The following is a 57,199-nucleotide window of genomic DNA, read 5'->3' on the forward strand; positions in this document are numbered from 1 at the left end:
TTCGCCGTCGCTGAGGTAGCTGTCGCCATCTTCATCGAAGTAGAAGAATGTCTGTCCCGCTTCGTTGATCTGTGCCGTCGTAATGTATGGCTTGGTCTGATCGTCGGAAACAGGGGTATTAGGGTTGGCGGGTACAGCCCAGATCGCATATTCCGCAACCGACAGCTTCCCGTCCGAATTACGGTCAAGATAGGCAAAATCCATTTCCGAGCGCGGCGGTATCGGGTTCACGTTCGCATCATCGCTGGACTGCGACGCGTCCATAGAAGGACTGCTGTCACTTTCGCTCGCGCTGGCCATTTCCGCGTCGCGATTGGCGTCATATTCGTCGCTCACGGCCTGGCGGTCCATGGCATCATATGCAGTCTGCTGATTTTCGGACAGTTCGCCGCCCACTGGCATCGCGTCATCTGCCATCATGCCCGTTTCGGTCGCCATTTCGGGTGTGTCGGTAACGGCCGTCTCATCGGCGTCGTTATCCGCACAGGCGGAAAGGGCCAGGGCAGCACTGGTCAGGGCGAGAATAGTGAGATTTTTCAAAACGTCCTCCTGTTCTAGAGATCGTCGCAAAACGCGACGTCTTCACCTTCCCAACGGGACAGGAGGCTAATCGTTCATATTAAAGCAATATTCTGCCGAAGCGGTTTCAGACCGGGTCCTGAGCCGTGCCGCTCACCGTCCAGGTCTGTCCCTTGCCGAGCAGCTTGGCGAGATTGGCTTCCTTGCCTTCGCTCGCCGCAGCCTTTTCGGCCATAGCGGCAGCTTCGAAGGTTGGACGCGGATCGTCATAAAGCACGCCGAGCGCCATCGGGAATGGACCGAACGGCATTTCGACCAGCATATGCGCGATCGAGCGATTGGTGACATCGTGCACGATCACCTTCGCCGCTTCCCAATCGCCATCAGTCACATCGACCACTTCGAGGCTGAGAGTGTCATGGTTCAGGGCGATGCCCTTGGCGCCGCCTGCGAACAGCATGGGCTGGCCGTTTTCGAGCCAGAGTTGCTGATCTTCTGCGCCCTTGGGTGCAGCGAAGTCGTTGAACACATCCTTGTTGTAGACGATGCAGTTCTGGAAAATCTCGATAAAGGCAGCGCCCTGATGGGCATGGGCCGCCTTTAGCACATCGGGAAGGTTCTTGGACACGTCGAACCCGCGCCCGACGAAGCGCGCACCCGCACCGAGCGCGAAGGCGGCTGGACGGGCGGGATGATCGTAACTGCCGATGGGGGTCGAAGGCGACTTGGTCCCTTCCCGGCTGGTCGGCGAAGCCTGACCCTTGGTAAGACCATAGATTTCGTTATTGAACAGCATGATCTGCATGTTCACGTTTCTGCGAAGAACATGCATCAAGTGATTGCCGCCGATCGACAATCCATCGCCGTCACCGGTCACCAGCCAGATATCGAGATCCGGATTGGCCAGCTTGGCGCCGGTCGCGAAAGCGGGTGCACGGCCGTGGATGGTGTGGAAACCGTAGCTCTCGACGTAATAGGGGAAACGGCTGGAGCAGCCGATGCCGGAAATGAACACGGTGTTCGCCGGATCCGCGCCAAGTTGCGGCAATGTGCGCTGCACGGCCTTGAGGATCGCATAGTCCCCGCAACCCGGGCACCAGCGGACTTCCTGATCGGTTTCCCAGTCCTTGAGCGTGGTTTCGATCTTTACAGGAGCGTTCATTCTGCGCCTCCATCGGGGCTCGGCAACTGGTCGTCATTGACCAGGACCTGACCGCCTTCATTATCCGGAATACCGTCGAAATATTTGCTGATCGCTTCTTCCAGTTCGGCGATCTGGAACGGCTGGCCGCTGGTCTTGGTCAGCGGCGTAGCATCGACAAGGAACTGGTCGCGCAGCACGGTCTTGAACTGGCCGGTGTTCATTTCGGGCACGAGGATGTTGTCGTATTTCCGTAGCAGTTCGCCGGTGTTCGAAGGCATCGGCCAGATGTGGCGGACGTGGATGTGGCTGACGTCCATACCCTTGCGGCGGCAATTGTCGACCGCGCGGCGGATCGGGCCGAAGGTCGAACCCCAGCCGACCACGGCCAGTTTGCCGCCGGCATCGTCGCCGTCCGGGCCGAGAGTGACGTCTTGCGGGGCCAGCTCCTTCGCAATCCCGTCGATCTTGTTCTTGCGCGCATCGGTCATGCGCTGGTGGTTGTCCGGCGAATAATCGATATTGCCGGTCAGTTCGTGCTTCTCGATCCCGCCGATGCGATGCATCAGCCCCGGTGTGCCCGGCTTGACCCAGGGGCGTGCGCCCTTCCCGTCCCGTTTGTAGGGCAGGAAATTCTCGCCGTCGTTGGGCTGATCGAGGAATTCGACCGGGAACGGCGCGAAATCGGCCGGATCAGGCACCTTCCACGGTTCGGCGGCATTGGCGATGTAACCGTCGGTCAGCAGCATAACCGGGGTCATGTACTGCACCGCGATCCGGCAGGCCTCGATCGCGCATTCGAAAGCATCGCCCGGGCTGCTGGCGGCGATCACCGGCATCGGTGCATCGCCATTGCGGCCATAGACCGCCTGATAGAGATCGCTCTGCTCGGTCTTGGTCGGCAGGCCGGTGGACGGGCCGCCGCGCTGCGAATTGACGATGACCAGCGGCAGTTCGGTCATGATGGCAAGGCCCATCGCCTCGCCCTTGAGCGCGATGCCGGGACCTGACGAAGAGGTCACGCCGAGACTGCCAGCATAGCTCGCGCCGATGGCGGCGCAGATCGCGGCGATCTCGTCTTCCGCCTGGAAGGTGGTGACGTCGAATTCCTTGAGCCGTGCCAGATGATGCAGGATCGCAGAAGCAGGGGTGATCGGATAGCCGCCGAAGAACATCGGCAATTCGGCAAGCTGCGCGCCTGCGACGAGGCCGAGGCTGACGGCTTCGGCACCGGTGACGGTCCGGTAGAGACCGGGGTCGCTGGGCACAGGTTCGATATGAAGCTGTTTAAGCGGGCCGGACAGTTCCGCCGTTTCGCCATAGGCATGGCCCGCGTCGAGGGCGGCGATATTGGCGTCGGCAATATCGGGCTTGGACTTGAACTTGCCCCTCAGCCAGTCGTGGATCGGCTCGCGCGGGCGATCGAACATCCACAGCGCAAGGCCGAGCGTCCACATGTTCTTTGACCGCAGCGCATCCTTGTTGCCGAGGCCATAGGGCTTGACCGCCTCGATCGTCTTTTCGCTGATGTCGAAGGCGAGCACGTCGAACTTCGCCAGGCTGCCATCCTCCAGCGGATTGGCATCGTATTTCGCCTTGTCGAGGTTGCGCTTGGTAAAGGCACCGGTGTCGGCAATAACCAGCCCACCGGGCTTGAGCGCTGCGAGGTTCACCTTGAGCGCGGCGGGGTTCATCGCGACCAGCACATCGGGCGCATCGCCCGCAGTGTTAATTTCGCGGCTGCCGAAATTGATCTGGAATGCCGAAACCCCGAACAGCGTCCCTTGAGGAGCGCGGATTTCTGCCGGAAAATCGGGAAAGGTTGCCAAATCGTTGCCGGCCAGCGCAGTCGACAGAGTGAACTGCCCGCCGGTCAGCTGCATGCCATCGCCAGAGTCGCCGGCGAAGCGCACGACAACGCTTTCGGGGTTTGCGGGGAGGCCGTCCTGGGTCAGGTCGGCGTCATTCGGGGCGACTGTCGCCATCCGGATCTTCCTTGTCTGCACCGCCAGTTTGCGGTGCCGTTTCTTCTGGGATGCGCCACCTAGGCCCCACCCCATCCTCTCGCAATGAAGTTTCTCTGCTAGGCCAAAAAAGACGCATGGAAAAGCGCTGTGAACAGGCTAAGTCCCGAAACGCAACGCAAGTGGGAGAGATACCGATGGCCGATACCGAACATTATGTCCGCGACGATGTGCGCGGGTTCCTCGACATGCTCGAACAGATGGGCGGAAAGGGCGTGGAAGAAGTCGGTGCCGACGAAGGCCGTGCCCAGATGCGCGCCATGAGCGCAGTAGCCGAAGCAGAACCGCGCGCGATGGCGGTCCAGAAGGATCTGACCTGCCCCGGACCTGCCGGCCCGGTTCCCATTCGTTTCTACGACGTGAAGGCCGAACGAGGCCCCAGCCCTTGCGTGATTTTCATCCACGGTGGCGGCTTCGTGATCGGCGATCTGGACGTCTACAACGCGCTGTGCACCGAGATTTCGCATCATCTCGACCTGCCGGTGGTATCGGTCGATTATCGCCTTGCACCCGAACATGCCTTCCCCGCTGCGCCCGACGATTGCGAAGCGGTAGCACGCTGGGTCGCATCATCGCCGGACGAGCTGGAGCGCGAAATTACCGGGCTGATCATTACCGGCGACAGCGCGGGCGGCAACCTGACGATCGTCACCACCAACCAGCTTATGCGCGATCCCGCAGCTGTTCCGGTGATCGTCCAGGCACCGATATATCCGGTGGCAAGCGACGTATCGAAGCATAAGAGCTTCTCGCTGTTTGCTGATGGCTTTCTTCTGACAGGCGCGGCGATGGCGTGGTTCACCGACCAGTACAAAGGCGATGCGAACGACCCGCGTCACACCCCCATGGTAGGCGACTGTTCCAATACACCGCCGACGGTTCTGTGTACCGCGGGGCTCGATCCGCTGCGTGATTCCGGCCGGGAATACGCCGCACACCTGGTGCAACTCGGCACGGAAGTGGTCTTTCTCGAGTTCCCCGGCATGATCCATGGCTTTACGACGCTGCGAAAAGCGATACCGAGCGGCCAGACCGATCTCGAGGCCTTCCTCGATGCCGTGAAATTGATGGTGGAGCGTTACAGGTGAGCGAACTCGGGTACCGACCCTGCGTGGGGGTGATGCTGGTGAATGGCGATGGCAAGGTGTTCGTCGGCCGCCGCATCGACAACAAGGAAGGCGACTGGTGGCAAATGCCCCAGGGCGGCGTCGATGAGGGCGAAGACCTGAAGGATGCCGCCTTGCGCGAGCTGGGTGAAGAAACCGGCGCCAGGCCCGAGCACGTTACGATCCTGAAGGCGATGGATGAACCGATACGCTACGATCTGCCGGAAGAACTGATCGGCAAGCTGTGGGGCGGGAAATATCGCGGGCAGGAACAGGTCTGGTATTTCGCCCGCTTCACCGGCGCGGACGAAGATATCGACCTGGAAGCGCACGATCCGCCCGAATTCTGTGACTGGAAATGGGTCGAACCCGAGCAGCTCCCGGAGCTGATCGTTCCGTTCAAGAAACGCGTCTACCGCACCGTGGTCGATGCCTTTCGCGAGCTGGTCTAGCTCAGTTCTGCTGCGTCGCCCCGTCTTCGGGCAGCACTACTTCGGCCGTCTGAACGCGCTTGGGCGGACCGGCGGCGATGCTGGCGGAAAGCTGTTCGGTTTCGGCGCAGTTCTGGCCGCACATCGATTGGAGCTTGGCCAGATTGCCCTTGGCCTTTTCGACCGCGCCCTTTTCAACCATCGCCTCGCCTTCGCCCGCAAGGGCAGCGAGATTGCGCGGATCACGGTCTAGCGCTTCGCGGTAATAACGGATTGCCTTCCCCTGCAACTGGTCCGCACGCGCGGCTTCGGCGAGATGGAGGAGGATCGGCGTGTAACCGGGATCGACGGCGAGCGCGGCTTCATACGCATCGATCGCGCCCTGCACATCGTTCTGCGCGAGAGCTGCTTCCCCTTCCGCGATAAGCACCGCGGCGCGCTGAGCCGGTTCGCGTTGATCTGCCCAACCCACGCTCGAAGTTGCGGCGAGGGCCAGCGAAAGGGCAGCGGCGGCGGGTGCGAAACGCATGAGAGTCTCCAGCGGGGTATTCCGTCCAATGGGCGGCGTATCAGCCATAATCGGTATGGCTAACATGTTCATTCTGCACAGGCGATGAAAAAACCGTCGGTGCCATCATGAAACGGAGAGAGGCGTATTCCTTTCCCGCGGGGACGACCAAGAGGAAGGGGCAGCTCTTTCGCCCGAAGTTCGGAGTGGCGGCCAAGGAAGGCATCGAACTGCCCCGCCCCCTCTTCGTCCAGGAGGGAGCAAGTGACATACACGATCCGACCGCCAGGCTTGACGAGTTTCACCGCCAAATCGAGCAGGTAGGACTGGATGTCGGTAAGGCGGGCCAGTTCCTTTTCGTCGAGACGCCAGCGGGCTTCGGGATTGCGCCGCCAGGTGCCGGTGCCCGAGCACGGCGCATCGATCAGGACCGCGTCCGCCTGCCCTGTGAAATCTGCAAGAGCATCAAGTTCCTGCGCCGGATTTAGCAGGATCATCTGAATGTTCGTCGCCCCGGCCCGCTCGGCGCGCGGGGCAAGGCGAAACAGGCGATTGCGGTCCGTATCCGAGGCGATGAGACGGCCCAGATTATCCATCGCGGCAGCAAGAGCGAGCGTTTTGCCGCCGCCGCCAGCGCAAAGATCAATTACGGTTTCGCCCGGCTGCGCCGCGACTGCCATGCAGGCGAGTTGCGAACCCGTATCCTGTACTTCGATCGCACCATCGCGAAATGCCGACCATTGTTCCACCTGGGTACCCGGTTCCACCCGCAACCCGTTCGGCGCCGCGGTGGTACTGGCAGGTTCCGGAAGCTCCAGAGTGGCGCGGTCGGCCTTGAGCGTATTGACCCTCAGATCGAGAGGCGCGCGTTCGAGTAGAGCCTCTGTTTCCTGACCTGTCACATCGGATGCAGCCAAACGCTGTTCGAGCCATTCGGGGGCAACCCCGCCCGCGGCGGCGCTTTCCCCGTCGCGAATGGCCGCGGGCCCGTAGTTCGATCCGTCGAATAGAGCCGGAATGTTCTCATCCACCTCGCCGAGGCGCAGCATAGCGGATCGCCCGCTTACCGGCATCGGGCCACAGGCGCGGATAGCGGCAAACACCAGTTCACGGATGGCACGGCGATCTTTCGATCCGGCGAACCGATTGTTGCGGAACCATTCCGCAAGGATGCGATCGGCCGGCGCGCCTTTGCTGCGCGCGGCTTCGATGATGCTGTCGAGCAACTCGATCGAAGTCTGAACCCGTGCGGCGGGGGTCATGGCCTATCGCGTCGGATAGTTCGGCGCTTCCCGAGTGATCGCCACGTCGTGGACATGGCTCTCGGTCAGGCCCGCATTGGTAATGCGCACGAATTTTGCATTCTTGCGCAAGTCCTCAATAGAAGCGCTGCCGGTATACCCCATGGCCGCCTTTATTCCGCCGACGAGCTGGTGGATCACAGCACTTGCGGGGCCCTTGTAGGGCACCTGGCCTTCGATCCCTTCGGGTACCAACTTCTGCTGGCTGACGTCCGCCTGAAAATAGCGATCGGCGCTGCCACGCGCCATCGCACCGACGCTGCCCATGCCGCGATAGCTCTTGTAGCTGCGCCCCTGATAAATGAAGGTTTCGCCCGGGGCCTCTTCGGTTCCGGCGAGCATCGATCCGACCATGATAGTCGAAGCACCTGCGGCAAGCGCTTTCGCTGCATCGCCGCTGGTGCGCAGACCACCATCGGCAATGGCAGGCACACCGAGCTTTTCTGCTTCTTCCACGCAATCCATGATCGCGGTCAGCTGGGGTACGCCAACACCGGCCACGACGCGCGTGGTGCAGATGGAGCCGGGGCCGATGCCCACTTTCACGGCATCGGCACCTGCGCCGGCAAGCACCTTGGCCGCTTCGCCCGTGGCAATATTGCCGGCAATGACCTGAACGCTGTTGGAGAGCTTCTTCACACGCTCGACCGAACGAGCGACATCGCGGTTATGGCCGTGGGCCGTGTCGATGACGACAACGTCCACTTCGGCATCGATCAGCGCTTCGGTGCGTTCGAAACCCTTGTCGCCAACAGTGGTGGCTGCCGCAACGCGCAGGCGCCCGGTCGCATCCTTGGTTGCATCGGGATAGGCCACGGCCTTCTCGATATCCTTGACTGTGATCAGACCAACGCAGCGCCCGTTATCGTCCACAACCAGCAGCTTTTCGATGCGCCGTTGGTGAAGCAGCTTGCGCGCTTCTTCCTGGCTGGTGCCGAGCGGCACGGTAGCGAGGTTTTCGGTAGTCATCAGTTCGCTGACAGGCTGGCGCGGATTTTCCGCGAAACGAACGTCGCGATTGGTCAGTATTCCGACCAGCTTGCCGCTGCGATCCGTGACAGGGATCCCGCTGATGCGATGCTTGGCCATGATTTCCTGAGCCTGCCCCAGCGTTGCATCCGGGTGGATCGTGATGGGATTGACCACCATGCCGCTTTCATACCGCTTTACAGCGCGAACAGCGGCGGCCTGTTCATCGACCTCGAGATTGCGGTGAAGAACGCCGATCCCACCCAATTGCGCCATGGCGATGGCCATGTCGGCTTCCGTCACCGTGTCCATCGCGGACGAGATGACGGGGATATTCAATGCGATTTCGCGCGTCAGCCACGTGGTCGTATTGGCCATGGATGGCAGGATCTCACTCTCCGCCGGTACAAGAAGTACGTCGTCGAAAGTAAGACCGAGGGGAATGTCGAGATGTGCCACGTAGAGAATCGCCTGCCGGAGGAAATGTGGCGGCCCATGTAACGACGGTTTGTTGCGGGCGCTAGTGGCTCAGGCCGAGTGGCTCCCTGCCGAGCTGCTACGGCGATGCCAGTACAGGCGCCCCAGCACCAGCAAAGCTCCGACAGGGAATAGAAACCGGATCAACACTGGTTCCCAGCTTCCGTCACCAGTCGAGAAGGACACGGTCGGCAATGCGATTCCGAAGAACCAGTACACTTCCTCTGGCGTCGACCAGACCGTTACCGCACCTCCAACCCCGACGAAGGCGAGAACCATCCACAACGGCTTCAGTGCGAGCCCGGGTTCGCGCAGCGCCAGCACCATTGCAGTCAGGCTGACCAGGAGGCACGCGAAAGCCGCGGCGAGGAAAGCGGTGAGTGACAAAGACACGATCTGTCAGTCCGCCGTCCAGCCGCCATCCACGCTCCAGTTGGCGCCGTTTACATTCTGCGCCTCGTCACGGCACAGAAACACAGCCATCGCGCCGATTTCCGCCGGTTGAACGAATTTCTTCGTCGGCTGTTTGGCGAGGAGCACCTCGTTCATAACCTGCTCGCGTGTCATGCCGCGCGCCTTCATCGTGTCCGGAATCTGGTTCTCGACGAGCGGTGTCCAAACATAGCCGGGGCTGATGCAATTGGCCGTCACGCCGTGCTCCGCCACTTCCAGCGCTACCGTCTTGGTCAGGCCGTCCAGCCCGTGCTTGGCTGAAATATAGGCGCTCTTGAACGGGCTTGCGACCTTGGAATGGGCGCTCGCCGTGTTGATGATACGGCCCCAGCGCTTCGCCTTCATCCCCGGGATTGCGAGGCGCGTGGTATGGAACGCGGCGGTCAGGTTCAGCGCGATGATCGTATCCCACTTTTCGACCGGGAAATCTTCCACCGGTGCAACATGCTGCATACCGGCATTGTTCACGAGGATGTCGACCCCGCCCGCTTCTTCCATCATCGCTTCGATCTGCGATACATCGGTCAGATCGGCCCCGCTGTGAGTTGCGCCCAGCTCGTCGCACAGTTTCGCGATCTCGCTATCGTCCCCGAAGCCGTTGAGTACGACGCTTGCGCCTTCGGCTGCGAGCGCCCGTGCAATCGCGAGGCCGATGCCGCTGGTCGACCCGGTGACGAGTGCGCGCTTACCATCGAGAAACATTTGAACCTCCGGCCGTTATAGGGAATATCGATTCAGGCCATCGCGCACATAGTGAGCGCTGTAAAGCCGACAGCACAGGGGGAACGGATGCGGCTCAATCCTTTCGATACCGGCAATATCAATGTCCGATCGAGCGGCGGAGGCGTGCCCGGCGGCAAGGCGGGCGGTATCGGTTGCGGCACTATTATCATCGCGGCGCTGGGCTATTTCGTTTTCGGACTGGACCCGATGCAGACTGCAGGAATGGTCGAGAGCGTGCAGCAAGGCCAGCAGCAGGCTGGGCCGGCCAATACCAATGAGCAGGAAGTCTGCACCAGCAGCGAGTATGCGACCGAAGCGTGCAATGCCCTGACATCGCTCAACACGACGTGGTCCCAGACCTTCCGTGATCAAGGATACGATTTCCAAGAGCCTACGCTCGACCTGTTCGGCGGCGGCGGCGTCCGTACGAAAGGATGCGGAAATGCATCTTCGGCAGTCGGCCCGTTCTATTGCCCGGCAGACCAGACAATCTATATCGATACGAGTTTCTACGACACGCTGGAACGGCAGTTGGGCGCTGGCGGGGATTTTGCCCGCTATTACGTTCTCGCCCACGAATACGGCCACCATATCCAGACGATAACGGGCATTTCCGACCAAATGCGCAGCCTTCAGCAGCAGAACCCGCGCCGGGCGAACCAGCTTCAGGTGCTGATGGAATTGCAGGCAGATTGTTACGCGGGTGTATGGGCCGGGAAGAATCGCGATCTGATCGAACCGGGCGATATCGAAGAAGGCATGAACGCTGCGGCCGCGATCGGCGACGATCGGCTGACGGGCGGACGGGTCTCGTCTGAAAATTTCACCCACGGCACCAGCAAGCAACGCAGCGACGCGCTGCGCATGGGTCTGCAAGGTGATGACCGGGCCTGCGATCGCATCACGAACGTAGGCTGACCTCACTTCGAAAGTCAAAAAGGGCGCGGCACAATGACCGCGCCCTTCGTATACGCGCCTGTGGGGACCTAGCGCGAAAGTTCGGAAATTTCGGCGTCGAGTTCACGCAGCGCTTCTGCGCGCTGACGATCGGAAAGGTTGCGCTCGATGGCGAGTGCCTGCCGAGCAGCCTTCAGCGCCTTGAGTGCGATGCGATCGCCATATTCTTCGCAAACATACATGGTGGTGCGGCCCTGAGCGTCGGTGACCGATGTAACCGGCGCATCGTAACCGCGGCACTGGTTCACGACGCGCGGCGCCGAAGCACGGGCACGCGCAGCTACTGCGCGAGCCTGCACGCCTGCCGCGGTGGCCGATGCCATTGCGACCCGCATTTCGGAATTGACGCGCGCTTCTGCTGCCCGCTCGCGAGCAAGCTCTGCGGCCTCTATCCGAAGTTCGCGCTGCTCGCTCAGGCGCTCCTGCAGCTCGCTGTTCCGCTCTGCACGGTCTGCTTCCAGTTCGGCCATTCGCGCTTCATGTTCTGCCATGGCTGCCTGGTGATCGTCGCCCGCGGTCATTTCGGACCATTCACTATCGCCGTAACGCACAGTCCGCCGCTCGGTCACATTGCCGTTGTCATCCACGCGCTCAATGCGGACCGTGCGATCGCCAGATTCGGCTGCCGCAACCTCTTGCGGCGGCAGAGGCGCCGAAGGTGCAGCTGGCGAAAGCGGAGAAGCGGGAATCTGCGATTTGGTGGAGGGCGCAGCAATGGCTTCGGAATAGTAGACGCTGGCAGTCATTGGCAAAGCGACCAGAGCAGCCGCGACCGTGCCGCGTGCCACCAGGCGGCGCCGGCGCGAATGGTCCGTCATCGGCAGACTACGCAGGCGATGAATGATCGATTTGTCGCCGAGCACCGGACAGGCCATCGGCGCAGCCAGAGCTGGTCGCGGGGCAGGCCCGGAGCGGCGGGCATAGTCGGCGATGACCGACGCGTAGGCCGCCCGTTCGTCACGGCTGCGACTGGCGACTACGCGGGCGTCGCAGAACGCTTCCTGGTCCCGGCGCATGGCCGTCCAGCCCATCCAGCCGAGCGGATTGAACCAGTGCATGGCAAACAGGGGCTGGATCAGCATGTTTGCAAGTATGTCGTGTCCGCGATGGTGGGCCACTTCATGCGTGATAGCGAGATCGCGGACCTGCCGTTCGCGGCTGACCATGAAGCCGTCGGGAAGCGCTACGACCTTGTCTAGCACGCCGAAAGCCATGGGACCTGAAATCGCAGGCGTTTCGATGAGGCGGATATTGCCCAACTCACCCACCGGCCGCGCATCCACGAGCAGTTCCCGGCGCAATTCGCCATAGAGCCAGAAGCGACGGCCCATGAAGATCGCCGCGCCGACCAGCCAAACTATCACCAACGGAACCACGAAATCGATGGGAGAGCTCGCCGGCATCGGCATCGCCGGCGCGACGAATTCGGTGTAGGAAAAGCCGACGTCCGCACCGGGTGCAGAAACCAGCCCCGACCGGACAGGCTCTATCAGTGCCTCGCTCTCGGACGAGGCAGGCCGCATCCATGCCGGAAGGGTCACGGGTGGAAATAGCAGCCGCGCGAGTGGCAGAAACCAAAGGGCGTAGGCCGCGCCCGCGCCAAGGTGCTTTGCCACGGGGCGGCGCAAAAGCAGCGCCAGTGCGATGAGACCACCGGTCCATAACAGCGTATCGAAAAGGAACAGTTCCCAATAATCGCGAACAAGTTCGGTCATTTGCGCATCTCCCTCAAGAGCGCCTCGATTTCGGCAAGATCGTCATCGGTCAGCGCTTCGCTTTCCGCAAGTTGCGCAAACAGTGGAGCTGCACGGCCACCGAATAGTCGATCGACAAGGCGACGGCTTTCGCCTCCGACGTAATCGGAGCGTTCGATCAGCGGGCGATATAGAAATTTGCGTCCGTCGGGTTCGGTGCCGACAGCCTCTTTCTGAACCAGGCGACTAAGTAAAGTTTTTACCGTAGCGATCGACCAGTCGCGTTCATCACAAATGACATCGCAGACGTCGGTCGCGGACACGGGGTTCTTGTCCCACAACACTTCCATAATGGCGTGCTCGGCATCGCTGATCCGCTCACCGGTATCCTTGCGCCTGGACATTGCCTGCTCCCATTAGTCTAACTGTAGTCCCAAAGTATGTACCGCCTTCGATTACGTATGTAAACACTCGATTGCGTGTGATCATCGGTCTGGAACCACCTTCCCCGCGGTGCGCTGGGGAGGATACTCGACCAATAGGAAACCGGACCCGATGAACGACGACGATCGAAATGCCATTCTTGCCGCGCCGCAACTGCGTCTTGTCGGTAGTGTCGACGAGGCCATGTATGCCGAATTCCGCGATCAGCTGAGCGCGGCACCGACAGAAGGTCTGCTCGTGATTGCGCTGACGACCTTGGGCGGAAATCCGGAGATCGCGAGAACGATGGCCGACGACGTTCGCCTCCTCCGCAATGCGGGTCGGACGATCTACTTCCTCGGAAAATCCGCTGTCTATTCGGCGGGCGCGACATTCATGGCCGGATTTCCCGTAGAATGCCGCTACATGACCGAAGATTCCTCGCTCCTTCTGCACGAGCGCCAGATTGCGAAGACGATCCAGCTGAACGGGCCGCTGAAAAGCTGCATTGCGCAGCTCAAAGCAGCGTTGAACGAAATCGAACATTCGATCGCCATCGAGGAACAGGGTTTCCGCGCGATCGTGGACGGGGCCGACGTCGAGTTCGAGGAGGTCCGCGACAAGGCGCCGGACAATTGGTACATCGGATGCAAGGAAGCCGCGGAGCGCGGCCTTATTGCGGGTGTGATCTGACAGGCCACCATGTCATGCTGACGGCATGATCCGTCGATTCGCCCTCGCCGCCGCCGCTCTACTGGTTACGTCTCCGGTTTTCGCCCAAAGCGAGCCGGAGGTAGAAAGCCGTGAGTATGCCACGCAACTCGTCCTGATCGAGACCACGATGGGCGATGTCACGGTATCGATCGAGACCGAGCGAGCGCCGGTCACCGCGGCAAACTTTCTCCGCTATGTCGACGAGGATCGGTTCGCCGGCACGCATTTCTACCGCGCAATGCACCTCGATTGGGGTGCCCCCCAACGGCTTGTTGCAGGGAGGCACGCAGATGGACCCTGATCGAGTCCTTGATCCGATCGCACATGAGCCGACCAGCCAGACGGGACTGAGCCACACGAATGGCGCACTATCGATGGCGCGCTACGATCCCGGGACGGCCACGGGCGACTTCTCGATCATGATAAAGGACCAGACGGGTCTCGATGCCGATCCCACCTCATCCGATCCCAATCTTCAGCTGGGCTTCGCCGTCTTCGGTTATGTCGTGGACGGTATGGATGTCGTGCAGGCGATCCATGAGTTGCCGCCCGACCCAGAAAAGGGAGAGGGCTGGATGAAGGGGCAATTGTTGGCAGAGCCTGTCGAAATCGTGGATATGCGCCGCGTAGAAGCCACCCAGCCCGACTAGCACACCTCAGCGGTGTTTAGCGGAGGCGGCCCCGGAGGGACTCGGGCGGGATGCATGTAGAATGGGTCCGACTCAAGTTCGTGGCTGTCGCCGTAAGCTTCGGCCAGGACCGCATAGAGCTGCGGATCGTAATCGGCCAGATCGCGAGCGTTCAGTATCCGGCGTCCATCGAAGGCCTGGAGACGGTTCGAATTGAACCAGAACTGCGTTCCTTCCGCCCAATATTCCTGCATCGTCGTGGTGGTGTACTCCTCAAACCACAGGTCGTTTGCCAAGGCATTTGCGTAGGCTTCCGTGACCCTTTCATAAAGGCCCGGATCTGCACCCTCGATCGCGAACAGCACATTGTGGGCAAATTCGTGAACGAAGATCGTCTCCCCCCAATACCGGCTTATCGGCAGGCCCAAGACGTCCTCTTCGGACCCGACCATGCGTTCGCCCCCGATCCCGCGGGCCCGTTCGTCCCAATATTCCCGATCGGTCTTCGAACCAATCCGTTCATCGTAATGCTTCAGTTCGCATCGGGTCAGGCGCGGGTCGTCACGGGCCGGCTTGGTCCAGGCCGCATTTTCCGGCAAATCAAGCAGCGCTTCGTCGCGGGAAATGAGCGCGATGCGATAATCGTTGGAAACGAGCCATGCCGCGAGATCGGGCCGGTGAGCGAGCATGCCGCGGACCATGTCGCGTGCCGCGAAAAGTGCCGCATCCGGGACACGGGCGGAGGAGAGGATAGGTATGCCCGCCGCGTCCACGTGCTTGCGGTAGAACGGATCCGCCGCAAGCCGCGCGGGCGGCGCGCCTGCGATCGTTGCGCAGGCCGTCAGCAGCGCCGCAGAAACGATAGTGGCGAGAAACCGCATTGCCACGCCTAATCGTCGGGACGTTCCTGAGACAGTCGGCTCATCAGAATGGCTGTGCGCTGTGCCTGCCGAATGATGGAGCGCAGTTCGATCGTCTCACCTTCCGCGTGGCTTCCGGTGCCGGCCGGTCCCATTCCCGCGAGCCCATCGGTGTAGGGTGCAACGAAGCTGATATCGGCGGCCCCGCGAAGCGAAGGGGGATAAGGTTGCATCGCTTCGCGACCCAAATCTGCGTTGATCAGATTGAGCTTGTCCAGCAACGCACGGTTACCTTCGGTCGGTGCCATCGGGGGATAGCGAAACTCGATGGCAATCTGCGCCTCGGTTCCGGGGAGGTGGTCGGCAACGATAGCACGCATTTTCTCGGCTACACGCTCGTTCTGTTCCTGCGTCAAAGCGCGCAGATCGCCGCGGGCTACCGCGGTCGAGGGAATGATGTTCGTCTTGCCGCTGGTGGTGGCAGAGAGGCCGTCTTCGGATAAATGCGCCGGCGTGCCGCCGGCCATAAAGCCTACATTGTAGGTCAGATCTTCCTCGGCCAGCTCCCTGCGAAACGTATCGAGAATACGGGCCATTTCATAAATCGCGCCATAGCCTGCGTACTCCGAGAATATCCCCGAACTGTGGCCGCTTCTCGCGCTGGTGGTCAGCGTCCAGCCACCGGATGATCGCCGCGCAATGACGCCCATGTCCTTGCCGTCGCGGATCGACAAGCCTTCAAAGCCGAGCGCTACATCAGACCATTTTCCCGCTTCGACCAGATCCTTGCGCGCCGCTTCAAGCGGTTCACCGGCATCTTCCTCGTCCCCTGTCAGCGCGACGACGACATTGGCATCGTCGAGCGTGCCGGCCTGTTTCATAGCGCGAAGAGCGGCAATGACTACGACGATCCCGCCCTTGTCGTCCAGAATGCCGGGGCCGACCGCAGTGTCACCCTCGCGAACGAAGCCGGTGAACGGAGAATCGGGCTCGAACACGGTATCCAGATGCCCGATAAGCAGCATCTTCGTGGTGCCAGCCGCACCCTCATGGCGCGCAAACAGATGCCCCGCTCGCCCATTGGCCGATTGGTCGATCCATTCGGTCGTGAAGCCAAGCGCTTCGAATTCCGGGATGAGCGCATCGGCAACCGCCTTCACCCCCGCATGATTATGCGAACCCGAATTGATCAAGGTTATCTTTTCGAGCAGCGCCACATCGCTTTCGAACCCGTCCTCGACGGTTGCAACGATAGCTTGCTCTGCGGGCTGGAGTTGCGCGGCAGCGGGGGCGGCGGCGAACGCCGCGACACCCGCGGCGAATGCCACCACCCTCGCTCGCATCAATAAACCCGCTTTTTTGGTTCGATATATTTCACGTCATCGGTCAGCGTATATTCGTGGACCGGACGGTAGTCGATCTTCACGCCGCCGCCGTTGCCGCCCCAGCCGTCGAACCAGGCAATGGTGTGCTTCATCCATTCGGCATCGTTGCGATCGGGGTAGTCTTCGTGAGCGTGCGCGCCGCGGCTTTCCTTGCGGTTCTCCGCACTCGCCATGGTCACGTTCGCCTGTGCCATGAGATTGTCGAGTTCGAGCGTTTCGATCAGATCGCTGTTCCAGATCAGCGAGCGGTCGAAGACCTTCACGTCTTCCATCCGCTTGTTGATCGCCGTCAGTTCCTCGACGCCTTCAGCCAGGAGCTTGCTGTCGCGGAAAACGGCCGCGTGGCGAGTCATCGACTTCTGCATATCCGAACGCAGCTTGGCGGTCGGGGTGCTGCCATCGGCATAACGGAAATGGTCGAGACGAGTCAGGGCGAGATCGGCACTGTCGTTCGGCAGTTCGTCGTGGCTGGTACCCGGCTTGATCAGTTCCTTCAGGCGATGGCCAGTAGCACGCCCAAAGACGACGAGATCGATCAGCGAGTTCGAGCCGAGCCGGTTGGCGCCGTGCACCGACACGCAGGCTGCTTCGCCCACTGCAAACAGACCGGGGACGATCTTCTCGGGATCGCTGGTATCGCCTGCCATTACTTCGCCGTGGAAGTTACAGGGAATGCCGCCCATGTTGTAATGGACGGTCGGCGTAACCGGCAGCGGTTCGCGGGTCAGATCGACACCGGCGAAGATCTTTCCGCTTTCGGTAATGCCAGGCAGGCGCTGGGCCAGGACGGTCGGATCGATATGGTCGAGATGGAGGAAAATGTGGTCCTTTTCCGGACCCACACCGCGGCCTTCACGCATTTCGAGCGCCATCGAACGGCTGACGACGTCGCGCGAGGCCAGATCCTTCGCGCTCGGGGCGTAGCGTTCCATGAAACGCTCGCCTTCGGAGTTGGTCAGATAACCGCCCTCCCCGCGTGCGCCTTCGGTGATCAGTACGCCGGCACCGTAAATCCCCGTGGGATGGAATTGTACGAATTCCATATCCTGCAAGGGCAAGCCAGCGCGAAGCACCATGCCGCCACCGTCACCGGTGCACGTGTGCGCGGAGGTCGCAGTAAAATAGCAGCGGCCATAACCACCCGTTGCCAAAACCACGGCTTTCGAACGGAAACGATGGATCGTCCCGTCGTCGAGGCACATGGCGATCACGCCGACGCAGACGCCATCTTTCATGATCAGGTCGAGCGCGAAATATTCGATGAAGAAATCCGCGTCGTACTTCAGGCTCTGCTGGTACAGCGCGTGCAACATGGCGTGACCGGTACGGTCTGCCGCGGCGCAGGTGCGCTGCACCGGAGGGCCTTCGCCCATGTTCTGCATGTGACCGCCGAAGGGGCGCTGGTAGATCGTGCCATCGTCGTTGCGGCTGAAGGGCACACCGGCGTGCTCCAGCTCGTAAACCGCCTGCGGTGCTTCGCGGACCATGTATTCGATCGCGTCCTGATCCCCGAGCCAGTCGGAACCCTTGACGGTATCGTACATGTGCCACTGCCAGTGGTCGGGCGTGTTGTTGCCCAGGCTGGCGGCGATGCCCCCTTGCGCGGCAACCGTGTGCGAACGCGTCGGGAAGACCTTGGTGATGTTCGCGGTCTTGAGGCCACTTTCGGCTGCACCCATGGTAGCGCGCAAGCCCGAACCGCCCGCGCCCACGACGACCACGTCATACGTGTGATCGGTGATCGGATATTCGCGTCCGTTGATGCTGAAAGTCTGATTGAAAGCCATCAGGCGGCTCCTCCAAGGGCGAGGCGTGCTATCGAAACAAGGCCGAACGCGCCGCCGCCGATGGTTGCAAGGTTGAGAAGGGCGAGGACGCCGAACTTGGTTCCGGCGTCGTGGACATAGTCTTCGATCAGCACCTGCAAGCCGATGCGTGCGTGCCAGAAGACCGAGATGATAAGCAGCGCCAGTGCCGTGGCGGGCAGCGTCTGCGATGCCCAGCCCGTGACAGTGGCGAAGCTGTAATTCGGCAGCAGCGCGAGACTGACCGCCAGAAACAGTGCGAGGACCAGATTGCCGATCGCGGTGAAGCGCTGCAGCAGCCAGTGATGCGCGCCTTCGTGTGCCGAGCCCAGCCCGCGCACGCGTCCGATGGAGGTTCCGTTACCCATGGGTCTTACCCTTTAACGAAGCAGAATGAGGGCCCAGAAGCCCGCCGTGAGAAGAATGCCGAGCAGCGGCGCGAGAATGGACCACGTCTTGTTCGTGTCGAGTTCGTAACCGGCACCAATGTCCATGACGAAATGGCGAAGGCCGCTCATCATGTGGGAAAAGAAAGCCCAGCTAAGGCCCACCAGCACGATCATACCCAATGGCGAGCCCATGACCGTCTGGAAGGTCGCGTACGCATCCGGTCCGGCTGCCATTGCGCCCAGCCACCAGAGCAGGACGGCCAAGCCGACCAGGGCGAGACCATCGCCGGTTACGCGATGGAGGATGGAGATCGCCATGTGCGGTCCCCATTTCCAGATTTGCAGATGTGGTGCGATCGGGCGGTTGGCCATCATTCTCGTCCGGTTGGATAATTTGAAGGCCTTCCCTTAGCGAAGCTGACGCGTGGCGCAAGGATGGCAATGCGGCTTTCCCTTCGATACAGCGGCGTAATGACTACCATCCTCCTTACAGGTTCCTCCCGCGGCATCGGCGCCGCTGCCAAGGCATCGCTCGAAGCACGCGGCGCGAAGGTTATCGGCCAGGCGACGTCGAGCAAGGCTGTCGACACCGTCCCTGCAGATTTCTGCGAGCCGGGTGCTCCGCACGAATTGTGGGAGGCCGCGCTCGCCAGGACTGGCGGCGAAATCGACGTCCTGATCAACAATGCTGGCCTTTTCGATCCGAACCCGCTTGATCGTTCGGACATCGAATGGCTCGACGCATGGGAGGACACCATGCGGATCAACCTGACCGCTTCGGCGCAGTTGAGCCGGTTTGCTGTCAAACACTGGCAGGAACGCGGCTTTCCCGGCCGCATCGTTCACGTCGCCAGCCGAGCGGGCCATCGCGGAGATTCGCCTGCTCACTGGCATTATGCTGCGAGCAAGGGGGGCATGCTGGCCATGCACAAGACCATCGCCCGCCAATATGCACATCAGGGCATCCTCAGCTTTGCCATCACACCCGGATTTACGGATACTTCAATGGCGGACGATTACCTCGAAAGCCGTGGCGGTGCCGGCCTTCTTGCCGATATTCCTCTTGGCCGAGTAGCCGAACCCGAAGAAATGGCGCGGATCATAACCTTTTGCGCGCTTGATGCTCCTGCGAGCATGACGGGAGCTACACTGGACGCCAACGGAGCCAGCTATGTTCGCTAGATTGCTACCAGCGCTGCTGCTTGCCGGATGTGCTGCGACCCCCACGCCCGATGCCGTGTCGATGCCAAGCCTGGCGGCGGCCAACCTCTCGGGCGCCTCGTTTTCCGAAAGCTGCGAGGACTGGGACGAGTGGGATAAGGCGGCCCCGCCCTTCCGAATTCTCGGCGATAGCTGGTACGTCGGCACTTGCGGGATTGCCGCAATCCTTGTTGCGAGCCCTCAAGGCCATGTTCTCATTGATAGCGGTACCGAGGCAGGTGGCGAACTGATCATCGCAAATCTGCGCCGGATCGGCGTGGATCCTGAAGATGTTCGGTACATCCTCGCCAGCCACGAACATTTTGATCATGTCGGTGGGCATGCAATTCTCGCCAAGGCGACCGGTGCGCAGATTATCGCCTCGCCCCTCGCAGGTCCGGTTCTCGAAAGCGGGATGGTTTCGGATGAGGACCCACAGGCGGATGCCGATCATCCGGCTATGGCGCCTGTGAAAGTCGCCCGCATCATCCAGGATGGAGAGACCCTCACGCTGGGCGACATTGCCATTACCGCCCACGCCACCCCGGGCCACACACCCGGAGCCATGAGTTACACCTGGACCGCCTGCGTTTCCGATGACGAGCCGCCCGCCTGTCGTCGCATAGCCTATGTCGATAGCCTTTCACCCGTATCGGCGGATAGTTACCGCTTCAGCGACCACCCGCAGACCATTGCCGCTTTCCGCACGAGTATTTCCAAAGTGTCTCAATTGCCTTGCGACGAATTGCTGACGCCCCATCCCTCGGCCAGCAGCCTGATCGAGAAATTACGCGACGGCACGCTCGGAGCGCCGGGTCAATGTCAGCGTTATGCTGCCGCTCTCACTTCCGCACTGGACAAGCGCCTCAGCAAGGAACGTGCGGGTGGCTGATAGCTGGAAGATCGTTGCGGAAGTTTCCAAGGATGTCGCCAGGGCGGCATTGGTCGCGCATGAAGATGCGATCGACTGGCCGCCTGAATGGATCGTCACCGGCATGGAAGTGGCAGATGATCGCCCTGAAGAATGGACGGTCGAGGTCTATCTGGAACATAAGCCGAAGAAGGCTGAGCTCAGACGCGTCGCCGCCTTGTTCGATAGCGATGCACCAACCCTGACGGTCGAGAAGGTGCCCGAAGCCGACTGGGTGACCGAAAGCCAGAAAGGCGTCGAGCCGATCCGCGCGGGCCGCTTCCACGTCCGCACGCCTGATCATCCCGCCGATGCGGGGATGGTGGATTTCGCCATTCCTGCCAGCCAGGCCTTCGGCACCGGGCAGCACCAGACCACCGCGGGCTGCCTCGCCATGCTCGACCTGATGAAGCGCGAAGGCGTGGTCGCCCGCAACCATGCCGATATCGGTACCGGCACAGGACTGCTGGCCTTCGCTGCCATGTATCTCTGGCCAGGCGGAACCGCCACCGCATCGGATATCGATCCGGTCTGCGCGGGCGTCGTGCGCGACAACATGGCGATGAACGGCATTGTCGAAGGCGACCGCGCAGGCGAGCTGATCATGGTCATCGCCGACGGAATGGACGACCCGCTGTTGAAGCTGCGGGGCCCGTACGACCTGTTCATTGCCAATATCCTTGCCGGACCGCTCGTCGAACTGGCGCCGTCCTTCGCTTCCGCCGTCACTCCAGGTGGCAATCTGCTGCTCGCAGGGTTGCTCGAAACGCAGGAAACACGCGTGCGGACCGCCTATCGCAAACTCGGATTTCGTCTTGGTCGCCGGTTGGTGAATGGTGACTGGTCGATCTTGTGGCTGCGCAAAAGTCGCCACCGGTGAAGCGCGCTGCGCGAGTTGGCGCGTGGGCACTGGCCGTGCTCATCACCCTGTTCGTGCTGTTTCTTCTGGCTGCATGGATCGGCAGCGCCATTCCACGAAATTCGGGCTGGACCGAACCCGATAGCGGTATCGAAATCATGATCGAAACCAACGGTGTTCACACCGCAATCGTCATGCCGCTCGTCACACCGCAAAAGGACTGGCGAGCGGATTTTCCAGCCGGCGATGTGGACGATTCCCAGCGCCCCTATACGCATGTCTCGGTGAGTTGGGGGGAACGCGAGGTATTCCTCAACACGCCGACCTGGGCCGACATCACCGTGTCCACCGCCATAGGGGCGATCATCAGCGGCGACAGTCTGCTGCATGTCGCCCATTATGTGCGCCCGGCTCCCGGCGCGGATCTGCGTCCGCTTGTTATTTCTCCAAGCCAATATGCCCGGCTCGTCGCCGCTGTCGAACGCCAGATCGTCCCACCGGACAAGCGCACTTTGTATCACGGGTATTTCGGGAATGACGTTTTTTACGACGCGCCCGGTACCTATCACCTCGGCAACACCTGCAACCAGTGGACCAGCGACACCTTGGCCACCGCCGGTATTCGCGTGGGCCTATGGACGCCGCTCGAAGGTGGCGTCATGAAATGGATACCCGAACCGTTGCAGGCCGGTTCGCGGTAGCAATCGGTTCAGGCAGTCCCGTCTTCTTCTGACATGCGCTTGTCCACATCTCGATCCATGGCGATTGTCGTATCGTAGTTCCCCACCGCGCGCACGACCTCCTGCATCATCGCCATGCGTTCCGGAATGGACACCCGCGTGCGGGCGATCATAACAGCAATGGCATAGGTCCGCCCGTCAGGCGATGTGAACAGCCCGATGTCGTTATATCCGGACTGCTCCCCGTCATAGACTTGACCCGTCCCGGTCTTGTGGCGGACGATCCAGTCTTGCGGTGCACCGGCCTTGAGGCGTTGAGGGCCGCTCTTCGTGCGCGACATCGTGGCCAGAAGCAGTGCGGTAGACGGGCCGGAAAGTAGTTTTCCCTCGTGCAGGCGGGCCAGCGCCTCCACGATGGCAACCGGCGGGGCACCATCGATCGGATCGGCAAGATAGGCCTCGAACGCATTGCTGCGCCTCTGGTCCGGCACTTGGTCGCGCGCATCGAAGAAAGCAGCTCCCTTCGAATAGGCTTGCGTCCACGTCAGCCCAGCAATGCCGCTCTGCTTCGTCCGTTCGTCGGTACCGAAACGGATGCTGGACAGTCCATGATCGTCGAGGAACTTCTGCACCACATCCGGCCCGCCGACGCGGCGCAGGGTGCGGTCGTTGGCCGTATTGTCACTATGGGTGATGGCCCGTTCGATCAGATCGGCATAATCGGTCGTAAAACTACCTCGCCGGCGAACGATGTCGCGGATCGGCTGGTGGAAGACGGTCAGGTCCGGGTCACGGATTTCGACCTTCTCGGTCAATTCGAGCTCCCCTGCATCGACCTCGCCGAGAGCAGTTAGCGTGACCCAGAGTTTGCTCACGCTCTGCTGAGGGAAAAGCTGAAGGCCGTTGAAATGAAGCGTCCTGCGTGCAGCAATGTCGCGCACGGCAATGCCTACATGGCCGGGAAATGTACCACCGATACGGCTGATTTCTCGGTCCAGCTCGCGCTGTTCAGGTGTCATCGGGGCCGGTTGGACCTCGTCTGCCGCCTGTTCGACCAGCGGATCGCCATCGACTTCCGGATGGCTACGCGGTGTCCACACCAGGATCAGCGCCAGTAGCATGACGGGAACGGCGAAGATGATAAACCGGAAAGATGCGCTCACCCCGGTTCAACGCAGTGCTGACAGCTTGTTCCTGAATCAGCGATTTAACGCTTCCTCCAGCGTTATCAGTGCCTCCGTGGCAAAAGCTTCCATGTTGGCGATCCTGTCGTCCCTTCCGGTTTCGGTTACCCGCGCGAACTCGAAACCATCCGGCCCCGCCACTGCGGAACAGCTCCTCCCGGCCGGCGCGCCGCTCGGGTGGTTCGATCCGCCGACCGAACCGCTTTCGGCCAAGCCCCACTCCGCTCTGAAATTGTCCCGAATGGCGCGCGCCTGAAGCAGCGCATAGTCCTCGCTCGCCCCGCGCATTCCGTCATAGGCATCACGCGGAAGATCGAAGAGCACGTCGCGCGCGCGAAAGGAATACACCACCCCGCCCCCGACGAAGAAATCGAGCGCCCCCGGAACGGTGAGTATCGACGCAGCGATCAACCCGCCTGTTGCGCCATCGGCGACCGCGATTTTCTCACCACGTTTGCGCAGCAGTCCGGCTATGCAGAGCACCCGCGGCTGGATAGCTGCCAGCACCTACTCGGCCGCCTTGACGATGTCGGCCCACGCCGCCTCGTCGATCACTTCGATACCAAGGTCAGCGGCCTTTTTGAGCTTACTTCCCGCGCCCGGGCCAGCCACGAGCAGGTCGGTCTTTGCACTGACCGATCCGCTGGCCTTGGCTCCGAGACGTTCGGCCTGTGCCTTTGCCTCATCCCGGCTCATGGTTTCCAGTTTCCCGGTAAAGACAACCGTCTTGCCGTTGACCGGACTATCCCGGGTTTCGACGACATAGCGAGGCGGCGTTACTTGCGAGAGCATATCGTCCCACACCGCCTTGTTATGATCTTCATGGAAGAAGTCGCCGAGCGCCTCGACAACCGCACTCCCGATACCATCGATGGAGACGAGCGAAGCCAGCGCATCCTCATCACCCGCATGAGCCTTCTCCGCCGTACTGCGCAGCGCGGGCAATTCGTGAAAGTTCTTCATCAGATCGCGCGCGGTCACCGACCCGACGTGGCGAATTCCCAGTCCAAACAACAGGCGCGCGGCATCTGGCTCCCTGCGGGCTTCCACAGAAGCCAACAGGTTGTCCACAGACCGCTCCTTCCAGCCTTCGAGCGCTAGAATATCGGCGCGGCGGTCCTTCAGCCGGAAGATGTCGGCCGGGCTTTCCAGCCAGCCAAGTGCAAAGAACTGATCGATCGTCTTTTCGCCCAGCCCGTCGATGTCGAGCGCCCCACGACTGACAAAGTGTTTCAATCTTTCCGTACGTTGCGCAGGACAGATAAGGCCGCCGGTGCAGCGCACGTCGACTTCACCTTCTTCCGCCACCGCCTCGCTGCCACACTCGGGGCAGCGGTTGGGAAATTTGAACGGTGTGCGCTTTTCGTCCCGGGTCAGATTATCCACAAGCTGTGGAATAACGTCTCCTGCACGCTGCACGACCACGCGGTCGCCGGGACGGACGCCCAGGCGCTCGATCTCGTCGCGATTGTGAAGCGTGACATTGGTAACCGTCACGCCGCCAACCAATACCGGTGCAAGACGCCCGACCGGTGTCAGCTTGCCCGTGCGTCCGACCTGGATATCGATGTTTTCCAGCGTGGTCTCCGCCCGTTCGGCAGGAAACTTATGCGCCAGCGCCCAGCGCGGGGCTTTCGCAACAAAGCCAAGCCGCTGCTGGTAATCTAGCCGGTCCACCTTGTAGACGACGCCATCGATTTCATACGGAAGTTCAGGTCGCGCTTCGCCGATGGCCTCATAACTGCCCAGTAGTCCTTGCGTATCCTCCACGCGACGAAACAGCGCAGATACCGGGAAACCCCATTCGCGTAACGCGTCGACCACTTGCTGTTGCGTCGCTCCCGGCACAGCGGACGCTGCGCCCCATCCATGCGCCCAGAACTTCAGCGGGCGCTTTGCCGTCACGGTAGCATCCTTTTGCCGTAGCGAGCCGGCCGCAGCATTCCGCGGGTTGGCGAAAAGCTTGCCGCCTGCTTCTTCCTGCACCGCATTGAGGGCAAGGAAATCGGCCTTCGCCATGTAGACTTCGCCCCGCACCTCGAAGACGTCGGGTACTTCGCCGGCAATCGATTGGGGAATGTCTGGAATGAAGGCCACATTGGGAGTCACATCTTCCCCCACCTGACCGTCGCCGCGGGTGGCCGCGCGAACCAGAACGCCTTTCTCATAACGGAGCGAGCATGACAGACCGTCGATCTTGTCCTCCGCCGTGAACGCCAGCGGCGCGTCGTCCGCAAGCGACAGGAATCGACGAACGCGCGCGACCCAGTCTTCAACCTCTTCAGCACTGAAGGCATTATCGAGGCTCATCATGCGAACCTCATGTTTTACTTTGGAAAGCGGCGAGGAAGCGATGGCATGGCCGACCTTTCGGCTCGGAGAATCCTCCCGCACCAACTGCGGAAATACTGCCTCCAGTTCGGCATTGCGCCGCACCAGCGCATCGTATTCCTGATCGGTTATCTCAGGCGCGTCCTCGGCATGGTAGAGGCGATCATGATGCGCAATCTGCTTGGCCAGCCGCATCAACTCGTTTGCGGCATCGGCCTCGGTGAGGTCTGGCGTCATCAGAAAACATACTCATCTTGAAAAAGGCAGGCCAGCAGTGGCGGCATTTCAGACCCTTTCCAGCAGACGGTCGGCTTGCGCCCGCGCCTCGGGGGTTACTTCTGCGCCGCTTAGCATCCGTGCGATCTCTTCCTTGCGTCCGGCTTCGTCCAACAGGGCGACACCGGTCTTTGTCACTGTGCCATTTGAGCTTTTTGCGATCATGTAGTGCGTACGCCCCCGCGCCGCGACTTGCGGGCTGTGCGTCACGGCAAGCAGCTGCCCATCGGCTGAAAGGCGCGCCAGTCGCTCGCCGATCGCACTCGCAACCGCGCCGCCTACGCCGCGGTCGATCTCGTCGAAAATTACCGTGGCCGCGCCGCCCTGCTCCGCCAGCGCGACCTTCAACGCCAGTATGAAGCGCGACAATTCGCCGCCGCTGGCAATCTTGTTGAGCGGCGCGAAATCAGCTCCCGGATTGGTAGCAATCAGGAATTGGACGGAATCCATTCCCGCAGCCCCCCATCTCTCCTCTGGCAACTCGGTAACCGCCGTCTTGAAACGCGCCGCATCGAGCTTGAGCGGAGCGAGTTCGCGCGCCACGGCCTCGTCGAGCCGCAGTGCTGCAGCAACCCGTGTAGCATGCAGCGCCTCGGCCTCGGCGCGATAACGCTGGCCCGCGTCCTTTGCTGCAGCCTCCAGCGCATCCAGCTGCGCTTCGCCGCCTTCGATGTTTTCCAACCGGCTGCGCATCTCCCGCATCTTGGCGGGTAGCTCATCCACCTCGCAGCGATGTTTTCGTGCGATTGCACGCAATTCGAACAAGCGGGTTTCCGCCGCATCAAGGGCAGCGGGATCGTGAACCAGTGCTTCCGCGGCGGCGGAGAGCTTGTCTTCTGCTTCACCCGCTTCGATCACCGCACGGTCCAGCGCACCGAGCGCCTCTGTAAGCAGCGGGTGTTCGGGAGCTATGCGGTCGAGCCGCCGCGCGGCTACACGCAAAGCCGCGAGGGGTGAATCCGACCCCTCCCAGATGTGCCGCAATTCGTCGAGATCGCCCGACAGCTTCTCGCCTTTCTGCATGTCTGCGCGCGTTTCGGCCAGCCGCGCTTCTTCGCCAGCCTGCGGTTCGAGCGCCGTCAGTTCGGCGAGATGAGCCAGCAGGAGGTCCTGATCGGCCTTCGCGGTATCGACCGCCTCGCGCGCCTCGGCCAGTGCGTCTTCCGTGGTGCGCCACTTCGACCATGCCGCTGCCACACGCCCGGCATCACCACCCGCGAAACGGTCAAGCAGAGCCCTGTGACCGCGCGGGTTCACGAGGCCGCGATCGTCGTGCTGCCCGTGCAGTTCGACGAGATACCCGGCCATTTCCCTCAGCATTCCGACACTGGCCGACTGATCGTTGACGAAGGCTTTGCTCTTCCCATCCGCCTTGATCTGGCGACGCACGATCAGCGGCTCACCTTCCTCAAGTTCGATGTCGGCATCGTCCAGCAATTGCACCAGACCGCCCGGCAGGCTGTTGAATTCGAAACTGGCCGAAACGCTGGCCTTGTCCTCTCCGCCCCGAACCAACCCGCTATCCGCGCGATTTCCCAGCACCAGACCAAGCGCGTCAAGCAGGATCGATTTCCCTGCCCCGGTTTCGCCCGTCAGCACGCCCAGCCCCCGACCGAAGGCGAGATCGAGCGCTTCGATCAGGACGATGTTGCGTATGGATAGCCGGGTCAGCATGCAGGCACCTCCTAGCGGCTGCCGCGGGCCGAGTCAGCAGGGCACGCACGCCAATCGACACCCTTTCGATGCCTGACCGATGCAAATGGCGCATGAGCCTTTTGCCCTGTTTGCCACTGGTGAGCGATCCTGCCGGTTGGAACGGCTTGTACGGCCAGCCGATCGCTCGCTTTATCGAGCGAAGAATGATGGCCGCAACCGCGTGCGGTCCCACAAGATCGAAGCGAACCCGAGTTAGGAACCGAAGAGCCCCAAACCGCAAGCCCGGCTCGGCTGAATGGCTCAGCTTGGCGTAACGCCTGCTGCGTGATCCTGCACCAGATCATACGCCTTGTCGTACCATTCCGTGCCGGGGTAATTGGCACCCAGCACCGCCGCATACTTCACCGCTTCGTCCGGAATACCAAGCGCGAGGCTGGTTTCCGTAAGCCGGTACAGCGCTTCGGGCGCGTGGCTCGTGGTCTGGTAATTGTCGACCACGTTCTGGAAGCGGATCTGTGCGGCAATCCAGCGGCCAGCCCGTTCGTAATGGCGGCCGATTTCCATTTCCTTGCCCGCCAGATGGTCGCGCACGAGGTCGATCTTGAGACGTGCATCGGACGCATAATCGGAATTGGGGAACCGACGATCGATTTCCTGCAGCGCCGTCAGCGCCTGTTCGGTCACTTTCTGATCGCGCTGCACATCGCTGATCTGTTCGTAATAGCTCAGCGCGATCAGATAGAAGGCATACGGCGCATCCTTGTTACCCGGATGGATCTGGAGGAAACGCTGCGCCGACTGGATCGCCTTGTTGTAATCCTTGGCGACATAATAGCTGAACGAGCTCATCAGCTGTGCCCGGCGGGCCCATGGCGAATAGGGATGCTGGCGTTCCACCTCGTCGAACAGGGCCGCCGCAAGAGTCGCCTGGCCACTGTCGAGCCGCCGCTTTGCCTCGCCATACAGCGATTCCACGTCGCGAGCGACATAGGAAGTATCGGCTGGGCCGCTGCTGCGGCCGGCGCAGGCCGCGGTCATCAGAGACGCGCCTGCAAGCGCGGTGCCGAGAATGAGCTTCGTCGTGGAACGGGTCTGGTTCGTCATGGGTAGCAGCCTATAGCCACCGCCCCCATGAACGCCAAGTGAAGTTAGCAGCCCTGTCCCCCGGCAGCAGCCACTATCGTCATCCAACGGCAGGCTGGTCCCAATCCCGGCGCGCGATTTCTTCCGGCGCGTCCCACAGCAGGTGGCGATGCTCCAGCATCACCAGATTGGCACTCCGGATGACTTCGCCCTTGGTGCGATAGCCCAGAAGCTGTTCGGCCTGAGTGTCGGGATTGTTGGTCAGCACGCGCAATTCTTCCGACGTGAAATCGCTCAATCCGCGTGCACGCTCGATACCCTTGCTGTCGTAGATATGCAGCACATCGCCGCGCGTGAAATCGCCGGTCATCGAGATGACATCCTGCCGGCGAATCGGCCGATCCCCACTCAACGCCGCGGCGATCGCATCCGAAATCACGATGCTACCCGCCATTTGCAACCGGTTGGCGATCCAGCTGTCCCAGCCGGACAACGGGTTGGGATGCGGCAGGATCTTGGTCGACCGGCGCGATCCATTGAGCACTTCGGAAACCGGATGGTCCACCTCGCCCTGCGCGATCCAGGTGGTGACGCCTGCCTCCTGCGCCATATTGGCGGCTAGCAGTTTCGTTTCCATGCCGCCGGTGCCAAGCGTGCTCTTGCCCTTGGTCGCGTCCATATACATGCCCACGTCCTCGACCTCGGGCACGAACTGCGCTTCGGGATCGTCGGGATTTCGGTCATACAGACCATCGACACCGGTCAGGATGACGAAATCGTCAGCCCCGACCATCTGCGCGACCTTCGCTGCCAGCCGGTCGTTGTCGCCCACGCGAATTTCTTCCGTGGTGATCGAATCGTTCTCGTTCACGATCGGAACGACATCGGATTCAAGCAGGCGATGCACGGTGTTGCGCGTGTTGAGGAAGCGGCGGTGGTCCTCGAAATCGCCCAGCGTCAACAGGACCTGTGCGATATCGAAACCGAATTCGTGCCCCACCTGCTTATAGGCGTTGAGCAGCAAGGGCATTCCACAGGCGGCAGCCGCCTGTTTGTCGGAAACACCGGCGCTTTCGGGCGTTTCACCGATAATACGCAGACCCAACGCCACCGAACCGGAGGAGCAGAGAATGACGTTGCTACCCTGCGCCCGCAATTGTGCGATATCTTCCAGCAGGCGCTGGAGGAAACCATAACGCGGCGTGAGGAGTTCCTGGTTGGCAAGAAGGGCCGAACCGATTTTGACGACAATGGTAGGTTTTTTAGTCATGTTCCCAAATATTGCGCAGCCTTGAAATTTTCTGAAAAGAATATAGATCGTAATGGTGCGGCGCACAACCGGATTTTTGAAAATATCCATACGTCGTTGATAAATAGGTATTCTCCAGTTTAGCCGCCTAACGGTCAAATAATTCGACAAGAACACAAAGTATAAGACACATTTAAATAGAGCCGTGACGCTCGGAAACGGAATTTAGACATTACAAAAACAGTTTGCATTGTCGGCTGCGGGAAAATGGGTTCCGCTTTACTGTCCCAATGGGTCAACGGCCCCGAAGCCATCACGGTGGTGGACCCCGCCGGCAGCGACGTTCCCGACGGTGTCGCGCTTGTCACCGATCGTTCGGAAATCGCGGATGACCAGTTCGATTGCATCATTGCCGCTGTAAAGCCGCAGTTGATTGACGACATTCTGGCAGATTACGTGAGCAACCTGGCCGCCGGCGGTTACGTGTTATCGATTGCTGCAGGCTATTCAGCCGCACGCCTGTCAAAGCTCATGGGCGATGCACCCGTCATTCGCACGATGCCCAACCTGCCCGCTGCAATCGGTCGCGGGGTCAGTGGAATTTGCCCCGGCCCGCACGCAAGCGATGACCACCTTGACCATGCGCAGGATTTCATGAGCCGAGCCGGGTCGACCGTGACGGTCGATAGCGAAGACAAGCTGGACCGGGTGACCGCTGTTGCAGGCTCGGGCCCGGGCTATGTGTTCGAAATTGCCCGCGCCTATGCGGAAGCCGCCATGAAACAGGGCTTTACCGAAGACGAAGCGCGCGAAATGGTTCTCGGCACCATTGGCGGCGCGATCGCAATGGCCAGCGAACCCGGCGCCCCAAGCCTGGAAGAACTGCGCAATTCCGTCACCAGCAAGGCCGGAACGACTGCCGCCGGCCTTGATGCGCTCAATGGCGATGGTGGCCTTTCCACCCGCCTCCATGATACGTTGCAGGCAGCTTACGACCGGGCGGTAGAGTTGCGCTGACCCTCAGCGCCTCCCGTTCCGAATACAAGACAAGAGAGAAACTATGACCGACCAAGCACTTGATCCGCAAATCCACATTCACGAACTTGGCCAGCGCGCTCGCAAGGCCGCTCGCGGCCTCCTGTCGGCCACTACAGACGCAAAGAACAATGCTCTGCGCGAAGCGGCAAAGGCCCTTCGAAACCGCAAGAGCGAACTGCTCGAAGCCAATGCGGAAGACGTGAAGAGTGTCGAAGGCAAAAAGCCCGACAGTTTCATCGACCGGCTGCGTCTGACCGACGACCGGATCGACGGCATGGCCGGTGCGCTGGAAGAAATCGCCGAACTGCCCGACCCCGTCGGTCGCGAGCTTGCGACGTTCGAACGACCCAACGGCTTGTCCATCGAACGTGTCGCCGTGCCGATCGGTGTGATCGGCATGATTTACGAAAGCCGCCCCAATGTTGGGGCCGATGCCAGCGCGCTCTGCCTCAAGTCTGGCAATGCAGTCATCCTGCGCGGCGGCAGCGAAAGCCGCAACTCCACACGCGTGATCGTCGAATGCATGCGCGCCGGGCTCAAGGCAGCCGGTCTGCCCGAAGACGCCGTCCAAACCGTTGGCACGACCGACCGCAATGCCGTCGCCGCGCTTCTGAAAGCCGACGAATTCGTCGACTTGGTAATTCCGCGCGGCGGGCGTGGACTCGTCGAACTGGTCAGAGATCAGGCCAGCGTTCCTACCCTCCTCCACCTCGACGGAAACTGCCACAGTTATGTGCATTCGGCAGCCGACGTCGACAAGGCGGTCAAGGTCATCCGCAATGCGAAGCTTCGCCGCACAGGCGTATGCGGCGCGACGGAAAGCGTCGTGGTCGACCGGTCCGTGGCGGAAGCGTTCATTCCCAAATTCGCCGATGCGATGGCTGGCGATTGCGAATTACGCGGCGATGCCGACGCCGTCGCAATCGATGAACGCCTCAAGCCGGCGACCGAGGAAGACTGGAGCACCGAATATCTCGACCCCATCGCATCGGTGAAGATCGTCGACGGACTGGACGAAGGCATTGCCTGGGTGGAAGAACACTCCAGCCATCACACCGATGCCATCATCACCGAAGATGCTGACGCAGCACGTCAGTTTATGACATCGATCGATAGCGCCATCGTGATGCACAACGCGTCCACCCAATTTGCCGATGGCGGCGAATTCGGCATGGGCGCGGAAATCGGCATCGCGACCGGCAAGATGCATGCCCGCGGTCCCGTTGGCCTCGAGCAGCTGTGCAGCTTCAAGTACCTCGTTCACGGCGACGGCCAGACCCGTCCCTGATGCCCGGGACGTTCGGGGTGCGGTGAAGGCCGCCCGATCACCGTATCGGGCTGGCCGCCACCACGGCCGGATCGATGACGTCCGGCGGTATTTCTACATGGACGGTTTCCGGCCGATAGACTTCTATCGGCGCCGGTCTGACTGGCGGGCTACCTGCGAACCATTGGGCGCCGTTCTCGTTCGGCACATCCACAGATTGTCCGATTTGCTGCTGCGCGCTGCGAATTTGGGCCAGCCGGTGCGCGTCCTGGCCTTTCGTATCAATCATACGATCCACGGGCCCGCCCTCGGCCATCGTCAATGCGACAGTCAGCAGGATACCGCCAGCCAGCATCAAGGCAAATTTCTTGTCCATTGCAAATTGCCTTTGCGAATAACCGATTGATTTAGGTCAGCAGGAATTGGTCGCGAGCCGCTGCGTATTGGTTATGTCCTGATTGGTCCGCTCACGCACGTTGAACGCGCTTTCGTATCGCAAATCCAACCCGCTGCTGACGATGCTTGGCAGGATCTTGGGCGTGTAATGATAGGATACCTCGGCAAACATTACCGCTGTGCCCTCGGCAGCCCTGATCCGCGTTGTGGCAGGGCCCATTCCTGCAGCGAGGGAAGAATCATTTCGTCCCTTGTTCTGCAAACCGTAACGTGGAGCGACCGCGAGCGACCCGAAGCATCGTTGCCAATTTATCATCTGGCCGGCGTTGCCGCCGGTTTTGCCATTGGGTTGCAAGGAAGATAGGACTACCCGGCCGTTTCTGGCGAAATCCAAGCCCGTACCTGCCTGCGTAGCCCCGGCAAATACTTCGTAAATATCTGCCTCGTCGATTCCCGATCGTGCACGTCCGGCGTTGTCCGCCACCGTGATCGCAATCTGATTGATCCGCATGTGCGCCATCACCAAATTGATTATTTCCAGCCCACCGAAGAGCAGGGTAATGAAAATCGGGAGGGAGAAGGCGAATTCGGTAAGGGCCAAACCGCTTTCCGACAAACGCAGCCGGCGCAGAAAGCGCCGTGGCAAGATTGCTTCACGCATCATCACACACACACCGTTGGTGGTTTCTTCTGAACAGCGTAGGGCTGGTTCCGGATCGCACTGGTCGCGTTGATGGAATAGTTCGGCGATACGTCCAGAAATCGATGGATCGGAAACAGGCGGGGCATGGACAGGTTCACTTCATAGAACACGACATCGTCCGCGCCGCCGATATTATTGCGCCCCGCGCTCGCATCGAAAGCACCATTCTCGTTGAGGTCGATGAAGCAATCGCCCGGATCGTACTGCCCGTTGGAATTATAATCGGTCACGAGTTTCTCGCTTCGCCCGATGCTGGAAAAATCATAGAAGCTGCGCATGTTGATCTGATAGGTGGCATTGCGCGCCACCACGTCGGAGCGGGTCCTGATCGCGCAACCGATCTTCGCCTCGACGCTATCGCCGCTGCAGGCAAAACCCGGCGCCTCGAGCGAGCCCGTTCGCGATACATCGTTGAGCGCACCCTGCACCACTGAGCGAAGATAGGCCTGATAGCCGAGATCCAGACCTCCCAGGAGGAAGAGCATCAGCGGGGTCAGGACGAAGGCAAACTCGATGATCGCCGCACCCTGCTCCTCCTTGCGGAGGCGTTTGAACAGACCGATCATTGCGTTAGCCTCAGTGCGCCGATCTGGTTGCCGATCTCTCGGAACTTGGCGATCAGAGCCGTGCGGTTGGCGGCCGTGTCCGCCTGCCCCGGGCTGCTCGCGCAGCCGGTGAGATTGGAATTGAGCGCCGTGTCGAACCCGATGACCCAAACCGAGGTGTTCATATTCTTTGCCGCGTTGCACGCCATGCGAAAGCGCTGCTCGTGACGAGCGCGTAACTGGGCAGTGACGGAATTGCCCTGATCGTCGGACGTGCAGTTGGTTGCGCCTTTCACCCGCATATCGTTGCGCTCGACGCCATAAGAGCCGTACACATTGCAGTAGGCAGTTTGGTCGCCGTCTGTCATGAAAATGACGTGGCGGTTGCACGGCATGCCGTTGTAGACATCGCAGCTATCGCCGAAGATCCCACCAGTGGAGATAAGGCGGGCGCCCCAGATCATGCCGATGTCGTGATAGGTGCCGCCTACGGTTTCCAGCCCCTTGACGTAGGTATCCAGAGCCGAACGGGACCACACCGCAAGACGGCGCGCTTCCGAAGGGCAGGCCCAGTAACCACTACTGTAGGAATTGTTCATGATCGAGCCCGAAGTGGTTCCGATCGATGTCGATGTGCCTGACGTTGTGCCGGCATTGCGGGTGTAGATAAGGTTGGGCACCATCGGTCGCCAGCGCGTCGCATCGCTGTTGGGTATCAGATCGATATTGAGATCGTTTGCGCCCGAGGGGATCGTCATGCTGGTGCCGCCATCGATGCTGGTCACCGTGTCGCGTTCCTCGATGCATCCGTTCCAGGTCATGTCGGCAACGCTTCCACCGGTCACCGCGGCGGCAAGGTCCTTGAGATTGAACGGGCCGGGCGTGCTCGTTCTGCCGGTACCATCGGTTGCGAAGGTCAGCTTGCCGTTTGTCTTGAGATAGTCAGTGACGTCATACTCTGTCTGTTGGTAGGTCCAGCTGCTGAACTGCCTCTTGCTGGTGTCATAGGTTGTCGTTTCGAGAACCCGCCACCGACGACAACTTTGATTGCTGCCCGAGCGGTCGGATGCTCCGGTGTAGCCCCAGTTCTCGGACTGGACGTAGGCATCGCTCGATGACGTTCCCTGATATTTGACTGCAGTCGTCGCGGTCGGAGGAGGGCCACCACCCGGAACATCATCGGCATTCACATAATTCTGACACTGATCGTTGCTGGTGGAACCGCTGTAGTATTCCCATTGCCCGCCACTCAGTGTCGGCGGCTTCGGCGCGTAGTCATCGAACCTTGCCACGCGTGACGGCACCGTCGTGTTCTTGCGCATGTAGTTGGGGTTCTGCGCATAGACCAACCGCCCAACATTCACCGTGCTCGAATAAGGCACGACACCGTACCGCAGCCGTAGCCCCTGGGCGGTCAACTGCGTCTGGATCGGGGCGAGCTCGTCGTAGAGCGCCATCACCGCATCCTGCAGCGCCTCGATCTTGCGCGTGCCATCGACCGGATCGTTCATCGACCCCGTCACGTCCAGCACCAGCACGATATCCGTGTTCACGAAGTTGAGCGAGGCATCGCAGCTTACCGCCACCGGCAGCGTTTCGAAGCCGAACAGGCGCATGATCGCGGTCGGGATCGCGGTCGAGGCGTTCACCCGGATCACGCCTGCTTCCGGCTTGGTGATCACCGGGGTGAAGGCCTGCGCCCCGTACTGGCCCTGCGGAAAGTTGAACGTAAAGAACTCCTGCCCCGTATTGCGCACCGTATCGTTGAGGGAATCGTTCTTCATCACCCGCCGCGCGGCCAGCGAGGCGGCGTCGCAGGCGCTCTGCATCTTGCTCTTCGCCATATAGGCGCGGCTGAGGTCTACCCCGCTACCGATCATGATGGTCAGCGGGACCAGGCCCGCTCCGACTATCGCCAGCACGTTGCCTTTGTGGTCGTGCAGCAGCCGGGCCAGTAAACGACACAGGAATGCCATCGCATCACACTTTCGCAAAGCGGGGTATGTCGACGCATGATGCATCGCCCCGCCCGACCCCTATCCTGTTCCGGTTAAGAAAAGCCTATGTCGCTCGGTTAAGCGAACCTTACCGCGCCCCGGCCCGCCTGCGCCCGCCAGCGCGTGTAGGAGCGGCCCGCGCGCCGATCCTATTTCCCTTTCCTACAGCTGTCCGCCTGGCCCATGCCCGCACGCCATCTGCCAGGAGAGCCCGCATGACCCGCCGCAAGGACCCCACCGAAACCCGCATCCCCGTCGCCGCCGAAGACCTCCCCGCCTTCGACAGCGTTCCCGTCAAATACCGCCACGATGGCTGGACCCCGGCGCGCCAGAAAGCCTTCATCGGCGCGCTTGCGGATACCGGCAGCGTCAGCCGCGCCGCGCGCTACGTCAACATGAGCCCCGAAGGCGCCTATTACCTGCGCCGCCGCCCGGGCTCCGAAAGCTTCCGCCGCGCGTGGGAGGCCGCGCTCGATCTCGGTGTGCAGCGGCTCAAGGACATTGCCTATGAACGCGCGATCGACGGCCAGCTCAGCCCCGTCTTCGTCGCCGGCAAGCTGAAAGGCTTCCGCCGCATCCGCAACGATCGCCTGTTGATGTTCTGCCTCCGGATGAACGCGCGCGACGAACGCGGCAAACGCCTCGCCGCCAGTTACTTCGATAGCGACGCCGCAAGGCTGCACGGGGGGACGGGCACGTCCTCAGGTAGCGTAGCGATAGGACAGACAAAAACCTCCTCAAGCAGCACCGCCCCGCTTCCGAACCCGAAACCCGTCCGCCTCGGCGTAAGCTACACCCTCCCCGCCCTTTCCCGCGCGGAGAAGGACGACATGAACGCCGCCATGGTCGAACATTTCGATCCGGTGGACATGAGCCTGGCAGAGATCGAAGCCATGCAGACCCAGCTCGCCGAGATCGCCCGCCGCAAGCGCGACGAGGAAGACGGCCCGCCCGATCACGCCATCGACACCCCCTTTACCCAGCTGACCAGCAGCGACTGGAAGGCGGCGGGAGAGCTGGAAGACCTGATCGAGGTCGAGGACGAACTGGAACAGTGGAACGAGGACGAGGACCACTGGCGGGATTTGGGTACAAGCGAACCAAAGTAGCTTCCGGATACGTAGGGATACGACAACGAAATGAGAATTAGTCGACCGAACATGCCGAAGCTCCGCGCTAGCTGTCACTCGGGAAATCACGGACAGGCTGATCCGAATATTCCTTGCGTGTCCAAGTCAGCCTATTCTTGGAAATATGCGAGGCTTATCGTGGGAAGAAAGCCACCTGCAGCACGCATGAGCTCAAATGCTTCAAAAGCTTCAATTGGCTGAATTATGTCGTTTTGGACAGCAATCTTGAGGAGTTTTAACGAACCGAAAACTCTATTTTCACCCAGTAATTCGGCGCCCATGATCCGACCGCGTCGATCGTCGCAACAAATTGAAGAATGATCGTTGAGGTTCGCGAGAAGGATGCATTCAGACTCTCCATCGCCCAATTTCGTCTCATCGACAAATTTCAAGAACTCATCAATTTGGAGATCATTATCTTCAAGATATTCGAGGTCACCGTCTGTATGAAGGTTAGCAATAGCTAAGGCGCAATCCTCTGAACATTCTCCACCCACTATGGGCCCCACCTGAATATGTAAGCCTTCAATACGGCAGATATCCCTCAATACACCACCGTTATGGAGGTTGATTATTGAACAGGCGTCCATAATGACATTCACGACACTCGCGCCTGTTGCGCATATATCTCCCCGATCGAATAACCGAAACTATTAGATACCCAACCTATAGAAATTTCGCCCTCATTTAGAGCGTGAACAATCGCATCCGAAAGCAGCGGCGGAATGCGTGGGACTGAAACGCTTTGTCTAGGGCTAATATTCAATGAATCGGCCCGTTTTTCAGGTGAGCTAAATTCTTCTCGAAGATAGTGACCAAGCGAAAAGGTCAATCCCTCAGGTATTAGGCCGAGGTTCTCTAGCCTAAGACCTGCCACATCAAAACTAACACCAAAGAACCGGGCAAGATAAAGGATTTCTCGATCCGTGATCTTACCCCCCTCCATGAGCCCCTGATCAGTAAGAAAAGATAAAAACTTTCCGATCCCAGTATCAGGCAATAACAAGCAAGAAGAAAATGTATCTACGAAAGCCTCTGATTTACGCGATTTGCCGAAAGAACCAATGTCTCTAGACTTTTCAAACCTCGCAAAATCGCCCTCGACATGATCAGTGACAATGTGCCCAAATTCATGACCAAGGCTAAATAGCATTCGGCCAGAAAAACGTGGCGAAACAAAAATAAAGCAGTAATTCCCAGCAATAAGGGAAACACCTTCATAACGAGTATGTTCGATCGGCGAGACCACTAATCCATCGAGTTGATTGAGCTTCAGGCCCAAATCAGGCAGTGGACCGTCAACATTGTCAGGATCGAGCAAGATTCTAGCGGCTTTCGACAAACGATCGGCTGCTGAATAAGTGCGTTGATCTTCGCGAAAGACGTCTAGCCAAGACGGCAGCGATGATCGCGCAGGCAGGAGTTCTAAACTGGCCTTTACGAACAGCGCTATTCGCTCCACGGTTATATCGTATTCGCCAGATGACGCTCGCGCACTTCGGAACAAGGGAGCAAGTTTAAGGCTTTGCTCGCCCACGGAAGACTGAGTAAAAATTTGAACCGGCAATCTTAGCCCGGCGCATATTTGTCGCAGTTCCGCGACCGTCGCTTCCGAGCCTCCAAGTATTTCGCTTGCGCGCTGTCGACCTAAAGAAGTCTTAGATGCCAGAGAATTTTGAGAAATTCGCAATTCTCGCAAACGCTCGGCTAGAACTTGGCTCATTTTGCAGCGTCTTGCTTTATACCCCGGAGCCAGTTGACCATGTGTTTAACTTGACTCTCGTTAAGCTTCCTTTGTCGCCCGAGAATATCAATTGGCCGGTTCCCTTGCTTACCAACGATATCAGCTAGCTTGCTCAAAGTCTGCTGCCTGGCCAACTCGACCTCCTTTGGCGATTGGATGGCTAACGGATCGGCACCAACAATGAAGTTCTTCAGGCGTCGCTCGAAGCCTTTGTCCGCATGATGGTCGAGCGGGTGTTTCCGACCGTCAGCATCAACGATGATATTCCCAACCACAATTCCGTCATCTCTCATGCGCAGACGGTTTTGTGGAAAACGACCATATGCCGCCAAATGGTCGATCTTCTCCGCAACTTTCATGCCACCGAAAACATACTGCGCCAGATCTTTCGTCTTGCCCGATACGACAAACAGATAGTCACCGATGTCCACAAACTCTCGTAGATTGCTCATGCAAGCACCTAACGACGGAACCTCGCCAAACATCGGATCGCTTATGTTATCAAGACCAGCCGGGTCGGCTCCAGTTCCGGTTATGTAAATGTAACCCTTCATTTTATTCCCTGTTTTTGTCGAGTTTTTCAATCGTATTTAGAAAGGGGTTGCTGACAACCTTTTTCATCCTCGTTGGCGAGAACAATTCAGTCCCACAAGATTTACATTGATGGCTGGAATGTGGAATAAAAGCATTCATGCCTTCGTCAAAATAGGCTTCGCCACAAACGCAGACCATGTTTACAATGCGGTTGCGTAAGTGGGCCAACGCGCTTTGTGCCATAAAATACCGCAGCTGTGACTCATCAATCTCAACCCCGTCTAAAGTGACGACGTCAAAAGTATCATCTTCTATGCGCGTTACTTTGTCTGCAGCATAACCATGAAAATGGATTCCCTCTTCCTCCGGTTTGGGCGCAGTCCAGAAAAGTGCCGGATTAGAAGCCCACATTTGGATACCACCGGGGTAATCTTTTACATGGGCATCTAATTTTCGCCGCGCACGCACAATCGAGCGACTTGCATCACTGTCCTCAAAGGTTTGCCTCAGCCCCCTTAGCGGGTTCGAAATAGTCTTTCTATTTGCGATGAATATCTCACCGCAAGCATGACAAAGATGCCTCTTATGTGGTTTCACGGCATACCACTCAGAGTCGAGATGAGGCTCACCACAATAAGTGCAGAACAGCGACACTAAATCGTGGCCAATTGCTCGCGAAATGTATGCGGAAACAGCTGTTTCACTGCTTACATATATCTTGCGCTTCTCGTATAAGTTGACGGGAACTTCGAGCTCTACCGCGTCAACGGTTTCGTCGATCCCCTTGTGCGAATCACCCAGAGCGTGCCGAGCATGAACGTGAATACCTTCCTCTTCCGACAGACCAGTAGAATTATAGGCCGCTTTCACCGCGCCCCAAAGCGCCACTCCCCCGGCGTAATCTTTTGGATTTAGCTCTAAGACATTTTTGGAATCCAAAGAGCGATAAGCAGCCTCACACCGTTCGAGCCTTATTCCGTACTTCCCGGTCCCTGACGCTTGATGTGCATGGCACCAAAAGCGCGGCTTCCCGTCCCGGCGTTTGCCGGCAGGGCGGATATCACAATCGGACTGCTTCTCCAGCATGTGTCATGCTCCATCGCTCCGATTATATAAGGACAGCTGGAACAAAGCAAGAATCAGAATTAGAAAAGCCTTTGATTGAAATAATCTAGACTTCTTGAGGGCGACGCGTCGCAATAAAGCCTTCGAGGCGTATCTCATGTCGCGGTACTTTTGCAGCCTGCCCTGACTGCTCTTTCTCCTTGCGAGCCGTTTTTTCAGCCTGACTTTGCCGATGCCTCTTTCGCGAAAAATTAAGCCTTCATTGAAACGGTGCTCCCCATAGAAAAGGGGAGCAATACACCATGCGCAAGGTGGCTATTTTTACCACCATTTCACTTGCCGCGATGTTGGCGGGATGCGCCCGATGGGAGCCTGAAACCAACCCGGTCGAATTAACGCAGGCTTGCCCCGGCAAACGCGCGCCGGTCGTTGGCGAGGGGCCGGAATTTTCCGTTCGGGCGACCTACAATTTCGTAATTGAAGGAGTGAGCGACGCAGACCTGAAGGCGTTTCTCGCAAACCTGAAATTGAACGGCTTCTCGCTTGTACCGATGATGTTCAACCTCAACGGCAAGGACACATTGTTCGCCAATGGCCCCGCTGTCTTGGGAAATCAGTCCGGTGTCGATGCCGAATTCAATCTGGCATGCCGGGCCGCGATCGGCGATGTCTATCTCACGCATGTGCGGTTCAATTCCGCCGACGCGGATGGCCCGACAAGGGTCCGCTAGGGGCAAATAGCGGCCCGCTCCCGCAGGCCGCCCTCACCTTACCGCTTCTTGCGCGCCTTGCGGGCGGCATATTTTGCGTCGCGCTTTGCTTTCAGTTCCGCCTCGGTCGGCTCCGGAATGGCGGCGGCTTCGGCGGCTGCCTCGGCGGCGGCGATCTTTTCGGCCTTGGCCTTGGCGATCGCTTCGCGGCGCGCGGCGCTCTTTTCGGCGGCGGCGGCTTCACGCGCCAGGCGGGCCTCGCGGCGCTTGGCTTCGACCTCAGGGTCGACCGGCGGCTTGGCGGCCATTTTCTTCAGCGCCTTTTCGCGGGCCTTGTCGGCCATGGCTGCGCGTTCCTGGAAAGTGGGTTGCTTGAATGAAGGCATTAGGGTTCGTGTCGTTTCTGGTTGGCCGGCAGGTTGCCGGCTGGAAAAATCGGGCTGCGCGGGGTGCGGCGATTACGCCTCGCCCGTCCGCAGCGCGGCAATGAAAGCCTTCCGCGGAAGGCTCGCACTACGCCCCGCCTTGTGCGGGGACAGCTCGCCTTACCGCACGCGGGCGTGTTTGAGAATGGGGGTCATTTCTCAGCCATCCGCAGCGTGGCGATGAACGCGTCCTGCGGAATGCTCGCATAACCCCCGGCCTTCGCCGGGCAGGCCGCCCTTCGGGCGCTCCCGCATCCTCGAAAATGAGAGGCTCACTCTTCTCCCATACGTAGCGCTGCGATGAAGGCTTCCTGAGGGATCGAGACGTTTCCGTATTCCCTCATTCTGGCTTTCCCCTTCTTCTGCTTCTCCAGCAGCTTCTTCTTGCGCGTGATGTCGCCGCCGTAACATTTGGCGGTCACGTCCTTGCGCAGCGCGGCGATGGTTTCGCGGGCGATGACCTTCCCGCCGATGGCGGCCTGGATCGGGATCTTGAACAGGTGACGCGGGATCAGGTCCTTCAGCCGCTCGCACATGCCGCGGCCGCGTTCTTCCGCAACGCTGCGGTGGACGATCAGCGACAGCGCATCGACCGGTTCGTTGTTGACGAGGATGTTCATCTTGACGAGGTCGCCCTCGCGGCTGCCGATCTGTTCATAGTCGAAGCTGGCATAGCCGCGGCTGATCGATTTCAGCCGGTCGTAGAAATCGAACACCACTTCGTTCAGCGGCAATTCGTAGCTCACCTGCGCGCGGCCGCCGACATAGGTCAGGTTCGTCTGGATGCCGCGGCGGTCCTGGCAAAGCTTCAGGATCGCGCCGAGATATTCGTCGGGCGCGTAGATCACCGCCTTGATCCACGGTTCTTCCACCGTCTCGATCCGGTTGACGTCCGGCCAGTCGGCGGGATTGTGGATCTCGATGGTCTTAGCGTCCTCGTTCTTCGAATGGCCGAGGTGGACCCGGTACACGACCGATGGGGCCGTGGTGATGAGGTCGAGGTCGTATTCGCGGCTGAGGCGTTCCTGGATGATTTCCAGGTGCAGCAGGCCGAGGAAGCCCGCGCGGAAGCCGAAGCCCAGCGCGGCGCTGCTTTCCATTTCGTAGCTGAAGCTTGCATCGTTCAGCCGCAGCTTGCCGATGCTTTCGCGCAGCTTCTCGAAATCGGCGGCGTCGACCGGGAACAGGCCGCAGAAGACCACGGGCTGGACTTCCTTGTAGCCTTTCAGCGCCTCGGGTGCCCCGTTCTTCACCGTGGTGATGGTGTCGCCGACGCGGGCCTGCTCCACCTCCTTGATCTGCGCGGTGATGAAGCCGATTTCGCCCGGGCCGAGCTCCGGCAGGTCGGTGCGCTTGGGGGTGAAACAGCCGACGCGGTCGATCAGGTGCTGGGTGCCGCCCTGCATGAACCTGACCTGCTGGCCCTTCTTGATGACCCCGTCCATCACGCGCACCAGGATGACGACGCCGAGGTAGGGGTCGTACCAGCTGTCGACCAGCATGGCTTTCAGCGGTGCGTCGCGGTCGCCCGTGGGCGGCGGGATGCGCTTGACCAGCGCTTCCAGCGTTTCCTCGATGCCGATGCCCGACTTGGCGCTGGTGAGGACGGCGCCGCCTTCCTCCCACGGGCCGGTGGCCTCGATGCCGACGATTTCCTCGATCTCCTCGGCCACGCGCTGCGGTTCGGCGGCGGGCAGGTCGATCTTGTTGATGACGGGGACGATTTCGTGGTCGTGCTCGATGGACTGGTAGACATTGGCCAGCGTCTGCGCTTCCACCCCTTGCGCCGCGTCCACCACCAGCAGCGCGCCCTCGCACGCGGCCAGGCTGCGGCTGACCTCATAGGCGAAGTCGACGTGGCCGGGCGTGTCCATGAGGTTAAGCTCATAGGTCTCGCCATCGCGCGCGGTATAGTTGAGGCGCACGGTCTGCGCCTTGATCGTGATGCCCCGCTCCTTCTCGATGTCCATGTTATCAAGGACTTGCTCGGACATCTCCCGGTCGGTCAGCCCCCCGGTAAACTGGATCAACCGATCAGCCAACGTCGACTTGCCATGGTCGATGTGGGCTATGATGGAGAAATTGCGGATCTTGGAAAGGTCGGTCATTGCGCCGCCCCATTAGCCGCGCCGCGCCGCCCTGTCAGCAGACAAAGCTACACCTGTACCGCTTCCTTGCGACCGGTCTGTCTCGGAGCGCTGGCCGAAAGGTTGAATTGCGCGAAGCCGGCCCCTCCCCCGCTATCCGGAGCCATGGCATATTTGCCCGGCGAAAGCGCGGCCAGCGGCACACCAGCCGTCGCGAGTTCGTAAGGGCTCACGCGGTGCCGCGTACACAACCCGCCTGCCCCGTCATCGACCAGTTCCTGTTCGAATTCGAGGCCCTGCGTATCGTCCATCGTCCGGCGAACGGTACACACAGCCAGCTGGCCCTGCCCGAAGTCGAGCACGAACATGGTCCCGACCGGCACGTCCTCGAGCCCCTGGATCATCGCGCCGGAGCGCGAAAGATTGCGCAGGGTGACGTCGTAATAATGATCCTCGTGGATCACGCCGATCTTGCGGAAGACCGTCCGGCGGGAAGCGCGCTGGGTACCGCTATCCGTGGGCGCAAGGGTCCATTCCCCTTTTGCCAGCTCCTGACATACCTGATCGTTCGAAAGCGCGTCGGAATAGACAAAGCCGCTGACCTGATCGATGCCGAGCCGCTTCAATTCGTTCATGAGATCGAGCGCGTGAACGCCGGAGGCCGTCGTCTCCATTCCCATGGCGTCGGACAGCGCGATTACTGCCCGGACGAGATCCATATCGCCGAGATCGTTGCCCATGATCGGTTCGAAGAATTGCGCACCGATACGTAACGCGCTCAGCGGCGCCCGCCGCAGATAAGCGAGCGAGGAGAGCCCCGAACCGAACTGGTCGACGGTGAGCCGCACTCCGAGCTTGAACAGACTCCCGAGCGCCTTATCCAGTTTCGACGCATCTCCGAGGAGCACCTTCTCCGGAAAGCGCAATTCGAGCCGCGTGGGATCGAGATCCGTGTCCGCCAGCACCTGCTCGATACACTGGACAAAACCGTTGGCCTCGAACTGGACGGGGCTGATATGGAGTGACACCCGCAGACTATCCGGCCAGGAAAGCGCGTCTTCGCACGCACGTCGAATGGCCCATTCCCCGATCGGGACAATCAGGCGGCTGCCTTCGGCGACCGGCAGAAAGGTCTCCGCTGGCACGCGGCCGCGCTCCTCGTCCACCCAGCAGTACTGGGCTTCGAGAGAGAGCACGCGATTGTCTTCAAGCGAAACGACCGGCTGATATTCGAGGGTGAAGTGGCCGCTTTCGATGGCATCGGCCAGATCGTCTTCCATCCGTTTGCGCAGGTTCGCCTCATGCTCGAGATCGGCTGCGTAAAAACGGAACTGGCCGCGCCCCCCGTTCTTTGAAGCATAAAGAGCCAGGTCGGCAGCACGGGACAGTTCATCGCGTTCGATACCGTCATAAGGTGCGACCGCGATACCTACCGAACACCCGATGATCGCTCGACCTTCCTCGACCGAATAGGGCTGCGAAAGGATCTGGATGATCTTCTTGGCAACTTCGCCAAGCTCTCCGCGGTCGTCCATATCGGGAACGAGTATCTGGAATTCGTCGCCACCAAGGCGGCCGATTTCCCCCCGTCCGCCGATGACGCTAGTGAGACGCTCTGCCACCTGCTGCAGCAACTGGTCGCCAGCAGCATGGCCGAGCGTGTCGTTGACCTGTTTGAACTTGTCGAGGTCTAGCATCATCAGGGCTGCACTGCGCTGAGCGCTCTTGAAGGCATGCAGCGTGGAATCAATCCGCTGTTCCATCCGGTGGCGGTTTGCCAGACCGGTCAGGGAATCGAATTTGGCCAGACGGTTGGCTTCTTCTTCGCTTCGGAAATCAAGTGTAACGTCGACTGCGCTGCCGCGAAATCCGATAAAGTTCGTATCATCGTCGTGCAGGGGCCTGCCCGAGAGCCGGAGGACGATGTCGTTCTGTGCATCACCTGCCTGAACGGTCAGATTGGCAAAACTCTTGCGGGTATTGAGCCTCAGCCCCAGAGATCGACCGTCGCCATCGCCGTCGACGGGCACCAGCAATTGCTGAAGAGGTTCGCCGGAAGCGCGTGCAAAATCTATACCCAGACCTTCGAGAATTGCCGGGCTAAGGTAAACGATCCGGCCATGGGCGTCGGTCGCCCAGAAGCCCAATGCACCGCTGCGCTCGATTTCTTCGACCACGTCCAGCTTTTCGGAACGGGCGAAGGTAGCCGATAAGGAGCGTGATACATCTTCGGCCGGGGCCTCAGCCTCAGCTTTTCTTCCTCTCAAGAAATCGGAAAAGGGCATGGCCCCCATCGTCGTGCCGCCTCATGCAACAATTTGCCTCGGTATGACCGGCCTAGATAGTAATGGTTATTTTTAACCTAACGAAACATCCGAGGCGATCAGATTCCGCTTCCGGGCTTCGGATTGCCAACTTCAACCTCGACGAACTTTTTTCGACCTGAGCCAAGCTGCTCCGCAACCATCATCGAGTAGGCATCCTGGGTGAGAGCGGCCAGGGGGCGCCCGGCGGCCTCGATCTGATAGGGCGACACACGATGACGGGTGCAAAGGCCATCGGCGCCGTCGCTGATAAGCTGCGTTTCGAACTCGACGCCCTGCATCGACCCCTTCGAACGACGGACAGTCGCTACAGCCAGCTGACCACCGCCGAGATCCAGAACGATATCGGTTCCTTGCGGGACATCCAGCAGACCTTCGATCATCGCGCCGGTCTTCGACAGGTTGCGCATCACGACCCTGTAACGGCTATCTTCGTGGATCAGACCAATCCGGCGGAAAACGCGCTTGCGGTCCGCGCGATATTTGGCGGGGCCACGCGGTTCGTACTTGAGCTTGCCCTGTTCGAGGCGCTCGAGGAGTTCCTCGTGCGAGATCGCACGCGAAAAAATATGCCCCTGGATCAGCGTCGCGCCGCGTTCAGTGACTAGCGCCAGTTCGTCTTCCGCTTCGACGCCTTCTGCGACCGTGTCCATCTTCAGCGCTGCTGCAAGGCCCGTGATGGCACTGAGAATAGCGGCGTTGTTGTTACCATCTTCCGTTGCACCCCGGACGAAGCTCTGGTCGATCTTGATCTTGTCGAAAGGGGCCGTGCGCAGATAGCTCAGCGAGCTGTAGCCGGTTCCGAAATCGTCCAGAGCCAGGCGAACGCCCAGATCCTTCAGTTCTGCGAACATGCGTTGCGATCGGTCAGCATCGCCGAGAAAAACGCTTTCGGTGATTTCAAGTTCGAGCCTGTCGGGTGAAAGCCCGCTATAGTGCAGTGCATTTTTCACCACATGCGCAAAGTCGTCATGCGAAAACTGGATCGCGGAGACATTGACTGCGACACGTAAATCGACCGGCCACTCCTTGGCCTGCCGACACACTTCCCTGAGCGCCCAGTCGCCCATCTCCTTGATGATCCCGATTTCCTCGGCCACCGGGATGAAGACGCCGGGCGATATGCTGCCCCGTTCGGGATGATCCCACCGCATGAGAGCCTCGCAGGCCTGCACGGTGTGTGTCTTTGCGCAGATCAGTGGCTGATAGTGCATCGACAGTTCGCTATTAGTAATTGCGTCGCGAAGGTCTTCCTCGACCTGCCGACGATGCTTGGCGCCATCCTGCAGATCGCTCGAATAGAAACGATACTGGCCTCGCCCGCCTCCCTTGGCGGCGTAGAGCGCGAGATCGGTGGCCTTGACCAGTTCCTCAGTGTCGAGCCCATCATACGGTGCAATCGCAATGCCGACAGATGTACCGATGATCGCGCGCGCGCCATTGATCGAATAAGGCTGCGAGATCATCTGGATGAGCCTTTGGCCCAATTCACCCAGTGCACCCCGGTCATCGATGTCGGGAAGCATGATCTGGAATTCGTCACCGCCCAGTCGACCGATTTCGCCCTTGTCGCCGACAATACGACCAAGTCTCGCTGCTACCTGCTTCAGCAATTCGTCGCCGGCTGGATGGCCAAGCGTATCGTTGACCTGTTTGAATCGATCGAGATCGAGCATCAAAAGTGCGCAGGAGCGTTTGGAATTCCGGTAGGCCGCCAGCGTTGCCGACAGCCGCTTGGTCATGCGGTGACGATTGGACAGCCCTGTCAGCGAATCATACTGCGCGAGCCGTTCGGCATCGCGTTGGCTTTCACGGCTGCGTGTGATGTCTTTCGCACTCCCGCGGTACCCGGTGAAGCGCTGCGCTTCATCGAACTGCGGCTTGCCGGCGATTTCCCACCACACTTCCTGGCCAGCCACCGCGAGCCTGACGTTCAACTGGCTGATCGAATTTCGTGCACTGAGCAGGAAAGCGAGCGGCCGCTCGGTCCGGTTTGGATCGTCATCCTGCTCGGTCATGAAGAGATCACCGAGGGGTTTTCCGATGGCCTCGCCGTCGTTCCAGCCAAGCTTGAGAGCGGCATTCTGGGAAAGATAGATCAGGCGGCCCTGAGCGTCCGTCGCCCAGAACCAGCCGAGCCCGGCGGCTTCGAAACTGTCGAGAAGTTCAACCCGGCGCGCCGCATCGGATGCGGCAATGGGGCAAAGCGGCGCATCCTCCAGCGCCTCGTCCTCCATTGTTTTGGCCCGCGTCGCCCGCGAGAAGAACCCACCCATCTAAAGCTTACCTCTAACTGAAAAACCCGGAAAGCGGCCCGAAAGCTCCGGGTAACTACTGCATTTACCGGCAATTTCTTTCCAAAGGCATAATCCCGCTGCCAAGCAGTCGGACGGCTTCGACGAACTTGCCATGCGCACGGCAGACGTGCATCTAACTCACTGTCTTGCGGGAGAAGGACATGCGGCACATCGCAATCGTGGGTTCGGGTCCGGCCGGGTACTACACTGCGGAAGCGGCCGTTAAGAAATGGGGCGATGAAGCCCGTATAGATGTCTTCGACACGTTACCCGTTCCCTTCGGGCTGATCCGCACTGGTGTCGCGCCCGATCATCAGTCGATCAAGGGCGTTTCGCGACGTTACGAAAAAACCGCTATCGGCGACACCGTGCGTTTCGTCGGCAATATCGCGATCGGACGCGATGTCTCGATAGAAGAACTGCAATCATTGTACGATGCGGTTATTCTTGCCACCGGCGCGCCGAAAGATCGCCTGTTGCGCATTGACGGGTCCGATGCCGAGAACGTCATCGGCAGTGCGGCATTTGTCGGGTGGTACAATGGCCATCCCGAATTCGCTAATCTGAACCCCGATCTTTCTGGCCGCCATGCGGTTGTCGTAGGCATGGGCAATGTTGCGCTCGACGTAGCGCGAATATTGTCCAAGACCGAAGACGAATTCGCCGGTTCGGACATCGTCACCCACGCGCTTGATGCCTTGAGGAACAGCAGGCTCGAAAGCGTGACCATCCTTGGCCGTCGGGGGCCGCACCAGATCATGATGACCCCGAAGGAACTGGGGGAACTCCTGCAGCTGGAGCGGGCGAGTCCACAGGTCGAAACCGCCGACCTGCCGCCGCTCGATGACGATGCCGTGCTTGAGCCGGGAATGCGCAAATCGGTAACTTTGCTGCGCGAATTTGCCGCCATTCCACCAAATATTCATGGCGAGAAACCCATCGCGATCGAGTTCGATTTTTTCGCCAGCCCCAAGGCGATCGATTTGATGGACGGCAGAGCGACAGGCGTGGTGGTCGAACGGACGGTGGTCGAGGCTGGCCGTGCGATCGGCACCGGCGAAACCTACCGCATACCGGCAGATATCGTCATAACCTGCATCGGTTACGAGACGTCGCCCATCGAAGGCGTCCCGTTCGACGAACGTGCAGGCCGCTTCGCCAACGATCAGGGCCGCATCCTGCCCGGCCTATATTGCGTCGGCTGGGCCAAGCGGGGGCCTAGCGGGACAATCGGCACGAACCGCCCCGATGGCTATTCCGTCATCGATATCGTCGATGAAGATATCGGATCGGGACACCGCAAACGGGGGCGCGAGGGATTCGACGATCTGGCGGCAGAGCGCCGGCTCGATATCGTCACATTCCGCGACTGGCAAAAGATCGAGGAAGCGGAGATCGCCGCCGCGCGCGACGGGTCGCCGCGGGAGAAATTCGTCGACATCGAAAGCATGATTGCTGCGCGCGGATTGTGAAGCCCGCTTGCCAAAACCGTGGCCGGCCCGCATGAATTGCCGAAATGCCGACACAGAGCGGCAGTCAAAAGTGGAGAGAACCGAAAACCATGGCGAAGCTCGAAGATGAAGCTGCCCAGTCGACCAGCGCGCTCGGGCCCCTTGTCGGCCTGACACGCGAAGACATTTTCGGTGCGGTCGCGGTCATGTTACGCGAAACGGTTTCGGACCCGCAGCGTCTGATGAAGCACAGCCGGACGATGGGCGAGGACATGATCAAGATCATGACCGGCAAGAGCGATCTCGCCCCCAATCCGAAGGACAAGCGCTTCCAGGACCCTGCCTGGCAATACAACCCATTCATGCGCGCCGGAATGCAATACTACCTCGCCGTGCAGAAGGGCGCGTCGCACTGGCTCGAAGATCTTGAGCTGGACGAGCTGGAGCGGGATCGTGCGCGCTTCGTTTCGAATATCATCATCGACAGTCTTGCCCCGACCAATACGCTGATCGGCAATCCTTCCGCCCAGAAAATGGCCATCACCAGCGGCGGCCTGTCGCTGATCAAGGGGCTCAAGAACGCCTATGACGACATGGTCTACAACAAGGGCATGGTCAGCCAGGTCGACAAGAAACCCTTCAAGCTTGGTGAAAACGTCGCCACGTCCAAGGGCTCCGTAGTCCTGCGCACGGAGATGATGGAGTTGATCCAGTACACCCCGACGACGGACGAGGTTTACGAGATCCCCCAGCTCACCATCCCGCCGCAGATCAACAAGATGTACATCAACGATCTGTCGCCGGAAAAATCGGTGGTGAAATACCAGCTCGACAACGGCATCCAGACCTTCGTCATAAGCTGGAAAAACCCGACGAAGGATCAAGGCCATTGGGACATGGCCGATTACGTCAATTCCTGTCGCGAGGCGCTGGAAGCGGTTGCCAAGATCACCGGCAGCAAGAAGGTCAACGTTTCTGCCGGATGCTCCGGCGGTCAGACCGCTACCATGCTGGCCAGCAAGATGGCGTCCGACAAGGACGAACTGCTCGGCGCGCTCACACTGATGGTCTGTGTGCTCCACCCCAAGCAGAACGATATCGAGGCCGGTTCGCTGGTCAGCGAGAACGGTCTTGCCCTCGCCAAACACCGCGCTGCGAAGAAGGGCGTCATCAAGGGGGACGACCTCGCCCGCGGCTTCGCCTGGCTGCGCCCGAACGATCTGATCTGGAACTACGTCATCAACAATTACCTGCTCGGACAGGACCCGCCCGCTTTCGATGTGCTGTTCTGGAATGCCGATGCGACCAATCTTTCGGGCGCGTTGATGGGCGATTTCCTGACGGTGTTCGAAACACTGGCCTTCACGAAAAAGGGCGAGGTCGAGATGGTCGATCACAAGATCGATCTGTCGAAGGTCACGAGCGATCTTTTCATCCTCGGCGGCGTCACCGATCATATCACACCGTGGAAGGCGACATACCGGTCGACCCAGCTGTTCGGGTCGAAGGACGTGACCTACGTTCTCAGCCATTCCGGCCACATGCAGGCCATTTTAAACCCTCCGGGAAATCCGAAAGCGAAATATTACATTCAGGGCGATGGCGAAAAGAAGCTCCCCGCCACGGCCGATCAATGGCTGAAGGGAACCGAAGAAGTCGCCGGTAGCTGGTGGCCTTACTGGATAGACTGGGTTCAGACGCGTTCCGGCAAGAAGAAGAAAGCCCCTGCCAAGCTCGGGACCAAGCAATATGCCCCGCTGGACCCGGCGCCCGGCCAGTACGTCTTGGAATCCTGCTGACAGGCAGTCTTGAAGGATCATTGAGTGACCGCATCGAAGAACGAACCCATGACCGCCACTATCGAAATGATGGAGGCTGGTGGGCGGACCCTCCGCGTGGCGACCTGGCGGCTGGACGACGACCTTGATCATCCCCCGATCCTGTTCTTCAATGGTATCGGCGCGAATATCGAAGCTGTCGCCCCGCTGGCCGAAAAGCTGACCGAACGCGCCTTCGTGATGTTCGACATGCCGGGAACGGGCGAAAGCCCCGATCCCGCGCTGCCGTATAATCCTTTCACGATGAGCTGGACGGCCAGGCAGGTTCTGGATCAGCTCGGGATCGCCGAAGTCGATGTGATGGGTGTTTCGTGGGGGGGTGCCATGGCTCAGCACTTCGCGCTTCAATATCCCAAGCGAACCCACAGACTGGTACTGGCCGCCACGACGGCGGGGATGCTCATGGTGCCGGGCAATCCCGCCGCGTTGACCAAGATGGCCAATCCGCGCCGCTACATCGATCCCAAGTATATGAACGAGCATTTCCAGACGCTCTACGGCGGTATCGATCCCGACGGCGGGGCAAACCAGAAGACCAGTCACATCGGCCGCCTCAAGCCGCCATCACCGCGGGGATATTTCTACCAGCTTATCGCCATGCTGGGGTGGACGAGCCTTCCCGCCCTGCCCCTGATGAAGAAGGAAACGCTGGTGATGATGGGCGACGATGATCAGATCGTCCCACTCGTCAATGGGCGCATCCTCGCCTCTGCGATCCCCAATGCGCATTTGGAAGTCATAGCGGGCGGCGGCCATCTTTTCCTGCTGACGCATGCCGACCAGTGCATTGCCAAGCTGAGAGCATTTCTCGACGCTCCGACCACAGACGCGGAACTGGCCAGAGCCGCCTGAACAGCGGGACGGCCGGGATCATAAGGAATTGACGATGGCCACCGATCCCGCGCTTGCCGCAAATCCGCTCGCCAATCAGCCGATACGCCAGACCAGCGGTGAAGGCGGTGCGCTCGGCCGGACCGGATTTTCCTGGGCGATCTTCGAATGGGCCCGCAATCCCTATTACATCCTCATCGTCATCTACATTTTCGCACCCTATTTCGCGCGGGACATCATTGGGGCGGATCTCCTCGCCAGTGGTACGCTGGCCGGTCTGCCGGACGATCAGGCGCTCGCAGCGGCCAATGCGCAGGGCCAGGCAACGATTGCCTCGGTAACGAAATGGGCCGGATTGATCGCTGCGCTCACCGCGCCGTTTCTGGGTGCCGCGCTGGACCGCGGGGGGCGACTGAAGCCCATTCTGGCAATCTTCCTCGGATCGATCGTCGTCTGTTCGGCCATGCTCTGGTTCGCGATGCCGGGCGGCCAGGGGCTGAGCGTAGGCGCGATCATGGTGCTGCTGGTCGTCGCCTATGTCAGCTACACCTATTCCGAGGTCACACATAATGCCATGCTCAGCGTTGCGGGCGAACCCAGGCGGCTGGCGATGATCTCGGGTCTGGGCCTCGGTCTGGGCAATCTTGCTGCAACGCTAATCTTCCTCGCCATCGCGCTGCTTTTCGTTCTGCCCGCCGCGATCGGCTGGCCGTTTGCCATTCCCCAGTTCGGCGTCGATCTTTCGAAGTTCGAGCATGCGCGGCTTACCGGGCCGATATGTGCCGTCTGGCTTGCCGTGTTCTCCATCCCGTTTTTTCTCAATGCACGCGATCCCGGCGTTCCGGGCGCGAGCTGGGCCAGGGCTTTCCGGGACGGCGCGCTAAGCGTCTGGCGCACTCTTCGTGCAGCGACCCACTACCGCGAACTGATGAAATTCCTCGTAGCACGCATGTTCTATGCCGATGGAATGGCTGCCCTGCTGGCGCTTGGCGCGGTCTATGTGGCACTCTTCCTCGGCTGGAATTTCCTGGAAATGCTGTGCTACGCCATTTTTGCCAGCGCCTGCGCCTTTGCCGGCGGTCTCATCGGCGGATGGCTGGAGTCAAAGGTCGGCGTCAAGCGCGCCCTCCTGGTCGAAATCATGTTGATGGTCCTCGCCGGGCTAACGCAGCTCAGCATAACCCGCGAAAGCCTGTTTCTCGGCCTGATCGAAAACAGTCAGGTCTGGGACGGCCCGGTGTTCCAGACACTTTCGGACATCGTCTACCTTTCGCTGATCAGCGTGGTCGCCATCACTGTTACGGCCAGCATTTCGTCTGGCCGCACGATGCTGGTGACGCTTGCCCCGCCGGGCCGCAGTGGCGAATTCTTCGGCCTCTACGCCATTGCCGGGACGATTACCGTATGGATGGGGCCGCTGCTGGTGGAACAGTTTACCCTTTGGTCGGGCGATCAGCGGATCGGGATGGTTTCGATCAACATTCTCTTCATCATCGGTTTCGCCACCCTGTTGACCGTCCGAATGCCGGAACGCGCTGCCTAATCATCACTGGACAGGTCGGTTGCAATGTGGAACCTTCTTTCACCGGAGAGAGGAGCACATATCTATGCCCGCATACGATCTGATCATTCGCAACGGGACCATCGTCGATGGTACCGGACAGGACCGGTTCCACGGCGACATCGCCGTCAAGGATGGGCTGATCGTCCAGGTCGGCACGGTCAGCGGTGACGCCGTGGAAGAAATCGACGCTGGTGGGCATCTCGTCACTCCCGGCTTTGTCGATATTCACACCCACTACGATGGACAGGCTACCTGGGATCAGGAGATGGCTCCTTCCAGCTGGCACGGCGTGACTACGGTCGTCATGGGCAATTGCGGCGTTGGCTTCGCGCCGGCCAAGCCGGACAAGCACGAATGGCTCATCGGCCTCATGGAAGGGGTGGAGGATATTCCCGGCACTGCCCTTGCCGAAGGCATGGAATGGAATTGGGAAACCTTCCCGGAATATCTCGACGCGCTCGAAAAGCTGCCCCGTGCGATCGATGTCGGCACCCATGTCCCGCACGGCTCGGTGCGCGCCTATGTGCTTGGCGACCGCGAGCGTCCGGGCGCCGTTCCGACCGATATCGAAATTGCCGAAATGGGCCGCATCGTCGAAGAAGGCGTTCGTGCCGGCGCTCTGGGCTTTTCAACGTCCCGCACCGTGCTTCACCGCGATATCGATGGCGAAGTCGTGCCGGGCACCACCGCGACAGCGGAAGAGCTGATCGAAATCGGCCGCGCCATGGGTCGCGCGGGCCACGGCGTGTTCGAAATGGCTTCCGACATGAAGCGCGATTGGGATGAATTCGACTGGATGGGAAAGATGAGCCGCGAAACCGGCCTGCCCGTTACGTTCGCCGCGCTTCAGTCCATCGCCAAGGAATTGCCGCTCGACGAACAGATCGCGAGCATGCGGGCGGAAAACGACAATGGCGCCAATATCGTCGCGCAGATCGCACTGCGGGGTAACGGCATCGTCATGGCCTGGCAGGGCACCGTCCACCCTTTCCGCCTCAAGCCAAGCTGGAAGGAAATCGAAAATCTGCCGTGGGAAGAACAGAAGGCAAAACTCCTCGATCCGGCATTCAAGGCTCGTATGCTCGGCGAACAGCATGACTTTTCCGACGTCAATCAGGACATCATCGGTCTCGTAATGGTCGTCTGCGGTGGCTGGAACATGCAGTTCGAAATGGATCCGGATTTCAACTACGAACCAACCATCGCCGAAAGTATCCTCGAACGCGCAAAGGCTGCCGGAGTCTCGGGCGACGAATATGCCTACGACTTGCTTTGCCGCGATGATGGCAAGGGATTCATCTATCTCCCCATCCTGAATTATGCCGACGGAAATCTCGATTTCCTGATGGATCTCCAGCAATCGGACGATACCGTCAATTCGCTGTCGGATGGCGGCGCCCATTGCGGAACGATCTGCGATGCAGCCTCCCCCACCTTTATGCTTCAGCATTGGGTGCGTGACCGGTCTCGCGGTACGATTGGTCTCGAAAACGCGATCAAGCGACAGTGCAACGACACGGCCCGCCTCTATGGTCTCGAAGATCGCGGCGTCCTCGCGCCAGGATATCTCGCCGATCTCAACATTATCGACATGGATCGTATCCGGCTGGGCAAACCCTGGCTCGCTTTCGACCTGCCTGCCGGAGGCAAGCGTCTGTTGCAAAAGGCTGAAGGCTACATTGCCACGATCAAGAACGGAAAGGCTACCTTTCGCGATGGCGAATGGACGGGCGAAACGCCCGGCGGCCTCATTCGCGGTCCGCAACGTGTGGAGCTGCTGGAGGCAGCGGAATGAAGGCCATTCGCACAGGCGCGACACCTTCCACCCTCGATGCCCTTGTCTTTTGCGACGTGGACGGCCCGCCCGAACCGGCGGCCGGCGAAATAACCGTCGCCTTGAAGGCGAGTTCACTCAATTACCACGACTATGCAGTCGTCACCGGGATGATCCCGTCGCAGCAAGGGCGCATTCCCATGTCCGATGGCGCGGGCGTGGTTACGGCCGTGGGCGATGGCGTAACCGAGTTTTCCGTGGGGGATCCGGTGGTCAGCACCTTCTTTCCCGATTGGCTGGACGGTGCGCCCCCGAAAACGGGCTTCACCCGTGTTCCCGGTGACGGGATCGACGGGTATGCGCGCGAAGCGGTCACCGCGCCCGCTTCATCGTTCACCCGCGTTCCCAAGGGTTACAGCCATGCCGAAGCCGCCACGCTGACCTGCGCCGGTCTAACGGCATGGCGCGCCCTGTTCGTCGATAATTCGGTCAAGCCGGGCGATACGGTCCTTGTTCAGGGGAGCGGTGGAGTCTCGGTATTCGCCCTTCAGTTCGCCAAGGCTGCAGGGGCGACGGTGATCGCCACCAGTTCGAGCGGAGAGAAGCTCGAACGCCTACGCGATCTGGGTGCCGATCATCTGATCAATTATCGCGAGGTCGAGGAGTGGGGCGCAAAGGCTCACGAACTCACCGGCGGACATGGCGTGGATTGCGTTGTCGAAGTCGGCGGTGCCGGAACGCTGGGGCAATCGATGGTTGCGGCCTGCGTCGGTGGCCATGTCGCGCTCATCGGCGTCCTCGCAGGCTTTGCCGGGCCGGTCCAGACCGGCCTTCTCATGGCGAAGAACCTGCGCGTGCAGGGCCTGACCGTGGGAAGCCGCCGCCACCAGCTCGACATGATCGCCGGGATCGAGGCCAACGCAATCCGTCCGGAGATTTCCGACAGCTTCCCGCTGGAACGCCTGGCTGCCGCTTTCCGTCACCAGGAAAGCGGCGCCCATTTCGGCAAGATCGCGGTGGAAATCTGACCGGCGGAGGAGCGCCAGCCGCCACCTACACCCGCATCGGCATCAGCACATAAAGCGCAGGCGAATTCTCGTCCTTGCGGATCAGTGTCGGTGCGCCGGCATCGGCAAGGTGGATTTCCACCGTGTCCGAATCGATCTGGTTGAGAATGTCCTTCAGATAGGTCGCATTGAAGCCGATTTCGAACCCGTCCGATGCATATTCGGCGGGCACTTCTTCGGTCGCGGTACCGTTGTCGGGGCTCGTGACGGTCAGCGTCACCTTGTCCTTGTCGAGACCCATCTTGACCGCGCGGGTCTTCTCGGTCGCGATCGTCGCGACGCGGTCCACACCCTCGTGGAAACTCTTCGGATCGATTTTCAGAAGCTTGTCGTTACCCGTTGGAATAACACGCGAATAATCGGGGAACGTGCCGTCGATCAGCTTGCTGGTAAGGACCACACCGCCCTCGCCGCCCAGCGTGAAACGCACCTTGCTGGCCGACAGGTCGATCTGAACATTGCCGTCCATCTTTTCT

General features: G+C 60.2%; 54 protein-coding genes (2 of these 54 only partly in view). 20 read left to right on the plus strand and 34 right to left on the minus strand.

The genetic code is table 11. The features are described from left to right. From AC13F2_RS14175 to AC13F2_RS14185, 3 genes are all read right to left on the minus strand, one after another. Positions 1-540: the 5' portion of a hypothetical protein gene (locus AC13F2_RS14175; RefSeq protein ID WP_482965583.1), read on the minus strand. Its footprint begins 51 nt before the window's first position; 540 of the gene's 591 nt are visible here — the first part of the coding sequence; the start codon lies at positions 538-540; the stop codon falls past the left edge of the window. Between the two features lie 106 nt (positions 541-646). Continuing rightward, on the minus strand, positions 647-1,681 hold the full coding sequence (locus AC13F2_RS14180) for a 2-oxoacid:ferredoxin oxidoreductase subunit beta (protein ID WP_221598305.1): 1,035 nt from the start codon (positions 1,679-1,681) through the stop codon (positions 647-649). After that, the gene (locus tag AC13F2_RS14185; RefSeq protein WP_482965584.1) at positions 1,678-3,645 is read right to left on the minus strand and encodes a 2-oxoacid:acceptor oxidoreductase subunit alpha; all 1,968 of its coding nucleotides are present in this window, start codon (positions 3,643-3,645) and stop codon (positions 1,678-1,680) included. Before AC13F2_RS14185 ends, AC13F2_RS14180 begins: the two co-directional genes overlap by 4 nt. Before the next feature lie 176 nt (positions 3,646-3,821). Between AC13F2_RS14185 and AC13F2_RS14190 the strand changes: the two genes are divergently transcribed. Continuing rightward, positions 3,822-4,772 (plus strand): alpha/beta hydrolase, encoded by a 951-nt coding sequence (locus AC13F2_RS14190; RefSeq protein ID WP_482965585.1) that lies wholly within the window; start codon positions 3,822-3,824, stop codon positions 4,770-4,772. Continuing rightward, complete coding sequence (locus AC13F2_RS14195; RefSeq protein ID WP_301642989.1) at positions 4,769-5,242, plus strand: RNA pyrophosphohydrolase; 474 nt, start codon at positions 4,769-4,771, stop codon at positions 5,240-5,242. Before AC13F2_RS14190 ends, AC13F2_RS14195 begins: the two co-directional genes overlap by 4 nt. Position 5,243: 1 nt before the next feature. On the opposite strand, the gene AC13F2_RS14200 is transcribed toward AC13F2_RS14195, so the two are convergent. From AC13F2_RS14200 to AC13F2_RS14220, 5 genes are all read right to left on the minus strand, one after another. After that, positions 5,244-5,750: a tetratricopeptide repeat protein gene (locus tag AC13F2_RS14200; RefSeq protein ID WP_196846012.1), complete on the minus strand. Its 507-nt coding sequence runs from the start codon at positions 5,748-5,750 to the stop codon at positions 5,244-5,246. Positions 5,751-5,818: 68 nt separating this feature from the next. Then, on the minus strand, positions 5,819-6,991 hold the full coding sequence (locus AC13F2_RS14205) for an RsmB/NOP family class I SAM-dependent RNA methyltransferase (RefSeq protein ID WP_482965586.1): 1,173 nt from the start codon (positions 6,989-6,991) through the stop codon (positions 5,819-5,821). Positions 6,992-6,994: 3 nt separating this feature from the next. Continuing rightward, positions 6,995-8,458 (minus strand): IMP dehydrogenase, encoded by a 1,464-nt coding sequence (gene guaB, locus AC13F2_RS14210; RefSeq protein ID WP_103023693.1) that lies wholly within the window; start codon positions 8,456-8,458, stop codon positions 6,995-6,997. A gap of 69 nt (positions 8,459-8,527) precedes the next feature. After that, a complete protein-coding gene (locus tag AC13F2_RS14215) occupies positions 8,528-8,869 on the minus strand; it encodes a hypothetical protein (RefSeq protein ID WP_482965587.1) in 342 nt (113 codons plus the stop codon). 6 nt (positions 8,870-8,875) lie between these two features. Beyond that, complete coding sequence (locus AC13F2_RS14220) at positions 8,876-9,631, minus strand: 3-hydroxybutyrate dehydrogenase (protein ID WP_301642993.1); 756 nt, start codon at positions 9,629-9,631, stop codon at positions 8,876-8,878. Between the two features lie 87 nt (positions 9,632-9,718). Here AC13F2_RS14220 and ypfJ point away from each other — a divergent pair, with 87 nt between their 5' ends. After that, positions 9,719-10,570, plus strand: a complete 852-nt coding sequence (gene ypfJ, locus AC13F2_RS14225) for a KPN_02809 family neutral zinc metallopeptidase (protein ID WP_482965588.1) — start codon at positions 9,719-9,721, stop codon at positions 10,568-10,570. A 68-nt stretch (positions 10,571-10,638) separates the two neighbouring features. Here the strand turns inward: ypfJ and AC13F2_RS14230 are convergent, their stop codons facing one another. Both AC13F2_RS14230 and AC13F2_RS14235 read right to left on the minus strand, forming a co-directional pair. Beyond that, the gene (locus AC13F2_RS14230; RefSeq protein WP_482965589.1) at positions 10,639-12,324 is read right to left on the minus strand and encodes a M56 family metallopeptidase; all 1,686 of its coding nucleotides are present in this window, start codon (positions 12,322-12,324) and stop codon (positions 10,639-10,641) included. Beyond that, positions 12,321-12,707, minus strand: a complete 387-nt coding sequence (locus AC13F2_RS14235; protein ID WP_482965590.1) for a BlaI/MecI/CopY family transcriptional regulator — start codon at positions 12,705-12,707, stop codon at positions 12,321-12,323. The genes AC13F2_RS14230 and AC13F2_RS14235 overlap by 4 nt, the downstream gene beginning before the upstream one ends. A gap of 151 nt (positions 12,708-12,858) precedes the next feature. Here AC13F2_RS14235 and AC13F2_RS14240 point away from each other — a divergent pair, with 151 nt between their 5' ends. From AC13F2_RS14240 to AC13F2_RS14250, 3 genes are read left to right on the plus strand one after another with little or no spacing between them, the layout of a single operon-like run. After that, on the plus strand, positions 12,859-13,419 hold the full coding sequence (locus tag AC13F2_RS14240) for a peptidase S14 (protein ID WP_482965591.1): 561 nt from the start codon (positions 12,859-12,861) through the stop codon (positions 13,417-13,419). A gap of 25 nt (positions 13,420-13,444) precedes the next feature. Then, entirely contained in the window at positions 13,445-13,741 is a 297-nt protein-coding gene (locus AC13F2_RS14245) for a peptidylprolyl isomerase (RefSeq protein ID WP_482965592.1), read from the plus strand. Beyond that, entirely contained in the window at positions 13,731-14,090 is a 360-nt protein-coding gene (locus AC13F2_RS14250; RefSeq protein ID WP_482965593.1) for a peptidylprolyl isomerase, read from the plus strand. Before AC13F2_RS14245 ends, AC13F2_RS14250 begins: the two co-directional genes overlap by 11 nt. Here AC13F2_RS14250 and AC13F2_RS14255 read toward each other — a convergent pair. The 5 genes from AC13F2_RS14255 to sdhC are packed head-to-tail and all read right to left on the minus strand — an operon-like array spanning position 14,087 to position 18,880. Continuing rightward, complete coding sequence (locus AC13F2_RS14255) at positions 14,087-14,950, minus strand: glycoside hydrolase (protein ID WP_482965594.1); 864 nt, start codon at positions 14,948-14,950, stop codon at positions 14,087-14,089. The genes AC13F2_RS14250 and AC13F2_RS14255 overlap by 4 nt on opposite strands. A gap of 8 nt (positions 14,951-14,958) precedes the next feature. After that, positions 14,959-16,272 (minus strand): M20/M25/M40 family metallo-hydrolase, encoded by a 1,314-nt coding sequence (locus tag AC13F2_RS14260; protein ID WP_482965595.1) that lies wholly within the window; start codon positions 16,270-16,272, stop codon positions 14,959-14,961. Further along, positions 16,272-18,101, minus strand: coding sequence for a succinate dehydrogenase flavoprotein subunit (gene sdhA, locus AC13F2_RS14265; RefSeq protein ID WP_196846001.1), 1,830 nt, complete (start codon positions 18,099-18,101; stop codon positions 16,272-16,274). The genes AC13F2_RS14260 and sdhA overlap by 1 nt, the downstream gene beginning before the upstream one ends. Then, positions 18,101-18,487, minus strand: a complete 387-nt coding sequence (gene sdhD, locus AC13F2_RS14270) for a succinate dehydrogenase, hydrophobic membrane anchor protein (RefSeq protein ID WP_103023683.1) — start codon at positions 18,485-18,487, stop codon at positions 18,101-18,103. The genes sdhA and sdhD overlap by 1 nt, the downstream gene beginning before the upstream one ends. A gap of 12 nt (positions 18,488-18,499) precedes the next feature. After that, positions 18,500-18,880: a succinate dehydrogenase, cytochrome b556 subunit gene (gene sdhC, locus AC13F2_RS14275; protein WP_482965596.1), complete on the minus strand. Its 381-nt coding sequence runs from the start codon at positions 18,878-18,880 to the stop codon at positions 18,500-18,502. A 99-nt stretch (positions 18,881-18,979) separates the two neighbouring features. On the opposite strand from sdhC, the gene AC13F2_RS14280 reads away from it, so the two are divergent. Genes AC13F2_RS14280 through AC13F2_RS14295 form a run of 4 tightly spaced genes read left to right on the plus strand, consistent with a single transcriptional unit; the run spans position 18,980 to position 22,178 of the window. Further along, positions 18,980-19,690: an SDR family NAD(P)-dependent oxidoreductase gene (locus tag AC13F2_RS14280; protein ID WP_482965597.1), complete on the plus strand. Its 711-nt coding sequence runs from the start codon at positions 18,980-18,982 to the stop codon at positions 19,688-19,690. Next, the gene (gene bla / locus AC13F2_RS14285; RefSeq protein ID WP_482965598.1) at positions 19,680-20,600 is read left to right on the plus strand and encodes a subclass B3 metallo-beta-lactamase; all 921 of its coding nucleotides are present in this window, start codon (positions 19,680-19,682) and stop codon (positions 20,598-20,600) included. The genes AC13F2_RS14280 and bla overlap by 11 nt, the downstream gene beginning before the upstream one ends. After that, positions 20,593-21,498 (plus strand): 50S ribosomal protein L11 methyltransferase, encoded by a 906-nt coding sequence (locus AC13F2_RS14290; RefSeq protein WP_482965599.1) that lies wholly within the window; start codon positions 20,593-20,595, stop codon positions 21,496-21,498. Before bla ends, AC13F2_RS14290 begins: the two co-directional genes overlap by 8 nt. Beyond that, positions 21,495-22,178, plus strand: a complete 684-nt coding sequence (locus AC13F2_RS14295) for a DUF2459 domain-containing protein (RefSeq protein WP_482970474.1) — start codon at positions 21,495-21,497, stop codon at positions 22,176-22,178. The genes AC13F2_RS14290 and AC13F2_RS14295 overlap by 4 nt, the downstream gene beginning before the upstream one ends. Before the next feature lie 8 nt (positions 22,179-22,186). On the opposite strand, the gene AC13F2_RS14300 is transcribed toward AC13F2_RS14295, so the two are convergent. From AC13F2_RS14300 to proB, 6 genes are all read right to left on the minus strand, one after another. Continuing rightward, positions 22,187-23,320, minus strand: a complete 1,134-nt coding sequence (locus AC13F2_RS14300; protein WP_482965601.1) for a serine hydrolase — start codon at positions 23,318-23,320, stop codon at positions 22,187-22,189. Between the two features lie 36 nt (positions 23,321-23,356). Beyond that, the gene (locus AC13F2_RS14305) at positions 23,357-23,848 is read right to left on the minus strand and encodes a CinA family protein (protein ID WP_482965602.1); all 492 of its coding nucleotides are present in this window, start codon (positions 23,846-23,848) and stop codon (positions 23,357-23,359) included. Continuing rightward, positions 23,849-25,909: an NAD-dependent DNA ligase LigA gene (ligA, locus tag AC13F2_RS14310; RefSeq protein ID WP_482965603.1), complete on the minus strand. Its 2,061-nt coding sequence runs from the start codon at positions 25,907-25,909 to the stop codon at positions 23,849-23,851. It abuts the gene before it with no gap. A gap of 48 nt (positions 25,910-25,957) precedes the next feature. Continuing rightward, positions 25,958-27,622 carry a DNA repair protein RecN gene (gene recN / locus AC13F2_RS14315; protein WP_482965604.1) on the minus strand — a complete coding sequence of 555 codons (1,665 nt, stop codon included), beginning with the start codon at positions 27,620-27,622 and terminating at the stop codon, positions 25,958-25,960. 282 nt (positions 27,623-27,904) lie between these two features. Then, positions 27,905-28,708, minus strand: coding sequence for an outer membrane protein assembly factor BamD (locus AC13F2_RS14320; RefSeq protein ID WP_103023675.1), 804 nt, complete (start codon positions 28,706-28,708; stop codon positions 27,905-27,907). 79 nt (positions 28,709-28,787) lie between these two features. Continuing rightward, the gene (gene proB, locus AC13F2_RS14325) at positions 28,788-29,957 is read right to left on the minus strand and encodes a glutamate 5-kinase (protein WP_103023824.1); all 1,170 of its coding nucleotides are present in this window, start codon (positions 29,955-29,957) and stop codon (positions 28,788-28,790) included. Between the two features lie 228 nt (positions 29,958-30,185). Here proB and AC13F2_RS14330 point away from each other — a divergent pair, with 228 nt between their 5' ends. Continuing rightward, on the plus strand, positions 30,186-30,953 hold the full coding sequence (locus tag AC13F2_RS14330; protein ID WP_482965739.1) for a pyrroline-5-carboxylate reductase family protein: 768 nt from the start codon (positions 30,186-30,188) through the stop codon (positions 30,951-30,953). Between the two features lie 43 nt (positions 30,954-30,996). Next, positions 30,997-32,262: a glutamate-5-semialdehyde dehydrogenase gene (locus AC13F2_RS14335; protein WP_482965605.1), complete on the plus strand. Its 1,266-nt coding sequence runs from the start codon at positions 30,997-30,999 to the stop codon at positions 32,260-32,262. A gap of 37 nt (positions 32,263-32,299) precedes the next feature. On the opposite strand, the gene AC13F2_RS14340 is transcribed toward AC13F2_RS14335, so the two are convergent. The 4 genes from AC13F2_RS14340 to AC13F2_RS14355 are packed head-to-tail and all read right to left on the minus strand — an operon-like array spanning position 32,300 to position 35,861. Next, positions 32,300-32,617 carry a hypothetical protein gene (locus tag AC13F2_RS14340; RefSeq protein WP_482965606.1) on the minus strand — a complete coding sequence of 106 codons (318 nt, stop codon included), beginning with the start codon at positions 32,615-32,617 and terminating at the stop codon, positions 32,300-32,302. Between the two features lie 36 nt (positions 32,618-32,653). Then, positions 32,654-33,298 carry a TadE/TadG family type IV pilus assembly protein gene (locus AC13F2_RS14345; protein WP_482965607.1) on the minus strand — a complete coding sequence of 215 codons (645 nt, stop codon included), beginning with the start codon at positions 33,296-33,298 and terminating at the stop codon, positions 32,654-32,656. A 2-nt stretch (positions 33,299-33,300) separates the two neighbouring features. Next, positions 33,301-33,906 (minus strand): TadE/TadG family type IV pilus assembly protein, encoded by a 606-nt coding sequence (locus AC13F2_RS14350; protein ID WP_196845989.1) that lies wholly within the window; start codon positions 33,904-33,906, stop codon positions 33,301-33,303. Next, complete coding sequence (locus AC13F2_RS14355; RefSeq protein WP_482965608.1) at positions 33,903-35,861, minus strand: Tad domain-containing protein; 1,959 nt, start codon at positions 35,859-35,861, stop codon at positions 33,903-33,905. Before AC13F2_RS14355 ends, AC13F2_RS14350 begins: the two co-directional genes overlap by 4 nt. A gap of 236 nt (positions 35,862-36,097) precedes the next feature. Here AC13F2_RS14355 and AC13F2_RS14360 point away from each other — a divergent pair, with 236 nt between their 5' ends. Continuing rightward, a complete protein-coding gene (locus AC13F2_RS14360; RefSeq protein ID WP_482965609.1) occupies positions 36,098-36,991 on the plus strand; it encodes a hypothetical protein in 894 nt (297 codons plus the stop codon). Between the two features lie 131 nt (positions 36,992-37,122). Here AC13F2_RS14360 and AC13F2_RS14365 read toward each other — a convergent pair whose 3' ends face one another. Genes AC13F2_RS14365 through AC13F2_RS14380 form a run of 4 tightly spaced genes read right to left on the minus strand, consistent with a single transcriptional unit; the run spans position 37,123 to position 40,376 of the window. Beyond that, positions 37,123-37,614 (minus strand): PIN domain-containing protein, encoded by a 492-nt coding sequence (locus AC13F2_RS14365; RefSeq protein ID WP_482965610.1) that lies wholly within the window; start codon positions 37,612-37,614, stop codon positions 37,123-37,125. Next, on the minus strand, positions 37,611-38,735 hold the full coding sequence (locus tag AC13F2_RS14370; protein WP_482965611.1) for an ImmA/IrrE family metallo-endopeptidase: 1,125 nt from the start codon (positions 38,733-38,735) through the stop codon (positions 37,611-37,613). Before AC13F2_RS14370 ends, AC13F2_RS14365 begins: the two co-directional genes overlap by 4 nt. Beyond that, the gene (locus tag AC13F2_RS14375) at positions 38,732-39,310 is read right to left on the minus strand and encodes a hypothetical protein (RefSeq protein WP_482965612.1); all 579 of its coding nucleotides are present in this window, start codon (positions 39,308-39,310) and stop codon (positions 38,732-38,734) included. Before AC13F2_RS14375 ends, AC13F2_RS14370 begins: the two co-directional genes overlap by 4 nt. A gap of 1 nt (position 39,311) precedes the next feature. Further along, on the minus strand, positions 39,312-40,376 hold the full coding sequence (locus AC13F2_RS14380) for a hypothetical protein (RefSeq protein WP_482965613.1): 1,065 nt from the start codon (positions 40,374-40,376) through the stop codon (positions 39,312-39,314). A gap of 281 nt (positions 40,377-40,657) precedes the next feature. Here AC13F2_RS14380 and AC13F2_RS14385 point away from each other — a divergent pair, with 281 nt between their 5' ends. Next, entirely contained in the window at positions 40,658-41,086 is a 429-nt protein-coding gene (locus AC13F2_RS14385) for a hypothetical protein (protein WP_482965614.1), read from the plus strand. A gap of 38 nt (positions 41,087-41,124) precedes the next feature. Here AC13F2_RS14385 and AC13F2_RS14390 read toward each other — a convergent pair whose 3' ends face one another. The 4 genes from AC13F2_RS14390 to AC13F2_RS14405 form a co-directional block, all read right to left on the minus strand. Further along, positions 41,125-41,451, minus strand: coding sequence for a DUF6481 family protein (locus AC13F2_RS14390; RefSeq protein ID WP_103023665.1), 327 nt, complete (start codon positions 41,449-41,451; stop codon positions 41,125-41,127). A 311-nt stretch (positions 41,452-41,762) separates the two neighbouring features. Then, entirely contained in the window at positions 41,763-43,598 is a 1,836-nt protein-coding gene (lepA, locus tag AC13F2_RS14395) for a translation elongation factor 4 (protein ID WP_103023664.1), read from the minus strand. 47 nt (positions 43,599-43,645) lie between these two features. Then, positions 43,646-45,754 (minus strand): putative bifunctional diguanylate cyclase/phosphodiesterase, encoded by a 2,109-nt coding sequence (locus AC13F2_RS14400; protein WP_482965615.1) that lies wholly within the window; start codon positions 45,752-45,754, stop codon positions 43,646-43,648. A 206-nt stretch (positions 45,755-45,960) separates the two neighbouring features. Then, complete coding sequence (locus AC13F2_RS14405) at positions 45,961-48,177, minus strand: putative bifunctional diguanylate cyclase/phosphodiesterase (protein ID WP_482965616.1); 2,217 nt, start codon at positions 48,175-48,177, stop codon at positions 45,961-45,963. A 182-nt stretch (positions 48,178-48,359) separates the two neighbouring features. Here AC13F2_RS14405 and AC13F2_RS14410 point away from each other — a divergent pair, with 182 nt between their 5' ends. The 6 genes from AC13F2_RS14410 (at position 48,360) to AC13F2_RS14435 (ending at position 56,684) form a co-directional block, all read left to right on the plus strand. Further along, complete coding sequence (locus AC13F2_RS14410; RefSeq protein WP_482965617.1) at positions 48,360-49,670, plus strand: FAD-dependent oxidoreductase; 1,311 nt, start codon at positions 48,360-48,362, stop codon at positions 49,668-49,670. An 89-nt stretch (positions 49,671-49,759) separates the two neighbouring features. Beyond that, entirely contained in the window at positions 49,760-51,448 is a 1,689-nt protein-coding gene (locus AC13F2_RS14415; protein WP_482965618.1) for a PHA/PHB synthase family protein, read from the plus strand. Between the two features lie 48 nt (positions 51,449-51,496). After that, complete coding sequence (locus AC13F2_RS14420) at positions 51,497-52,339, plus strand: alpha/beta fold hydrolase (protein ID WP_482965619.1); 843 nt, start codon at positions 51,497-51,499, stop codon at positions 52,337-52,339. 34 nt (positions 52,340-52,373) lie between these two features. Next, the gene (locus tag AC13F2_RS14425) at positions 52,374-53,861 is read left to right on the plus strand and encodes an MFS transporter (RefSeq protein ID WP_482965620.1); all 1,488 of its coding nucleotides are present in this window, start codon (positions 52,374-52,376) and stop codon (positions 53,859-53,861) included. Between the two features lie 64 nt (positions 53,862-53,925). Continuing rightward, entirely contained in the window at positions 53,926-55,677 is a 1,752-nt protein-coding gene (locus AC13F2_RS14430) for an N-acyl-D-amino-acid deacylase family protein (protein ID WP_482965621.1), read from the plus strand. Continuing rightward, positions 55,674-56,684, plus strand: coding sequence for a zinc-dependent alcohol dehydrogenase family protein (locus tag AC13F2_RS14435; protein ID WP_482965622.1), 1,011 nt, complete (start codon positions 55,674-55,676; stop codon positions 56,682-56,684). The genes AC13F2_RS14430 and AC13F2_RS14435 overlap by 4 nt, the downstream gene beginning before the upstream one ends. A gap of 25 nt (positions 56,685-56,709) precedes the next feature. On the opposite strand, the gene dnaN is transcribed toward AC13F2_RS14435, so the two are convergent. Then, positions 56,710-57,199, minus strand: partial view of a DNA polymerase III subunit beta gene (gene dnaN / locus AC13F2_RS14440; RefSeq protein WP_301643025.1) — the end only. It continues 635 nt past the right edge of the window; 490 of the gene's 1,125 nt are visible here — the last part of the coding sequence; the start codon falls outside the window, past its right edge — the gene reads right to left on this strand; the stop codon is at positions 56,710-56,712.

Source organism: Qipengyuania sp. L-5Y (assembly GCF_056859455.1).

Coding starts and splice junctions, on each gene's coding strand:
- AC13F2_RS14180 (WP_221598305.1), bottom strand. CDS start 1,681: ATGAACGCTCCTGTAAAGATCGAAACCACGCTCAAGGACTGGGAAACC.
- AC13F2_RS14185 (WP_482965584.1), bottom strand. CDS start 3,645: ATGGCGACAGTCGCCCCGAATGACGCCGACCTGACCCAGGACGGCCTC.
- AC13F2_RS14190 (WP_482965585.1), top strand. CDS start 3,822: ATGGCCGATACCGAACATTATGTCCGCGACGATGTGCGCGGGTTCCTC.
- AC13F2_RS14200 (WP_196846012.1), bottom strand. CDS start 5,750: ATGCGTTTCGCACCCGCCGCCGCTGCCCTTTCGCTGGCCCTCGCCGCA.
- AC13F2_RS14205 (WP_482965586.1), bottom strand. CDS start 6,991: ATGACCCCCGCCGCACGGGTTCAGACTTCGATCGAGTTGCTCGACAGC.
- AC13F2_RS14220 (WP_301642993.1), bottom strand. CDS start 9,631: ATGTTTCTCGATGGTAAGCGCGCACTCGTCACCGGGTCGACCAGCGGC.
- ypfJ (WP_482965588.1), top strand. CDS start 9,719: ATGCGGCTCAATCCTTTCGATACCGGCAATATCAATGTCCGATCGAGC.
- AC13F2_RS14230 (WP_482965589.1), bottom strand. CDS start 12,324: ATGACCGAACTTGTTCGCGATTATTGGGAACTGTTCCTTTTCGATACG.
- AC13F2_RS14235 (WP_482965590.1), bottom strand. CDS start 12,707: ATGTCCAGGCGCAAGGATACCGGTGAGCGGATCAGCGATGCCGAGCAC.
- AC13F2_RS14240 (WP_482965591.1), top strand. CDS start 12,859: ATGAACGACGACGATCGAAATGCCATTCTTGCCGCGCCGCAACTGCGT.
- AC13F2_RS14245 (WP_482965592.1), top strand. CDS start 13,445: ATGATCCGTCGATTCGCCCTCGCCGCCGCCGCTCTACTGGTTACGTCT.
- AC13F2_RS14250 (WP_482965593.1), top strand. CDS start 13,731: ATGGACCCTGATCGAGTCCTTGATCCGATCGCACATGAGCCGACCAGC.
- AC13F2_RS14255 (WP_482965594.1), bottom strand. CDS start 14,950: ATGCGGTTTCTCGCCACTATCGTTTCTGCGGCGCTGCTGACGGCCTGC.
- AC13F2_RS14260 (WP_482965595.1), bottom strand. CDS start 16,272: ATGCGAGCGAGGGTGGTGGCATTCGCCGCGGGTGTCGCGGCGTTCGCC.
- sdhA (WP_196846001.1), bottom strand. CDS start 18,101: ATGGCTTTCAATCAGACTTTCAGCATCAACGGACGCGAATATCCGATC.
- sdhD (WP_103023683.1), bottom strand. CDS start 18,487: ATGGGTAACGGAACCTCCATCGGACGCGTGCGCGGGCTGGGCTCGGCA.
- sdhC (WP_482965596.1), bottom strand. CDS start 18,880: ATGGCCAACCGCCCGATCGCACCACATCTGCAAATCTGGAAATGGGGA.
- AC13F2_RS14280 (WP_482965597.1), top strand. CDS start 18,980: ATGACTACCATCCTCCTTACAGGTTCCTCCCGCGGCATCGGCGCCGCT.
- bla (WP_482965598.1), top strand. CDS start 19,680: ATGTTCGCTAGATTGCTACCAGCGCTGCTGCTTGCCGGATGTGCTGCG.
- ligA (WP_482965603.1), bottom strand. CDS start 25,909: ATGACGCCAGACCTCACCGAGGCCGATGCCGCAAACGAGTTGATGCGG.
- recN (WP_482965604.1), bottom strand. CDS start 27,622: ATGCTGACCCGGCTATCCATACGCAACATCGTCCTGATCGAAGCGCTC.
- AC13F2_RS14320 (WP_103023675.1), bottom strand. CDS start 28,708: ATGACGAACCAGACCCGTTCCACGACGAAGCTCATTCTCGGCACCGCG.
- proB (WP_103023824.1), bottom strand. CDS start 29,957: ATGACTAAAAAACCTACCATTGTCGTCAAAATCGGTTCGGCCCTTCTT.
- AC13F2_RS14335 (WP_482965605.1), top strand. CDS start 30,997: ATGACCGACCAAGCACTTGATCCGCAAATCCACATTCACGAACTTGGC.
- AC13F2_RS14340 (WP_482965606.1), bottom strand. CDS start 32,617: ATGGACAAGAAATTTGCCTTGATGCTGGCTGGCGGTATCCTGCTGACT.
- AC13F2_RS14345 (WP_482965607.1), bottom strand. CDS start 33,298: ATGCGTGAAGCAATCTTGCCACGGCGCTTTCTGCGCCGGCTGCGTTTG.
- AC13F2_RS14350 (WP_196845989.1), bottom strand. CDS start 33,906: ATGATCGGTCTGTTCAAACGCCTCCGCAAGGAGGAGCAGGGTGCGGCG.
- AC13F2_RS14355 (WP_482965608.1), bottom strand. CDS start 35,861: ATGGCATTCCTGTGTCGTTTACTGGCCCGGCTGCTGCACGACCACAAA.
- AC13F2_RS14360 (WP_482965609.1), top strand. CDS start 36,098: ATGACCCGCCGCAAGGACCCCACCGAAACCCGCATCCCCGTCGCCGCC.
- AC13F2_RS14370 (WP_482965611.1), bottom strand. CDS start 38,735: ATGAGCCAAGTTCTAGCCGAGCGTTTGCGAGAATTGCGAATTTCTCAA.
- AC13F2_RS14375 (WP_482965612.1), bottom strand. CDS start 39,310: ATGAAGGGTTACATTTACATAACCGGAACTGGAGCCGACCCGGCTGGT.
- AC13F2_RS14380 (WP_482965613.1), bottom strand. CDS start 40,376: ATGCTGGAGAAGCAGTCCGATTGTGATATCCGCCCTGCCGGCAAACGC.
- AC13F2_RS14385 (WP_482965614.1), top strand. CDS start 40,658: ATGCGCAAGGTGGCTATTTTTACCACCATTTCACTTGCCGCGATGTTG.
- AC13F2_RS14390 (WP_103023665.1), bottom strand. CDS start 41,451: ATGCCTTCATTCAAGCAACCCACTTTCCAGGAACGCGCAGCCATGGCC.
- lepA (WP_103023664.1), bottom strand. CDS start 43,598: ATGACCGACCTTTCCAAGATCCGCAATTTCTCCATCATAGCCCACATC.
- AC13F2_RS14405 (WP_482965616.1), bottom strand. CDS start 48,177: ATGGGTGGGTTCTTCTCGCGGGCGACGCGGGCCAAAACAATGGAGGAC.
- AC13F2_RS14410 (WP_482965617.1), top strand. CDS start 48,360: ATGCGGCACATCGCAATCGTGGGTTCGGGTCCGGCCGGGTACTACACT.
- AC13F2_RS14415 (WP_482965618.1), top strand. CDS start 49,760: ATGGCGAAGCTCGAAGATGAAGCTGCCCAGTCGACCAGCGCGCTCGGG.
- AC13F2_RS14420 (WP_482965619.1), top strand. CDS start 51,497: ATGACCGCCACTATCGAAATGATGGAGGCTGGTGGGCGGACCCTCCGC.
- AC13F2_RS14425 (WP_482965620.1), top strand. CDS start 52,374: ATGGCCACCGATCCCGCGCTTGCCGCAAATCCGCTCGCCAATCAGCCG.
- AC13F2_RS14430 (WP_482965621.1), top strand. CDS start 53,926: ATGCCCGCATACGATCTGATCATTCGCAACGGGACCATCGTCGATGGT.
- AC13F2_RS14435 (WP_482965622.1), top strand. CDS start 55,674: ATGAAGGCCATTCGCACAGGCGCGACACCTTCCACCCTCGATGCCCTT.